This is a genomic window from Flexibacter flexilis DSM 6793 (assembly GCF_900112255.1).
GTDB lineage: Bacteria > Bacteroidota > Bacteroidia > Cytophagales > Flexibacteraceae > Flexibacter > Flexibacter flexilis.
Genome location: NZ_FOLE01000011.1, coordinates 115,344 through 160,987, shown reverse-complemented (window position 1 = coordinate 160,987; position 45,644 = coordinate 115,344). Strand labels below are relative to the sequence as shown.

Here is a 45,644-nt window from a genome sequence, read left to right as displayed (position 1 = left end):
ATCAAACTCGTCATTACCAACCACTGGGGCTGCAAAGATTCCACACAGGCCATCCTTCACCCAGACGGTACTATCACTGGCAACAAACCTAATTCTAACCGCCAAAGTACCACGATTAGCAACATTTACCCCAATCCTGCCGCGCAGTCCGTGCGACTGGATTACAGCTTGCCAAGCACTTGCCAAGAGGCAAACCTGAAAATCTATGAACTGGGCACGGGTCGAATCCTATTGCAAAAACGTTTGTCCGTACTCGAACGCGCTACAAGATTGGATGTTTCAAGCCTTCCACAAGGCCTTTACGGTTGCCAACTCTACGCCGACGGCATACCCGCCCCAAAAGTTCAGAAACTTTCCGTGGTGAGGTAAAATATTGACTCATAAAAAAGAAGGCGATTTAGAGTTTTCTAAATCGCCTTCTTTTTTATTTCTTACGGAAGAAAACATTAATCGGAACACCTTCAAAACCAAAGTGTTTACGAATTTGGTTTTCCAAGAAACGCTCATACGATTTGTCCAGATACTGCGGCAAGTTGCAGAAAAATGCAAAACTTGGCGTGTGTGTCGGCAACTGCATCGCGTACTTAATTTTGATATAACGGCCTTTTTTGGCTGGCGGCTGAAACTTATCTATTTCGGGTAGAAGTTTGTCATTTACCTGCGAAGTAGGGATTTTGTGCGAACGGTTGTTATAGACCTGAATCGCCATTTCAACCGCCTGAAACACACGTTGTTTGGTGTGCGCCGAAATGAATATAATTGGCGTATAATCTATCGGGGCGATACGCTCACGGATAGCACGTTCAAAATCGCGCGCCGTGTTCGTTTCTTTATTTTCTATCAAATCCCATTTGTTCACCAAAATCACCATGCCTTTGCGGTTGCGTTCGGCAAGGCCGATAATGCTCGCGTCTTGTGCTTCTATGCCGCGCGTAGCGTCGAGCATAATAATACAAACGTCTGCATCTTCAATGGCTTTGATGGTGCGAAGTGTCGAATAAAATTCGATATTGTCTTCACGTACTTTGGCTTTGCGGCGCAAACCTGCCGTATCGGTCAGGATAAATTCTTTGCCGAAGGCCTTGTAACGCGTGTCGATGGAATCGCGCGTAGTGCCTGCCACATCGGTTACGATATTGCGGTCTGTACCCAACAACACGTTTACCAACGAAGATTTGCCCACATTCGGACGGCCCACGATGGCAATACGCGGTACGCCTTGGTCTGGGAACTCCTCGCCTTCTTCCTCAAAATGAGACACCACGGCATCGAGCAACTCGCCCGTTCCCGCGCCACTTTGCGAAGAAACTGGGAATATTTCCGAATCGCCTATACCCAAAGCATAGAAACTACCCGCCCAATGCACACGCTCGGACGTATCCGCTTTGTTGGCAATCACATAAACAGGTTTTTTGGATTTGCGCACGACACGTGCAAACTCTTCGTCGAGTGGGTGTATTCCTTCGGTTACGTCCACCATGAACAAAATAACATTGGCTTCTTCCATAGCCAATTGCACTTGTTCGCGGATTGCTTCCTCGAATACATCTTCCGAACCACTCACATAACCGCCCGTATCAATGACGGTAAAGTATTTTCCAATCCACTCGGCACGTCCGTAGTGGCGGTCGCGGGTTACACCGCTTTGGTCGTCCATGATGGCTTTTCTCTCGCCCACCAATCTGTTAAATAAAGTAGATTTGCCCACGTTTGGGCGGCCTACTATCGCTACAATGTTGCTCACGATTTTGTATTTTGTCTAAAAATAACACGACCGTTCCCCTACAAACGGAAACGGCTCTGCAAAAAGGATTTTCCTTTTCGTAACGGCGGCAAAAGTAGAAAATTCTTTCGGAGAAAACAAATAGAACTGTAAATCAGTGGGTTTAGTATTTTAATTTAAAATACCTTATTTTAGTATTTTAATTTAACCCAAACAATTTGCAATGAAAAAATCAATATTACTTGCTACGCTGCTATTGGCGTGCATTGGCATTAGCTACGCTCAAAAACCTAATATCCCGATGCCTGAAGGCATGCGCGTGATAAAACAACTTGAAAAAGGAATGTTTCAGGTAGTTTACAAAGGCGATACCGCTCTTTTTGTTGATAATGATTTCAAACCCAACAAAAAACGAATCATTTATGAGTTAGACTCCGCCTATATCGCTGCCGAAACTGCTAAAGGTCGTTGGGCAGGAACAAAACCTTACAAAAATGATAAAGTAGTCAAAGATACTATCGTCAGTACATTAGCCTATCTTTTACCTTGCGAAAAAAATCTTTGTTACACACTGACCAACAAAGAAAATTTGGTGATAGAAACGGCCAGTTTTGCCCAACCGTTTTGGTGTGAACTAACTGACAGTCAAACGGGAAAGGTACTTTTCTCAAAAGAATACCGTACGCCTCGAAAACAAATTACCGTACCCGTTGGCAAAAATTGTGGTGATGTAACGGTTAGGAGCAAAATCCGAAAACTAAACGCAAAATTCTGCTATCACTAAAAATAAAAAGGCTGCCGTGTTCTAATGGCAGCCTTTTTATTTTACAACTCCTCATCGCGCCGAATAAGGCGATGTGCTTGCTTGCGGTCTTTTTTGTGGGCTAAGGATTTTTTCTTGGCACTGGTGCGGTCGCGGTCGCTACAAAAATGTACCCCTTTATTTCTTAATCGTAAATTCAAAATCAGAACCCACGCCTACCTGCGAACGCACGCTAATGTGGCCGCCCAAACCTTCTACCAACGATTTGACGGTAGCCAACCCGATGCCGTTGCCTTTTTCGCCGCGTCGGGCTTGGTTTACGGAGGTTTCAAAAAGCTGAAAAACGCGTTCTTGGTCTTGTGTCTTGATACCCAGACCGTTGTCTATGACATTTATCCGCACAAATTCTTTATCACTACAAACCTTAACCGTTACTTCGGCAATGGGTTTGTCGTTGTATTTGATGCCATTGCTCAACAAATTGATAAAGATTTGCTCCAAAGCCACCCGATTGGTATAAATACTAATGTTACGGTCAAAATCAAGCTCAAAGCGCACATCGCCACTCGTGTCCACGAGCTTTGAGGCAGCTTTGATGAGTTCATAAAAATTGATAAATTCTTTGTTTTCGGACAGGATTTTGGCGTTTCGGCTGTATTTAAGAATGCCGTCAATGAGTTGGTTCAGGCTCAGGGCTGCGCCGCTAATCGAGTCGAGCAAATCATTTCCCTCAGCATTTACCACGTTGGCATAATCGCTTTTGAACAAATCTATGAGCATCACGATATTAGCCAAAGGCGATTTCATGTCGTGGGCGGCCAGCCGCGCAAATTTTTCCAAACCTTTGTTTTGCTCCTCTATTTCTTTGATGTAGATGTCAAGGGCAATGGTTTTTTTGCGTAGCTCAAACACGTTCATCACCTGATTGGCCAGTGCCTTCAGTGCATTGATTTGGTATTGGTCAAGTACGTGCGGCTCTTTGTCTATTACGCAAAGCGTACCCAGCGCAAATCCGTCGGGGTTTACGAGCGGAATCCCCACATAAAAAATAACATACGGGTCGTCGGTAACCAGCGGATTGTCATGGAAACGTGCATCGTTGCGCGAGTCGGGTACTATAAAAATGTTTTGTTTGTCGTTGATGGCATGTGCGCAAAAGGCTACATCCCGCGGTGTTTCGGTTACTGTTAATCCTCTATTTGACTTAAACCATTGGCGTTTTTCGTCTATCAAAGTGATAAGCGAAATCGGTACTTTACAAATCTGAGAAGCCAAATACGTGATTTCTTCGTATTCTTTTTCGGGCAAAGTGTCCAGAATAGAATATTCTTTCAGGGCTTTTAAACGAAGCTCTTCGTCGGCTGGAATTTCAGGTTTTTTCATTCTTTACAGTGTTTTTGAGAATTATTGCAATAGAGTGATGTTATAATGTTGTGGAATCAAATCTACAAAAATCAAAACAGTAAGAAATGGTTATTTTGCCTTAAAACACACATTTCTTTTGTGCAAAAATTAACAATAAAAGCCAATATAACAAAACACACTTGCAGTATTTTTGTCAAAACATTCTGCTTATTCTTTCAATAAATTACTTGACTCAATGCCAAGTAATATCTTCAAGTAGCTGACAAACAATGCCAAACACCTTACAAAGTGTCGGTTTGGCGTACAAAAAATGTTCGGTAGCTTCTGCGCTTTCAAATCCATGCCAAAATTTGCCGTCTGGGGTTTGGTAACGATTGTCAAAATAATGGTCGGAACAGATTATATCTAACTTCCGACCCAAGCATTTTGTTGCGAAAAACTACTTTTTCTTAAACGTAACCATGCCCGTTTTGTGGCCGAAGTGTCGGTACAAAAAGAAGGTTTCGGACGATTCGGAATACAGCATGGCCACAGGCGAGGCACTGTCCAGCGGTTTGCCTTGCAAAAGTTGTCCTTTTTTGTCGTACAAATACGTTTTTTCGTCGGCGGGGTCGGTTACTGCAATCACCTCATTTCCAGCTCCAAAATTGTAATATTGGACGGGCAAACGATTCGCGTTTTTATATTCTTTCTCAAAAATAGGTTTCAAATTATTGTCGAATAGCGCGACTTGTGTGTCGGTTTGGCGGGCAACGGCAAAGGCTTTTCCCGCAGGGTCTGGGCACAACGTAAAAACAGTGTTTACCGAAGGTCTATAAATTTGTTCGCGCTTAGATTCTTTACCTTTCAGGCTCACGGTAATCAACTCGCCTTGCTCGGAAAGCGTCGTGATGTACGTGTTTTCAAAACTCGTCCCGATTTGTGGCAGCAACGCACTTTCAAAACGGCCTTTGAGGTCAATCGGGAAACCCGCAAATAATTCGCCTTTTCGCGTGAGCATATACAGTTTGCCTGCGGCAGTCAGGGCCACAATGCAATCTTTGTCGTTGATGCGCAAATGCAGCGGTGCGGCCGCCAATTTACCAGGCAAACGTCTTGGATTCCAGCCTTCTAAGGCTTTCCCTTTCTCATCGAACATATACAAAAGTCCGTCGGTGTTGGCCAGCAAAAAGCGGTAATTATGATTTTTTTCGTAGTCAAAAGCAGCCAGTTGCGCAATGCGCGTGCTGTCCGAAAGTCGCACGGGAAACGGCTCTTGTACTGCGCCTGCGCGGTCGGTCAGAAACAAGGCTTTGTCGGTGGCAAAAGCAAATTGCTGGTGCGCGTCGTCTTGCAAATACACAGGCAGAAATTCCGAAACAACTCTTTGATTGACAGGAAGTTTAAAACTAATTTTTCCGTCTTTGTCGAGCAAAAAAACTTGCTGCGCCGAATCCAACACAATCGTTTCGAGGCTTTTGGTTGCGGGATTGCGCACCACTTTGGGCGGTGTCTGGACAGGAAACTGAAAATAAGTATCATATTTCACTTTGAAAAGTTCGTCGCTTGCGCTGGCCTGTCCGTCGGCTTCTTGCTCCACAATCAGGGACGTTTGCGTGCGCGTTTCGGCCACATTAAACTGAGCAGCCAGCCACGTATTTTTTTGCAAAATGGCCTGTTGCGCTTGCATGATTTCCCCAAATTTTTCACCTGCATTGTTCTGTAACATTCGCCACGCACGCGCCGTGTTGATGGCCAGTGTTACGTGTGCTTTGGGATTTAGTTCTTGCATGAAATGCTGGATTTTCACGGACTTTGCCCAAACGTCTTCGTGCTCAATATCCGCGATTAAAGTCCTCAATGTCTGGATATTATTGGCAAAAACCACGTAATCTTCTATCTGAAAATAAAAGCATTCGGAAAACCCGCCAAACGGATTGCCCAGCAGCAATGCGGGAAAATCTGTAACGGGAATTTGGCGAATTTCGCGGCCTTGAAACTGTTCAATGTAGGGCTTTGGGTCGCTGAACTGTTCGGAAAAAGTTTTGAGCGTGCGCGTAGCCTGCTCCATGTCGGCGGCCTGAATGAACAGCAGTTTGTCGGCCTCGTCAGCATCTACGGTTTCCAGCAAACACAACGCGATTTCGCGCCCCCACCAACCGTACAACTGGCTCGGACTAATGTCATGTTGTTCGTGCAAAGTCTCTTTTGCTTCGATGTATTCATCAAGATGACGATGACGGTAACCGTCCAAATCGCTGCCAAATTTTGAACCTTTCGAGAAACTGTAATGGTACAAAACGGCTGTTTTGTTGGGGATAAACTTCTGAACTGTAATGGGCTGGGCGGCTTGCGGGGCAAACGTGGACAAAAAATAAGAATTGTCTTCGGCTAGCGAAAAACCTTCGGCATGAAAGCGATTGTCGGCAGTGTTCAGTTCCAGCGTAGCGGATTGCGCCATGCGTGCCAGCGGCTCAAAAAAACTTTTTTGCGACGGCGAAACCGAAGCCAGCAGCGCAGGCAACTGTTTGTAGTTGAGGTAAGCCGTAATGTTGCCGTTTTCGTGGGGCGTGGGCTTAAAGTTCTTTTTCTGATATTCAATAAAATGTACTTGCGTCGGGTGATTGATGGTACGAATCACATCTTCTACCAAAATAGCGGTTTGGCTGATGGCCAACACATTTTTATATACCAAAAACGAGGCTTTTTGGCCAGTGCTGCGGTGCGTAATGTCGGTAATGATAAGTTCTTGGTAAAGACGGTCTTGAAATTTGTATTGGCCGCTTTCTTGCAAGTTTTTGAGCAAAGTATTCCAAGCCGAAAGGCTGCCATCTTGCGCCAAATCGTAACAAAGCAAATAGCCGATTTCTTCGCGGCCTGTGGCGTGCAGGGACACAAACACCGATTTATTTTTAAAAAAATTCTCCTTCAAATCGTGCGCTTTAGCGAGGCTGTCTATTCGTGCCACTATTTTTTGTACAAAATGCGCTTCGGGCAATGGCGCAATATTTTTCCAAAAAGTTTTTTTGCTCCATTGGCTCAGTTGCGTTTGGGGTTGGTCTATCTGAAAGGCGATGGCAGCACTTTCGGGTACGCAAGTCCAGATGGTAAGGGGTTTTTCTTGTTCGCGCCAAAGCATATAGCTATAAATTCCGATAGCAAAGGCCGAAGCAATGAATATAAAAAGAAGGAGTTTTTTCACGAAGCGGTATTATTTTGATTGGATTTGCAAAATAACAACAAAAGGCTGAAATAATGTAAAATCATGCAATATCCTGAAAAAGCATAAAATTATATGATTTTTATCAAAAAATACAAAATTGTTAGTATCGTGTTTTAAAAAAATATAGCTTTGAGAAATTTTTAATGTTGTTTGATTTTCGAGAAGCAGTCATAGCGGCATTGCAAGTCGAAACGTATTATTTATTTTTTTGCTCAAAAAATCAATTTTCAACACAAAAACAAAACAATGAAAAAACTTTACAACATTGTATCAAAGCTCTATGATACAGAAGTTCCCGCACAAGGCCTAGCCTTATTCCGAATTTTGTATGGTATTGTATTTTTAATGGAAGTACTCCAATTAAATTACTTTCAACACCTTATTTTTGACCCTATTCCTTATATAGCAGAATCTGAAATTTCATTCAAATTTGCTCTTATCTTTTGGCTAATTACAATTATTTGTTTCATTTTAGGCCTATTTACACGTATATCAAGCATTATTAATTATGTATTAACTTTTACAATCATTGCAGGGCTTGATAAGTTTGAATATCATTTGGACTATGCAATGACAGGCATAAATTTCTTACTCATGTTTGTGCCTACGGGTCGTGCTTTTTCACTTGATAATCTTTTAGCTAAATTAAAATATTCTATTCCTCAGAAAATATACGAACCCAAAACTACCACAAGTATGCTTAGCTACTATTCGTTAGTTGGTTTGGGTATTGCGATGGTATATTTTGATTCGATGTTTTACAAATTAGCCTCTCCTATGTGGTTGAAGGGCTTAGGTTTTTGGTGGCCAACTTCATTGCCATTTGCTACATATTTAGATTTGTCTATTTTATTGAATAGTAAAATTATAAGTTATGGTTTTGGTTTTGTAACATTGGTATTTGAAGGTGTATTTTTATTTTATGTATGGAATAAAAAATACAGAAATATCCTTGTTTTAACAGGCATTGGCTTGCATTTAGGTATTTTGCATGCTTATCCAATTCCTTGGTTTGCCTTAGCTGCGGCAGGCCTGTACGTGTTGTTATTGCCTTATGAATGGTGGACTATTTTGCATAATAAATTGCGTAGCAAAACACCGACACTTACGATTTTTTATAATTCTGATAGTTTAGTAGATGTACGTTGTATGCTTATTATTAAGCACTTAGATTTTTTCGGAAAAATAGCTTACCTTCCTCTTTCGGAGGCAAAAGCCACACTGAAAGAAGTGCCTGAAGAGGCTTTAATAGCGGACGTTCACAGTATTAATTCCAGCGGTAAAGTATTTGTAGGATTAGCCACATATATAGAAGCGTGGTCGCGTATATGGTTCTTATGGCCATTTTCGATTTTGATGCGCTTGCCTTTATTCAATACATTGGCTAAAAATTGTTACCAGTCTATTGCTTCTAATAAATTTGAGTTTGTACCCGCCACTAATATGGGAATTACCCCTATTAGCTATGATAGTGTGAGTATTTTAAAGGATTTTACGGTAAAAGATTTTAAGGTACGTATTATCGCCTTTTTTACGATTTACTGTATTGTTTCTCAAGGATACATTATTATGTACAAAGGATTGCTGGTTACAAATATACTAGAAGCCATTCATGTAAACGGAATAGTGCGGGGAGCTTTAAGTAAGTTTCATGGATTTGCTGTATTTAATCAAAAAGTATTTGGCATTACATCACATCCTGTATTTATGGATAAAGTCCACTTTAATGGTTATAATCATATTGTTGCTATTGTTTACAAAGATAAAAATGGACAAGAAACATGGTTGCCACTTAATAATGAAAAAGGACAAGTAGGACCATATATTACTGGACGTGAGTGGGTTGAATGGTCATTCCGCTCAAATAGTAAAAATGTTTCTCAAGAGAAATTAAAAGACGGTCTCATTCGATATTCCGCATTTTGGGCATCTAAGCATCATGTATCTCTTGCCGAAAAGCAAACTTTTGTTGTTAAAGTAAAGAAAATTGATAGTCCTACTGGTTGGGAAGATGATTTCTTGCACAGACAAATGGCTAAACCTTGGATGGATGTAGGGCAAGTTATTTGGGAAAATAAAGAAGTTCAAGTCTCTATCCCTGAAATTGAAAAATTATAATTACAAATTAATCAAAACTAAAAAAGGCCGCTAATTAGCGGCCTTTTTTAGTTGACTTTTCCTATCTGAGTATCTCCAGCCAACCTTTGTAAGTAACCAAACGCGGGCTATTGATATGGATAAAATATGTTCCTGCGGGCAAATCATCACCAGTCCAGTCATTGCGGTAGTCTTTGTTTTCGTACATGAGCTTGCCCCAACGATTGTGCACACGCAAATGCAATGGCGCATACAAGTCCAGTTCCTTGATTTTGAATTGGTCGTTGTCGCCATCGCCGTTCGGTGTAATGACGTTGGGAACAGACAAAGCACAATCCATGGCTTCTATACGAACAGGGTCAGAAGCCGCCCAACGACAACCGTCCCACGCTTTCACACTATAAACGCCAGTTTTTTCTACTTTGAACGTAGGTTTTACACTTTGCGCAAGGAGTTGACCGTCTTTGTCGAACCACTCATAATACAGCACTGGCCATTGTGGTTGTGCTTCTAACACTGCTCCCGTAATGCTACAAAATACGCTATCGGCAACCAATGTGATTTTGGGCGGCGTGGCTTCTTTGATAAACACGGTATCTGAGTCGATAGTACAGCCATTTGATAGCAATACTTTTACAAAATAATATCCCGCTTGAGCGGTTTGTAATAGCTGCGTCATTTGTCCTGTATTCCATTGATATTGGCCTGATTGGTTGGCCAGAAGTGAAACCGTATCGCCTTCGCACAATACATTTTTCCCAATCAATAAAATATCTACTACCGCAACGCCATTGGTCAGTACGCCAACAGTATTACTACGTGCCGAGCACCCCAACGTATCGCGATAATTTACATAGTAAATTCCTGTTTGATTGACGGTTATAGCGATAGTGGTATCGCCTCTGTTCCATAAATATTCGCCACCCTGAAGCGTGTCTCTTGGAGCAATCGTAACACTTTGGCCGTTACACAAAATAGTATCGCCTGCAAAATTGAGGTAAATGGTAGGCAACAAAGAACCCGTAATGTGTACCGTGTCCGAATACGCCCAACAATTGTTAATTTTTACTTTATAGAAATAATCGCCTGCGGTTTTTACTTTAATAAATTGCGTAGTCGCGCCATTATTCCAAACAAATTGGCCAAAACCACCAGACGCAATTAGCGTAGTGCTATCACCTGCGCACAAATGACTATTACCCGTATTGACTACCGTTACCGTTGGCATAGGCTGAAAAAGAGCTTTTCCGCTCACTTGACGCGTACAGCCATTTACATTCGTAACGGTTAGTGAATAAGTACTTGTATCTGTAACAGTTATGCTGCTGTTTGTGCTGCCATTGCTCCACAGGTACGAGGCAAAACCCGTAGGCGCAGCCAATTTTGTACTATCGTTGAGGCATGGAGACAGCGACGTAACACTTAGCGCAAAATTACTCACGCTATCCGCTGTTACGACTTGCTTGACCGAATCCACACAACCGCACTGATTTACGGCTTTAATCGAATACGTTCCTGCTTGTGTAATGCTAAGCGTTGTGTCGGTGGCAGCAGGTAACAAGATACCATTTTTGTACCATTGATAACTGGTGCTGTCTTGCCACATATTATACAACTCTGCTGTACTACCCGCACAAACGACCGTGTCGCCAAGTATGTTTAGCTTTGGCACAGGATTGTATTTGATAGTTATTTTTTGCGATGTATCGGCGCAGGGCGTTAAAGTATTCGAGGTAACGGCATAATAAGTCCCTGATTTTTTTAAATAAGGTTCAAGCGATTCGGTGATTAGGCCAGCATGGATGAGTGTGTCATTTCTATAAAGCCTTATACTTGTAATGGCTGTATAAAAAATTGAATTAAAAGGCACATAAGTTGCGCCAATATTCAAACCACTGTTGGCACATACCGTAGTGTCAGAAAAAGGGACAACTTGCATACTTATTGGTGGTGTAAATTTAACCCCGACTAATCGGACTTGTACGGGTGCTGCTACCACTACATTTTGGGTTAGTTTAAATTTGTTGCCTGAAGAATCGGTTACAATCAGCGTAACGGGGACGTTTACGTACGGCGAATTTTGATTGTTTATATTAATAGAAAATGTAGGGTTAGGTTCTGTAGAAGTCAATGTGTCTAAGGTCGTAAAACTGGCACTATTGGTTGGCCAATGCGGTACTTTCCATAAGTAAGAGGCGATATGGCTGCCTGTGGTGGTGTTTTGGAAAGTAATCGGCGTGCGCATACAAACTGTATCAGGAATTGCAAACGAAGGAACAATATTGTTACAAGAAGTAACCGTAATGCTTTGAAAAAGTGTATCGGCTATTCCTCTTGGATTGGTGGCGATAAGCTGAATGTCATAAGTTCCTGCTTGACTAAAAATATGGGAAGGGCTGGTTTGTGTGGTGGTAGCCGTTCCGTCGCCAAAGTTCCATTTGTAAGTGAGCGGCATTCGGCATAGCTCCGAAGATACATTGCTAAATGCAACGGCGGTGCCTGCGCAAGTAATGGTATTAAAAGTAAAGTCGGCTTTCACGTCAATGAGTTTGACTAAATTACTTAAACCAACGCTGTAAGGTGCTATCCATTTGGTATTTTGCTTGTCAATATAAATATTCGTAGTAGAGTTTGTTCCTAAATCAAACTGAATTGTAGTATCACAACCTTGATATACAACGCCGTTGTTGGTAGAATACCATTTTCCGCCATAACGGTCAAAAGCAACAACGGACAATGATGTTACGTCTGTAATCCCAAGACTGGCGGCTGTTTTATCTGGATATTGATTTCGGTTAGGATTATAGCGATTGAATGAACCCATAAATGAGGCATTCCAAACCGTATCATCTACGGTAGGATTAGTAAAAAAACGTTCGCTAGCATTCACTAATGGCATAGTTGTAAATGCTGTATCATTGTATTGAGTGTAGCCGCTAAACTGAGTCGAAATCCATTTTCTATTTTTTTTATCCACGCTAATATAATATGCACGGCGACTGTCTGAGAAAGATGTTATAGTTTTTACATCCCAAGTGCTTGTTTGGTTATCATAGGCGGCAATACCTCTATCATCCGATAAGGCAACCCAAACTTTACCCTTTAGGTCGCAAGTAATACTTCGTATCTGACTGGTATTGCGACCCGAAATAGGTTTGGCCACAAATATGTCATTTTCTATTCTGAAAAGCCCATTTGCGCCACTCGTTATAACACCTGAGTAATTGGGAACAGTAATTGCCGAACACCAAAGATGGCCTGTAGAATCACGAACAATCGAATAAGTATAATTGCCCGTCAGGTTGGAATTAGAGGTGTTATAATAAACAAATTCGCCATTGACCAACTTGGCAATACCTGCTCCGTTGGTGGCTACCCACAGCGTACCATTGTTATCGGTTGTCATTGGGGATATTGTGGGATAAACACCTGCCTGTATTGGAATATTTTTCACCCGCTGGGCGATGGACACAATACTTATCAAAAAAAGTAGGGTTGAGAGATAGATAAATTTCATGTTATGTATATTTTTTATTAAAAAATAATGAAACTAAAGCTGGATACTGAATTGTGTTAGAAAGTAACAAGTATTTTTTTGATTTTTTTAATGTAACATTACACAGACCTTACAAACACTCTAAACTTAATACAAAATTTACGCGTTTATACCTCAAAACTGATTGTATTCAGTAAAAACCTATCTTTGTATTGTGCAGACCCCCAAAAAGTCTGTTTTTGCTATGCGTCCCGAATCTAACTTTAGTTTTCAAGATACAATTGTTGCTCCCATTAGCGCGGCTGGTGTGGGAGCGGTGGCCTTGCTTCGCGTGTCGGGGCAACAGGCTTTTGAGATTTGTAATCAATTATTTAAGTCAAAAAAATTAGCGGATGTGCCCAGCCACACCGTACATTTTGGCATTCTGCGCGACATGGCGGGCAAGCCTTTGGACGAAGTATTGATTACGGTTTTTAAAGCTCCCAACTCGTTTACGGGCGAGAATGTGGCCGAAATTGCTTGCCACGGGTCGCCGTTTATTGTACAAGAAATTCTCCGCAATTTGGTAGCAGCTGGCGCACGAATGGCGCAGGCTGGCGAATTTACGCGCCGTGCGTTTCTTAATGGCAAATTTGATTTGGCGCAGGCCGAAGCCGTTGCCGACCTTATCGCCGCCGAAACCGAAGCGGCCAGAGATGCGGCCTTGAGCCAAATGCGCGGCGGTTTTTCCAAAGAAATTCAGACTTTGCGCGAAAAACTCATTCATTTTGCTTCGCTCATCGAATTGGAATTGGATTTTGGGGAAGAAGATGTAGAGTTTGCCGACCGCCAAGACTTGCGCGATTTGATATACGAGTTGCGCGGACTCATTACGCCTTTGCTTACTTCGTTTTCGTATGGCAATGTGCTCAAAAATGGCGTGCCGACGGTGATTGCAGGCCGTCCGAATGCGGGCAAATCCACGCTGCTCAATGCTTTGCTCAAAGAAGAAAAAGCAATTGTGTCGGAAATTGCGGGCACAACGCGCGATTTTATAGAAGACGAATTGGTGATGGAAGGCATTGTTTTTCGGTTTATAGATACGGCAGGTTTGCGCGAAGGCACTACCGACCGCATCGAGGCCATTGGCATTGAGCGCACCAAAGCCAAAATGCAACAAGCTGGACTTATTTTGTATATGTTTGATTTGCAGGACATTCGGGACGTGGAGGACTACATCAGTCACCGTGAATATGTGCAAAGTTTTGGCGTGCCGTTCCTGATGGTCGGCAACAAAGCCGATGTTTATTTGCCCGACGAGCTAAAAGCGTATTTTGACAGCGTAGCCGAAGAGGTGGTGTTGATTTCGGCCAAAAAGCAATTGCATCTGGAAGACCTCAAAAACCATATTTTACGCAAACTCAACATCGGGGAAGTGCGTGCGGGTAACACGGTCGTAACCAACGCACGCCACCATGAGGCCTTAGTCCAGACGGATGCGTCGCTGCTGGCCGTACTTGATGGCCTCGACCGCCGCGTAACTGGGGATTTCTTGGCAATGGACATTCGGCACGCACTGCACGCGCTGGGAAGCATCACTGGCCAAATCTCTCACGAAGACCTTTTGGATAATATCTTTAGTAAATTTTGCATCGGTAAATAAACAACTGTAAATCAATAATTTAAAACAAAAAAAAGCCCCAGAAGCAACGACTTTTAGGGCTTTTTGCGGTTAATTTGCAACCAAGAAGTGATTGGTAAATAAAATTGATGAAAATTAATAAGTATGAGAAAATCTGATTTTACACCCGATAACTTGGCAAATGACGTTAAGAATTTAGCTTCGTCACCTTGTTACCAAAGCCCTCTACCTAATTTAGGTAAGCTTTTAGAAGAAGTTAAAAAATTTGATGATCATAAGTTTACTTGTGATTTTTATTTGAATATGTATCAACAATTCAAGTATCATGCTGCGTTATTTTGGTGCGATAGTCATAAAAAAGACATAGTCGAATGGCTTAAAGAAGCTCCAATTATAACAGATGTATTTGATACTACCTTCGACGATGTAAAACCACCAAGACCATTAAACCCCAAAAACGAGCATGATGCTGTTCGAATTACATTTAGGCTAATTGGTGATAATAAATATTATGCAAAAGTGCTCATTCACAGCCATCTTGGAGCAACGCTGGATAGATTACAAATTGAACCCAAAGAAGCAATTGAGTGCATAGAAAAATCAAAAAAATCATTCGCCCCCGCTATGCTGGAAAATGTAATTACTCCTTTGTCAAATAAACTCGCAGAATTAGAATATTTACAACGATTTGAAACTGCTGCCGCCGCCTTAACGCTAAAATCCCAAACCGCTCAACCAAAAAAGCCAGCCTCAAAAATATCTTACCAATGGAAAGATAAACCAGAAACTGAGTTGCCAGAGCTTTATAACTTGATGGTAAGTGTAAAATATGAATTGATAGCACCAGATACCACCTTAGAACAATTTATGGCCATTTTTACAGGCCAACCGATACAAAATATCACACCGATAAAATGGATAAGTACGAATGCGCTATTAGCCTATTTTCTTGATAAGGTTTTTGAAGGCCAGAATTGGCAGAGCATAGCAGGCAGTGGCATATTTCTTAATGCTAAAGGTAAATTATTAAATAGCAATGATTTAGCACAAGCAAAAAAGAAGATTACAGATTGGAGTAAGCCGAAAGACTATAAAAAGATAGATACGATACTAACAGCAATAAAAAAACATTCATAAAGTTAAGAGCCTCTTAACCTCTTAACTTTTCCCTTTTTCCAGTGCCATACTTTTGTAAAAACAATAAAAAGTCAAAGGTTATGGCTAAAAGAAAAAAGCGGAGTTTCACTACTCCAAAAGTTCAGATGCAACAAGGTTCGCACACAGAAAAACCGTCTGTATGGGAACACATCACCAAAATTTGTAATAGTCCTTTGGTGGGGCTGCTACTTAAATGTATCATTGATTTTCTGAAAGATAGCTAATTACAAAAAGAGATAACCCACCAAATATTTGCTTTGAGGGGTTATCTCTTTCAATTCAAGTTATTGTTTACTATTGCCCTACGACAATACATTTTTCCAAACGCTTTGCGCCGCAAAATAGCCGTTCATGCCATGCACACCACCGCCTGGCGGCGTAGAGGCTGAGCATATAAATATTTGGGAATTGGGCGTTGAATATGGGTCGAGCCTTGCCACAGGTCGAGTAAACAATTGCGTAATGTCTGCCGCGCCGCCTGTTACGGCTCCCCCAAAATAATTCGGATTATAGGCCTGAAAATCAGCCGTTCCCATCGTATATTTCCCTAAAATTGTTTGCTTAAACCCTGGCGCAAATCGCTCTATTTGGTTTTCTATCACCTCCGTCATGTCTGCTTTTGAGCCATTCGGGACGTGGCAATACGCCCAACCCGTATGCTTGCCTTGCGGACTGCGGCTGGGGTCAAACTGGCTTTGTTGCGCCATCAGGATATACGGCTTGGTCGGATTATGGCCTTCCCATACTTGCTTTTCATCGTAGGCAATTTCGGCCAAAGTGCCACCCAAATGAACGGTAGAAGCCTCTAAAGCGGCTTTATTTTTCCAAGGAATTGGGGCAGAAAGCGCGTAATCTATTTTGAAAACACCAGGCCCAAAATTGAATTTTCGGAGTTGGTTGGTATAAGAGTCAGGCAATTGCTTCGAGGCGATAGAAGCCAATTGAAACGGGTCTGTATCAAAAATATAAGACCGAGCCGCAGGCAACTGTCCGAAATCTGTAATTTTCTGATTCAATTGAATTTCCCCGCCATGCGCCTCAAAACATTTGCGCATTGCCGCCGCAATCGCCGTAGAACCACCTTTGGCAATTGGCCAGTTTACGGCATGGCCTGTAGCCAAAAAGACAAGCCCCAAAGCCGCCGTAAAAAATTTATCAAAAGGCAAAATACTATGCGCCGCACAACCCGCAAAAAGGGCTTTTGCTTTTTCTTCTTTAAAATAAAAATTAGCAAATGTTTGCGCAGGCCATAAGGCTTTTAGGCCAAATTGCGCCATGAAAAAAGGGTGCTTGACCATGCCCAAAGGCCGCATAGAATCTTCCATGAGCCAATCGATATGTTTGGCCAAAGGCTGCATGAGCCTGATGTAGCGGTCTTTGTCTGCACCTAACTGTTCGGCCGTTTCTTCTACTGATTTTTTGAGTAAAATCACCTCGCCAGTGTCCAGTGGGTGAGCCACCGAAGCATTGGGGAAAATCCATTCCAAACCATATTCTTCCAGACGCAACGTACGCATATAAGGCGACAGATAACCCATCGGGTGAACCGCCGAACAAACATCATGCTGAAATCCTTCTAAGGTAAGTTGCTTTGTGCCTGTGCCGCCCCCAACAGTGCTGGAAGCCTCTATGATTAGCACATTTTTTCCTTTTTGTGCTAAAAAAATACCTGCACTTAAGCCGTTAGGGCCTGAGCCAATGATTACGGCATCGTATTTCTGGTAAGAAGACATTGAATTATAGACAATTAAGCTCAAAAACAAATAACAATCCCAAAACATATTGATTTTCAGGATTGTTTATAAAAAGAATTATTTCTTTACTACCAATTTTTCACCCAAAGACACACTGAAATCTGCTTTGTTGTTCCATTCTTTGAGTTGGCCAACCGTTACACTGTTTTCGCGTGCGATCTTGTAAAGCGTATCGCCACTTTTTACGGTATAATATTTTACTGATTCAGTAGCCGTATTATTTTGATTTACAGTAGATTTTGTAGTAGTCGGTGGTGTAGTAGGTTTTGTTTTGGGCACAACCACTTCTATGGTTTCCGTTTTGGGCGTTGGTGTTTTTTCCTTCGCGGGTGCTGGTTCTGGCGTGCTGACTGGTGCGGTACTCACAATATCTTTATCCGTCCGAATTTTGAGGGCTTGCCCCAGTTTGAGCGGCGTGCCGTCCAAATTGTTCCAAGCCACGATGCTATCCACGCGCACGCCGTAGAGTTTACTTACTTTGTAAAGCGTTTGTCCAGCTTCTATGTTATGCACCTTAAACGGCACGGCTTCCACCATTTCTTCCACTACGGGTTTGCTTTCTGTTTTGGGCAAAGTGGCGGGTTTGGTTGGCTCAGTTTTGCTGTTTGGCGTTGATTTTGGTTTTTCGGGCGTTGGCGTGGGCTCTTGCACGGGTTCGTTTAACTCCTCAATGTCTTCTTTGCTAGGCTTTTTGGTTGGAAGTTTTTCGCCACCTGCCACAAAAATTTTGATGCTATCTAGACTATTTTCGGCGGCTTGTTCCTGCAACTCATCGGCTTTGAGCATCGAATCTGCCAACGCTGCTTGGCGAGCAGCACGCACCGAATCCATTGGCAACACAAATTCTATTTTGTCCGAAACAGGTTCGCTGGCCGTATTTTGTTTGGTTTTGTTTTGGGCTAAAGCCGTATTGCTTTTGGGTTTTTGTTGGCTTTGTTGTTGCGGTACGCTATCTGTTTTTTCTTTTTTGGGCAAAGGAAAAATTGGTGGTGCAGGCGGAACTTCTTCGTACTCGATGGGCGTACTTTCGGGGCGTGTGCGGCGCAACCACAACACGCGGCCTGCTTTCAACAGTTCAGGTTTGTCCATGCGGTTTTTCTTCAAAAGCGACTGCATCGTAATCCCGTAATTTTGCGAAATTTCCCAAAGTGTTTCGCCGTCTTTTACGGTATGAAATGGCACTTTAGCACGTTTGTGCTTTTTACGGATATAATACACTTGCCCCGACACAATCAAATCAAAATTGCGTAAGTCGTTGTATTCCAAGAAATCTTCTTTAGAAATATCCGATTGCAAGGCCAGTTTGTTGATATTATCGCCTTTGCGTGCCTGAATAGCTTTTATCCCATTCCAAGAAAAGAAAATAGGAGCTTCGCTCACATATTCGCCTGTCTTGGCATCGGTTTTGGGTTCGGAACTGCTCTTGGATTTGCCCCAGCCAAACAAGCCTGTTTTTTCTTTCCAAGGCTTAATGTTTTCCGACTCGCCTACTACGGGTTTGTTTATCATGGCCATCAGGCCTGTTTCTTGATCAGACTTCACGGGCAAAAGCACCACATAATCTTTGTCGGTGGGCACTTTGTCGGCTTTGAGCCATTTATTATAAAAACGAATTTGTTCCAGTTCGATGTTGGTTTCTTGCGCGATTTGTTCAAGGGTTTTGCCTTCACAATCGTCGTATTCCAGTACTTTGAGCGGTAGCACGGGCGTGCGGTGAATTACGCTCTCAAAGGCCACCTTGTGCGACAAATATTTAATAACATACCAGTGGGTTTTTTCGTCAAGCTCCATTTTGTCCGCACCCATGTATTGCGGGTCGGCCACACTTTTCGCGCCACCCAAGCCCGCATAATGCGAAAGCACAGCATAAATCCAGTTTTTCATGTAGAAATTATGTCGTTTGAAATATTTGGCTGCCGCGTGCGAAGAAGCCACGATATTCATGCGTTCGTCCACATCGTCGTCTATGCGCAAACCCATTTCGATGCCTGTTGCTTTTTTGAACTGCCAAAAACCAACGGCATTGGACGTAGAAACCGCATCAGAAATCAGCCCACTTTCCTGTAAAACCAAATACTTTATATCGTCAGGGATATTTTCTTCTGCAAAAACTTTTTCGATGATATGAAAATACGCATCGGCACGCTCTACTTTTTGGCGAAAGTATTTGTTATTTTTCATTAACGATTGCACGTTTTCGTCAATGCTGGCGCGTACTTTTTCCGAAATTTTGAGTTCTATACCTGCAAATTGCATTTGTTCAGGTGTAGTAACGGTTTCTTGTGCATGGCTGGCCAATATTTTGCCAAAAAAAAGCAAGACCAATACAATGGTTATTTTCTTCATATTGAATGTTGAAGCAGATAATCAGTTCAAGGTATATTTTATAATGTTGTGTTTCACAAAATACACCACTATCATTTTGCAAAATTACAGGTTTCGCCCGAATCTTTAGGCTTTATCTTTGAAAGATTTAAAAGATAAGGCTGTGATATAAAAACTTTTTAACACATACTTGTATTGTGTCAGCGGTATTTTTACTTTAGCTTTTGTAAAAATACCTTTAAATTAAAAACATTTAGATTTTTTACTGGCTTTTTTTATGAAAATCAATATCGTTTTTTTATATATATTCTTTTGTCTGTGCCTGAATGTTCGGTGGAGCTTTGCTCAAAATCTATACTTCAAACGCCACGAAATCAGCGAAGAAAAAACGCAAGTACAGAACGTAGTTGCGGTAGAAGAACGTGGCGCGGCTATTATTGCCGCCGAAAACGAAAATCTGTTTCAAACCAATCGCAAATGGGAATTTACGTTGGTGGACACGGCTTTTGTGCATCATTTACAGGCGACTTATACTTTGCCTACCAAACTGAAATACAACCAAAGTATTTGGGCTGATTCGGTGCTGTGTTTGGTTTTTGACAATGCCGCGCAGGACGTAACACTCTTGGTTTGGAACTTGAATACAGGTACGTTGGAGGCAATTAATATTAATTTGCCGATGCGCATGGAAATCAAAGAGGTGGCAATATGTAACGCAGATTTGTATTTGGCTGGCGAAGCCAAAGCCCGCGATATAGTCATGTTTTTTGATATGGACACGCGACTCTGTAAAGTATTGCCTTCTTTTTACGAACCACGTCTAAAAGTAGAAAAGCTCATTCCTAGCCCCGAAACAGGGCAAATGTATGTACTCACTTCGCGCGAAAGCCGAGACAAAAATGCTTGGCGCGTTCGGGTTTACAATCAAGGTGGTTTTTTGCATTCGGACACGCAAATCAACCAAGAAGGCGAATATTCTCCCGTTAATTTTACGGCGATGGGACACGACTCTACTAACATTCGTTTGGCGGGTTATTACTATCATCGCAACATGGATTTTCCGCAGGGTTTTTGGTTTCAATCCGTTAATCTTACAGATAATCAGCGCAATATATACAAGCGTTGGCCTTTTGTAGAAAATAAAAACTTTTTTGCTTACAAAGGCGAGGCTGGCCAAAAACGCATGGCCGAAAAACTAGAACGCTACAAACAAGATGGCGACGAATACAGGCTTGCCGAGCGCTGGATTTTACATAAACCATGCTACGGCGATAGCACCTTTGCGTTGTTGGGCGAATGTTATTACAAAACCCATTCCAACCAAAGCATTGGCCGCCCCACGATGGGTTCTTCGCCTGCTGTGAATGACTATCGAATGTTGGATGAATATCGTTATACGCGTGGCAGCGTTACGGTTTTTGATAAAAAAGCGAACTATCTCTGGGATTGGACAATAGAAGGCAATGAGCATCAAAGTACCAAATTGGAGCAACATACCTTTGCGGCTTTGGGGCAACACGGCCTGTCTGTATTTTTTCTGAATGATAAAAAACTTTGCTGGCAGTTGGTGCAAAACGGAAAACAAGTAGCCGCCTCAGAAAAAAAAGGACAAAAGTTAGCGTTAATGTATCCTGATGATGAGCTTTTGCATACAGGAAACGTGAACTTATCAAATTGGTATTCAGATAGTTTTTTGATGATGGGCTCACAACGAATCCGCAATACCAAAACAGCAGGTGTGGAAGCGCGTCGCGATGTTTTTTTCTTGTACAAAATTTCGGTCAGATAGCGTATCATGTCTATTTGCCGACTAGCATCTTTAATATCATGTACAACCCAGTAATTAGCTGGGTTGTACAGACACTGAAATTTTAAAAAAATCGTAAGTTTTTTGACCAAAATTATTTCGAACCACCTAAGCAGTGTTCGATGCAGTCAACTACGCGAGTCAAATCTGTTTTGGCTAAAGAATAAAAACGGTTTTTACCTACTCTTTCAGAACGAAGAATGCCTTTGTCTTGCATGAGTGTAAGATGCTGTGAGGCAATTGGCTGTTCCAAATTTAATAAGCCCTGAAGTTCCACTACCGAAAGGCGGTTGTTGTCGCGGAGCAAATCCACGATGCACATACGTACAGGGTGTGCAATTACTTTCAAAATGTTAGAGGCTTTGTTGAGTTCTTCCTCAGAAATGCGCTCCATCAAGCTTGTCATTGATGATGTAGTTTCCATAAAACAAATAAATAGGACAAAATTAAGAGATATATTAAAGTATAGTCATTTCTACTATAAGAACGAAGGTCAGCCCAATTTATTGTGTAATGTTGTAGCGTAGTGGGAACGTAAAAAAAATAAAAGCGAATGAATTTGTGTGTGAGTGTAAGTTTACTTCTAAGCAATTACAGCAATATTGATATTTTCAATTATGAGACTGCCTCGCTAACTCTTGTTAGCTACAAAATACGGCTATAAAAATTAAATATCAAAATATACTTAAAGATTTTTTTGATAAAAATTGAATTTTTTAAAGATTATCTAACTTTTAATTAGATTTGTTCCAATTTAAAGCAATATTTTGTACTGCATATGACGTATAAGCAGTGTTATGAGTGCGGTTTGTTTTTATGCTTCGCAATCCCGAAATTTGCCGCCTTGCACGCCGTGTAAACCTACGTTTATCCTCTCCATTACTGGCAGATTTCGCCGACCTGATTTGTTCACTATTTTATTCAGAAAAGTTAAATGACTGCAGAAGAAACCCGATTGCACGAATCCAAAAAACGCCATTGGAAAAGATGGGGCCCTTACCTGACCGACAGGCAGTGGGGCACGGTTCGGGAAGATTATAGTTTTGATGGCAATGCTTGGGGATTTATCACACACGACCACGCACGCAGCAAGGCGTATCGGTGGGGAGAAGAAGGCATCGGTGGTATTTGCGACGAACATCAACATATTTGTTTTGCTTTTGCTTTCTGGAACGGGAAAGACCCATTACTCAAAGAACGACTTTTCGGCCTCACGGGTCCAGAAGGAAATCATGGCGAAGATGTAAAAGAATTGTACTATTATTTGGATAGCACACCGACACATTCGTACATGAAAATGCTGTATAAATACCCTCAACAAGCATTTCCATACTCGCAACTTGTGGCCGAAAACCGCGCCCGCAATCGCCAACAACCCGAATTTGAAATATTAGATACAGGTATTTTTGACAATAACGAGTATTTCGATATTTTTCTGGAATACGCCAAAGTAGATACGGACGATATTTTGATTCGTGCCACCATACACAATCGTTCGGACAAACCTGCTCCGTTAACTGTGTTGCCAACTATCTGGTTTAGAAATACTTGGTCGTGGAATAATTACAATACAATTCCTGATATGCGTGCCGCAGCACCTGATACTATTATCTTGGAGCATCATGCGATGGACGATTATCATTTTTACTTTGACGGCTATCCTTTATTGCTTTTTTGCGACAACGAAAGCAATAAAGAGCGTTTGTACGGGCAGCCGCGCGGTAAAAGTGATTTTTACAAAGACGGTATCAATGATTTTGTGGTAGAAGGAAAACGTGAGTCGGTGAATGCCAAACGTAGAGGTACGAAAGCGGCAGGTGTGTACAAAATCAATGTTAAACCCAACGAACCCGTTACGCTTCAAGTCAGACTTTCGCGCAAAGCCCACGATCATCCATTTACAGAGGCTGCCCAAACGTTTGAGAGCCGTAAGCAAGAAGCCGACGAGTTTTACAACAAAATCCAGTGCAACATTACCGATGCTGACGTGAAAAATATTCAACGTCAGGCATTTGCGGGCATGATGTGGAGCAAACAATTTTATTATTACAACGTCAAAGAATGGATAGAAGGCGAGCCTAATAATTTTCAGGTATCGCCCGACCGCAAATTTGGGCGCAATAGCCACTGGAAGCACATCAACAACGCCGACATTATTTCCATGCCCGACAAATGGGAATATCCGTGGTATGCAGCTTGGGATTTGGCTTTTCACTGCGTACCAATCGCCATGATTGATGCGGATTTTGCCAAAGACCAACTTTTATTGTTTTTGTCAGAAAATTATATGCATCCCAACGGCCAAATTCCTGCTTATGAGTGGAATTTTGGGGACGTAAATCCGCCTGTTCATGCGTGGGCAGTGCTTCGGGTGTATCGCAAGGACAAACGCGCCAAAGGCGGCAAAGGCGATATGTCATTTCTGGAAAGAGCATTTCATAAACTATTGCTCAATTTTACGTGGTGGATCAATCGCAAAGACAGCACGGGCAACAACATTTTTGAAGGTGGCTTTTTGGGCTTGGATAATATTGGGGTCTTCGATCGCAGCAGCCCATTGCCCACAGGCGGCTACATAGAGCAAGCCGACGGCACAGGTTGGATGGCCATGTATTCGCTCAATATGTTGCGCATTGCCATTGAGTTGGCCGAGCATAACACAGTGTATCAGGACTTAGCGATTAAGTTTTTTGACCATTTCTTAAATATCGCCCTCGCCATCAACGGTAACATGGGCAACAACAATAGCGGCCTTTGGGACGCGGAAGAAAACTTTTTCTTTGATTTGTTGTGTATGCCCGACGGCAGCTCTAAACTCCTGAAAGTGCGTTCGATTGTGGGACTTATTCCGCTATTTGCCGTCGAGACGCTCAAGTCCGAAGCCTACGAGAAAATGCCCGAATTTAGGAAAAAGTTAAATTTCTTCCTGAAAACAAAACCACAATTGGCGGGTTTGGTGTCTCGTTATTCCGAACCAGGCAAAGGCGAACGCCGTTTGTTGGCTTTGCTTAACAAATACCGCATTCAAAAAGTGTTGGAAAGAATGCTCGACGAAACCGAGTTTCTGTCTGATTTCGGGATTCGGGCTTTGTCGCGCTACCACAAAGAAAATCCCTATCAGTTCAAACTGGGCGATTATACACTGACGGTGGACTATCAGCCAGGCGAATCGGATTCGGCCATGTTTGGCGGCAACTCCAATTGGCGTGGTCCGATTTGGTTTCCGATAAACTATCTTATTTTCGAGTCGTTGCTTAAATATTATGATTATTACGGTGATGATTTCAAGATAGAATGGCCAAAAGGTTCTGGTAAAATGCTCACTATCAAAGACATTACTATTATGTTGAGCAGCCGAATGTTAAATATTTTCCGACAAAATGCCGACGGCAAACGTCCCGTCTATAACGGCAACGAAAAGATGCAAACCGACCCGCATTTCAAGGATTATATTTTGTTTTATGAATATTTCAACGGCGACAACGGCAACGGCTTAGGCGCAAGCCACCAAACAGGCTGGACGGGCATTTTGGCTGACATGATCAACAAAATGTATAGACAATAATCTGATTTTCAGGAAAAAACAAAGGCTACTCTTATACTGAGTAGCCTTTGTTTTTTGTTTTATTGATGATTAAAATATGCTTTTCCTTGCACCAAATTTTCTTCCACATTCGGCTGAAGGCCTCGCCAGTAGGTCAGCACTTTGCCATCTTTTTTGTAGAGCGTGAGCAACAAATCGCCTTTGTTGTATTGGATTTGCTCGGCATCTGGCGGATAATCCTGAAAAATAATTTGCAAACTATCCGCATTGGCCATTCCGATACAGTCCAGCGAAAGTTCAGTTTTGTGGCCATTAATGTCCAACTCCACCGTGTAAGACTGTGAGGATTCTGGTGCACTATTTACTTTTAGGACATATTGCCAACGCCATGTATCCTGCTTGTTTTCCATCGAAGGCATAGACTCGCCAAACGAATATGCTCCTTCCCAGTTTGGTGTTTGTGTGTCGCTGTTTTTGAGGTTGCAACTACTCATCAGTAGGCTCAAACCCAATATTGCCATGAATACTAATTTGCTATCCATCATGTTTGGTTGTTTTTGTATAAAAAAACATAGTGGCTTAAATGTTTATAAACAAACATAGTAAAATTTCTTTTAAAATACTGTGAGGTGTAAGTAAATATCTAGGTAAAAATCACATTACTTTGATTCTTAGTGTATATATTGTTATTGTACTTGTCGGCTTTTCCAAGTGTAGCCTTTGGGCAGCAGAGCCGCCGACAGTCCAAAAAATACCACATACGGACTGTACAATATTTGCAACGCGCCAAAGGCTGCATTGCTCCAATGTGCGCGGGTGTCTGTACAGATTTTTTTTAACAAAACGTATTCGGTTATTGCTTTGATGATGAGTGAGATAAGTAATAAAAAGTTTTCTTTTGGGGAAATAAAAACGCATATCCAGCAGGCTATCACCAGCCCATGAAACGCCGCCGTACCAATAGCCAAACCCGTTACTTTCCAGTCTTGGTAGCTGCTCCATTTGCTTGCCCAACGTTTTCGTTGCGCCACAAAACTCCGCCAATTGGGTTGGGTAGCAGTATTTACGACGCTGTCGGGGTGGGCAAGAAATATTACTTTTTTGGGAAAAGCTGCCGCCATTTTGTGCATCAAAAATTCATCGTCGCCAGAGGCCAAATGCGTTTTGCCTGCAAAGCCGCCGACTTGCTCGTAAGCGGATTTAAGATAAGCCAAATTCGCGCCGTTGCACATATTGGCCGCGCCCGCGTGCAAGCTCGCGCCACCCGTCCCGATAAGGCTCGCAAACTCAATTACTTGCATTTGGGTAAAAAGATTTGGCGGCGTAGCTTCCAAACAAACTGGCGCACTGACAAAAACAGCTTGGGTTTGCTGCTGAAATGTATAATATTGAGCTAACCAATTTGCTCCAAAATGACAATCGCCATCGGTGCAAACAATCAATTGCCCGCGTGCATGGCTGATGCCTGTGCCAACAGCGCGTTTTTTATGGGCTGTGTCTTTTGTTTTTTCCAGTAAAAAATAACGCAAAGCATAACGCGCCGCATGGCTTTGAAGGATTGAGGCGGTATGGTCGTCTGAGTCGTCGTCTATGAAAATGACTTCGAACAATGACGGTTTTAGCATCTGACTATCAAGTGATTGCAAAAGTTTCGGAAGATTGGCAGCCTCGTTGCGCACAGCAATAATTACCGAAATAAAAGGTTTGTTTTCTGAAAAAAACGACGGAGCAGGCATTTGCAAAATACGCGTACTTTCGTGTAAAGCCGCGTTCCAGTGTTTCCGCAACCACCACAACGCCACACAATAAGCCAATAACACCGCACAAGCAAACAACGAAAATCCCATGTTGCGAAATTAAGCAATCTGCCGCAATTGTGGTTTGGTTTTATTCAAAACAAAAATCCCAAACTCTTGCACGTTGATTTACAGGAGTTTGGGCATAATACAAAACTAAAAATTAGTTATTCATAATCATTTCGATAAACTCACGAACTGCGCCATCGCCGCCTTTTTTCTCCAACAAAATAATGTTTGGAATGGCTTTGATTTTGGGCAATGCGTTGGCTGGGCAAGCGGCCAAACCTACGTTGCTCAATAGCTCAAAACAGTTCACGTCGTCGCCGATGTAGGCCACTTGGTCGAGCGTGAAGCCTTCTTTTTCACAAATTTCTTTGGCGGCTTGTAGTTTCGTGTAAGTGCCTTGATACAAATAATCTATCTTGAGTTTGGCGGCGCGGCGTTCCACGATTTTGGTATTTTCGGAAGTAATAATACCCGTTTTTACGCCTGTGGCCTGAATGAGTTTCAGCCCCATGCCGTCGTGAGTGTTAAACTTTTTCAGCTCGTCGCCCGACTCGGTGTAGTACATTCCCGCATCGGTCATTACGCCGTCCACGTCGGTCAAGAAGATTTTTATTTTTTCTTTTAAAGTCATCGGAAAATCAAAAAAATTAAGATACAAATGATAAGGACAAACCTATCAATAATATCTATTTTCTCCAAGTTTAACCGCCCATATAACAACAAACCTGTCAGGGTTATGAATCCTGACAGGTTTGTCTATTTTCAAAAAACAAATCATGTAATGTTATTCTTGCGGATTGGCCGAAGGAGTAGCAGGCGCAACAGGTGCAGGAATTTTGTATTCGCGCACTTTGAAGGCACTGTCAAGCCAAACCTCAATTTTTACGTCGGGGCGGCGGGTGGTTTGTTTTTCTTTGATTACGCCTGTTTCCATATCGAACACAAGGTTTGTGTCCACCACATCGGCCAAATAATAAACCAAATATTCGGTCGGTGCTTTTAGCCCATTGCGGTATCCTTCCATTTTCTTTAGTTTTGAAAAACGGATAGAATCACGCGAACTTTTATGTAAAACGTTCTGATAATGCGACTTAGCATAACTCAAAACCGAGTCTTCGGCGCGAGATTGTTCAGGACTTTTAGGTTCTTTTTTCGCACCACAGGCCGCCAACCAAAGCAAGCCAACCGACAAACTAAATAAAGCAGAACGTTTCATACAGTAACAGGGCAATAATAGAAAATTAAGGGAACTTTTCAGATATTCATATCAGAGCAAATATAAAACAATGATGCGTAGAATTGCAAAGAGTTTGCAGGCAAAACCTATGTTTTTTTATAGTTTTGCGCCAGCAAAGCGGAGCAGGGATTTTTTTCGGGAAATCTTTGTTCTGATATTCTGACTATCTTACATAAAAAAATGAGTGCAACCATCATTATTGTTTTGCTGACCGTAGGGGTTAGTTTCTATGCGTGGAACAATCCAAGCCAATTGAGCCGCTGGACGATGAATCCCGTGCGCATTACGCGCCACCGCGAATATGAACGTTTCATTATGTCGGGCTTTATTCATCAGGACTATATGCACCTGTTTTTTAATATGCTCACGCTGTATTCTTTTGGTGAATATATTGAGCAAATCTATTCGGCGGCGGGTTACAATGGCGGCCTGATGTTTGGAATTTTGTATTTGTTGGGCATTGTGGTGGCAGATTTGCCAACTTATTTCAAACACAAAAACGATTCGGGTTATGAGTCGTTGGGTGCGTCGGGTGGCGTGTCGGCGGTAGTGTTTGCGGGCATTGTTTTTGCGCCAACCATGCCACTTTACATCATGCTTTTGTTGCCAATCCCAGGGTTTATTTTTGCGGGTTTGTACTTGTGGTATTGTAGTTATATGTCGCGCCAAAGCTACGGACAAGGCATCAACCACGATGCGCACTTTTACGGCTCGGCTTTCGGAGCGATTTTCGCGCTGCTCACCGTGCAAGGAGCTGCTACCAATTTTGTACAACAAATTCTTGCTTGGCGATTTTAATTTATTTTTGTATAAAAGTCTCAAAATAAACTGTTTATGCACAACGATCCAGAATTAAACGGCAAATATTTGGGAACAATTTCTTCGGATTTTGTAAAAATAGCCGACACCATCAAAGAAGCGTCGTATCAGTTGCGCCGACGTGGCATCTCGGATTTTCCGATTTTTCCCATTAGCCAAACGCGCATTAGCGTAGGGGCCTTGCTGTTGGGCGCAAACGAAGCCAAAACCCGTTGGGATTATTATATTTCGTATTTGGAAGATTTTGAACAACGCGGCCTTGTGGCTGCCGACGGGCTGGACGCGTTCAAAGCGGCCTACAAAGACCCCGACGAGTTTTGCTGTCTGTTTGTAGTGGATGCGGATTTTACAAACATTGTTTTTATCCCGTACCCAGAAGATTAAAATATTGCCAAAAGCCATCGCTTCTGCATTAGCGCGATGGCTTTTGGATTTTTTATTGAAGAATGGCCTTTACTTGCCGTTTTGTTATTAATCAATCTCCTTGTTTTTGATTTTCAATACAAATACAATAGGTACATCGAAATCTTCGGCAATTTCCTCAATCGTTAATTTCCCACGTTCCAAAGCCTTTAGAAGGCCTTGTATTTTGGTTCTTTCTGCACCAATCTCAATCCCTATTTCCTTCCCAATTTCAATGCCTTCTTCTCGGCCTTCCTCGCGTCCTTCTTCTTTGGCGGTGTCCAGTGAGTTTTTGACATCGCGGTAATATTTCAAGCTGTCCTCGTAGGCAGTGCGCTCGGTTGCGTCCAGTTTCGCCAATTCCGCCGTTTCGAAGGCTTGCGCAAAGACGCGTTCTTGCAATCGCGCAGGGCGGTTTTGGAGTTTGTGTAAATTCCGAATCAAATATAACCACTTGTCTTCCAGTGTTTCCAGTTCATTTTCGGATTTTTGGAAGTTGGGCATTTGCAAATACAAAAACGTAAGTTTGTCGTAAAAAACACGCTTCTTGTGTTCGTCCATGAGCTTGACACTCACTTTCAAATCATTTTTATATTCGTCATCAAAACAAAAATCAAGAATTGCGACCGTATAAACCGCATTTAGTTCATAGTTCCAATCGCCTTTTTCCGCTTGTTCTTGTATCGGGAAAGTAGCGTAAAAAATAGAACGGTCTTTAAAGAAACTTTGCCGCGCTTTTTGCAGCTCCACGATGAATCTTTCGCCTGCCTCATTTTGACAATACAAATCAAAAATAACTTTTCTATCCAAATCCGACGCGCCCAAATGTTCGGTTTTCTTGTAAGTAAGCTCTACGATATTGAGTTTCAATATTTCATTTAAAAAGCTCATTAACAAGTTTTTATTCGGTTCAGAACCAAATAATTTCTTAAAACCAAAATCCGTAAAAGGATTTATATATTTTTCTTGCGTAGTCATGGGCTAAATTTCTCCATTTTTTATTTTTAACACAAATGCCGCGAGCTGATAAACCCAATATTTCAATGTATGGGGTTGCTAATGGCTATTTTTTACATCTTTCAACTTATAGTTTAGTGTACTTTTCCAGAATCCGCCCAAAATATGTATGTTTGTCGTGAGCCTGCCAAAGGCTGCGTTGCAATCTTTTTACTAAATAACAATCTCATATACACCAACTTATACAACAACCATGTGTTATTATTACAAACTCGGCCAAGTGCCTCACAAACGCCACATTCAGTTTAGGCAACCCGACGGCAGCTTGTACCAAGAAGAATTGGTGAGTTCTTTGGGTTTTTCGGGGATTTACTCCAACCTCTACCACGTGTACGCGCCAACCAAAATCAAGCGTATCGAAAAGCCTGTGGCTTGGACTACCACACCAATCAAAGATTTTCCTTTGCAGCCCATTCACCTCAAAACCTGTTTGGCCAAAGAAACTGGCTCGGATTTTCTGCAAGCGCGTTTGCCGATGCTCATGAACAACGACGTAACCATTAACATTTGCAATCCGTCGGTTCGGACAATGGACTATTTCTACAAAAATGGCGAAGCCGACGAGTTGATTTTTGTGCACGATGGCGCAGGTTATTTGTATTCGCAGTTCGGCAAGTTGCGTTTTGAAGCAGGCGACTACATTGTTATTCCGCGCACGACCATTTACAAAATGGAATTTGACGAAAATCCGCAACCCGTGCGTTTGTTGGTAGTGGAGTCGGCCAGTCCCATCGAGACGGTAAGCCGCTACCGCAACGAGTTGGGGCAGCTATTGGAGCATTCGCCGTATTGCGAACGCGACATTCGTCCGCCAGCGGAATTGGTAACAGAAACCGAAAAAGGGGAGTATTTGGTTAAAATCAAAAAACAAGGCTTTTTGCACCAATACGTTTACGAACATAGCCCGCTGGATGTCGTGGGTTGGGACGGATTTTTGTATCCGTATTGCATTTCTATTCACGATTTTGAACCAATTACAGGCCGCATTCATCAGCCGCCGCCAGTACACCAAATGTTTCAGGCTGCGCAATTTGTGATTTGTTCGTTTGTGCCGCGTCTCTTCGATTATCACCCGTTGGCCATTCCTGCGCCTTACAACCACTCCAATATAGATTCCGACGAGGTTTTGTATTACGTGGAAGGCAATTTTATGAGCCGCAAAGGCGTGGAAAGAGCTTCGTTTACGTTGCACCCTGGCGGGTTGCCGCATGGGCCGCACCCTGGCACGATAGAAGCCAGCATCGGCAAAAAAGAAACCATCGAACTGGCCGTTATGATTGATACTTTCAAACCGCTTTGGGTGACGCAAGAAGCCCTTACTTTCGTGGACGAAAACTATCCGATGAGCTGGAATAGCTAAATATTTGGGTCAGGAAAGCTAAATAAAACGGCTTTCCTGATTTTTTTTCAATTTTTTTAACACAGATAATAAATTGTTTCTCAGAATTTTATCTTGAAATAACAGTTTTGGCCTCAAAAAAATATCGCAAAATTTACGGCTGCCTATTGCTTTGTATGAAAATAGGCGTACCTTTGCACCACGTTAAACGACAAACAAGTCTGATAGCGGTAACGGTTTGGTAGTTCAGTTGGTTAGAATGCCGCCCTGTCACGGCGGAGGTCGCGGGTTCGAGTCCCGTCCATACCGCAAAAAAAGCCTGATTCTGAAAAGAGTTAGGCTTTTTGTTTGATTAATTTCAAATTCTATTATAGAAACATACTATCTGAGATAATATATTTCTATAATAGAATTTTCACTCAACACTAATTTATTTCATCAACTCATCTAACGTATTTGTCGCGACAAAGTGATAATTCGGGCGTGCTTTTTTGTAAATACGTTGCGCTTCCGTGCGGCCTGCTGGCGTGGCAAGCATCGCCTTATACAAAGGAACAAGGTATTTGCGGCGGCCTGTGGCTATCAAAAATTTCTCGGTGGCGGCACGTGCTAGCTCATAATTAGTTTGTACGCTTTTGAGAAACCATTCAAACTGAATTTCAGCATTAACCGATTGGGTAAAACCAAAAGCAGCATCTAATTTTTGCATTTGAACCAAAGATAAGGTACTGGGCAAATGGCGCAAAAAATGTACCCATTCGTGTGTAGTCCAAGATTTTGTGGTTTGTTTGTCAGGTAGTTGCGATTTATTTACATACAAATCCACAGACTTATCCACATTTTGAAAACGCGCCGAAACTGGCACTTCAAAAAACGACGGAATACCCGCCCCATAAATCCATTGTTGTACGTGAAGGCTTTGGAACTGCTCGGTGCTTAATAAATTTTGTTGCAGATAAATGACAAAATCTTCGGTCGTGATGGTTTGGAATGCCTTTGAGCTAAAATAATTTTTCAAAAACACATCAAATTTTTCGCGGCCAACGGCTTTTTCTAAAGTGGTCAGAAATGCCGCGCCTTTTTCGTAGGCAATGTCGGTCATGCCTTCGTCAGGGTCTTTGCCTGCCAAATGCAATTTGAGGCAAGTGGCCGCCGTATCCGTTTTGGCAAAATCTGTGTTGGATGCTTGCCAATCTTGATAGCCAAGCACGGCGAGCATTTCCGTATAAGATTTTCCGTAAAGAGCTTCCATAATGCGGCGTTCAAAATACACTGTAAAACCTTCGTTGAGCCAAAAATCGTCCCAAGTGGCATTGGTCACCAAATTGCCCGACCACGAATGTGCCAGCTCATGCGCCACAAGGCTTGTAAGCGAACGGTCTTTGGCCAAAATAGTTGGCGTGGCAAACGTAAGACGCGGATTTTCCATGCCTCCAAACGGAAAACTTGGCGGCAAAATCAACAAATCGTAACGCTTCCAAGCATATTCTCCGTACAACTTTTCGGCGGCCACCAACATATTTTCCGTTTCTGCCAACACGTGCGCGGCTGTGGGCAGCGTAGCAGGTTCGGCATATACGCCCGTGCGGTTGCCAAGCGGTTTGAAAGCCACATCCCCGACGGCCAAAGCCACCAAATACGCGGGAATGGCTTGTTCCATTTTAAATTCATAAATGCCCGAACTGTTGCGCTTGGTGGGGTTGGTGGCACTCATCATGGCCAAATGCGTACGCGGCACTTGCACACGCGCCGAATACGTGAAACGAACATTGGGGCTGTCTTGGCACGGAATCCAACTGCGTGTCAGGATTGCCTCGCCTTGCGTAAACAAAAACGGAAATTTTTTGCCTGCCGTTTGCGCCGCCGAAAGCCATTGCAAAGCCTCCGCCTTCGGGCTGCTGTGGTAATGAATATGCACTTTGCGCGTGTCGGGACGAATGTCTATTTTAACACCACGACCCAAAAACGGCACTTCGTCGGTGCTAGCAAATGTGGTTGGGGTTTTGTCGTTATCCAAATATATTTTACTGATAGTCAAATCTTTACTATCAATCCAAAGTTCGTCGGCATTGCCCAAATTTTCGATAGAAAGCGTGGCCACACCCGCAATCTGTTTTTTCTCGAACGAAACTTTTATGTCCAAATCCAGATGCGTCATGCGCACGACAGAAGGCTGAGCAAAAGAATGTTGGTCGGGTTCGGAATGTGGCAACTTCGGCGTTTGCGCCCAAGCCCATTGCGCCAAAAACAAATAACAGCAAACCAAAATGGTCTGCCAATGTTTAGATTTTTTTTCTAACATAACTTATTGAAAGATAAAAAGTTGTAGTAAAAAAGAGCAAAGCACCGTAACTTTGCAGGAACAAAACCCTATTCGTATTTGTAAAGGGACTAAATTTGCACCTCATCAGAAATTATAACAAAACTTTGTAATGCCATGCTCAGAGCTCAAAAGTATGTAAATATCTATACGGAAGCCAACCCAAACCCTAACTCCTTGAAGTTTGCGGCTAATTTTATGCTTGTCCCTGACGGCACGGATTTCGATTTTGCCAACGTGGAAGCGGCGGCGGCTTCGCCTTTAGCACAAGCAATTTTTGAATTGGGTAACATTGAGCGCGTTTTCTTGATGAGCAACTTTGTAACGGTTACCAAAACCGCCGACGTGGAATGGGTAGAAATTACGCCTATCATCAAAAAAACAGTGAAAGAATATTTGGAGTCTGACCGTCCCGTACTTACCCAAAAAACAATGGATGATTACGAGTCAGCTACCCAACAACCTGATACAGAATTAGTAAAGAAAATAAAAGGTTTGCTCGACGAGTATGTACGCCCTGCGGTGGAGTCGGACGGCGGCGCGATTAGCTTCCATTCGTACAACGAAGGTGTTGTGAAAGTACAGTTGCGCGGTTCGTGCAGCGGCTGCCCTTCTTCTACGCTTACGCTGAAAGCTGGCATCGAAAACCTACTGAAACGTATGTTGCCAAACGACATCACGGAAGTAGTGGCCGAAGGCGTATAAGTATTTGATTTTAAAAATATTACACAACAAAAAAGGCTTTGCAAGTTTCGTTTGCAAAGCCTTTTTTGTTGTTATTGCTGTTTCAATTTGTCCTTAAACACCTTTCTGAATTTATCAACTTTGGGGCGAATAACAAACTGGCAATAACCTTGTCTTGTATTGAGGTTATAATAGTTTTGATGATAATCTTCCGCTTTGTAAAACACCGACGCTGGCGAAATCTCCGTAACGATAGGTTTGTCCCAAGCTCCCGATTTATTGAGTTTCGTCTTGTATTCGGTAGCCAATTGGTGTTGCTTTTCGTTATGGTAGAAAATGGCCGACCTGTATTGCGTACCTACGTCGTTGCCTTGTCGGTTGAGGGTCGTGGGGTCGTGGCTTTGCCAAAATGCCTCCAAAAGCGTTTCATAACTCACTTTTTTGGGGTCATAAATAATTTGGCAGGCTTCCGCGTGGCCAGTAAGTCCCGAACAAACTTGTTCATACGTCGGGTTTTTGACGTGGCCGCCCATATAGCCCGAAACGACCAACTGAACGCCGTCAAGTTGCTGAAATACAGCTTCTACACACCAAAAACAACCCGCTGCAAAAGTGGCCGTGTCCAACTGCGCAGCAGTAGCCGTTGTTTGTTCCGAGAGATTTTCCATATTGTCCGAATGCTTGTTTTGTCCGTCTGAATTGGCTGCCGTGCAAGCCCAAAATCCAGCCGAAAGTAACACATAAAACGCCGTTAATAAACCCCTGAAATACATGGTTTATAGCAAGTTAAATTGTGTGAAATGGTGGCGGAAATGCTTGTTATGAAACACCAATTGTTCATCAAAATTCAAATCACCCAAAAACGCACTGAACGTAATGCCCTTGGGTTTGCTACCACGCACACGGAAGAACATCTCTATATTTTTAGCTAATTGGGCTTTGGCCTCGTCTAAAGTACGGTTCGTATTCGGAGGCATACCAAACTGAAAAGCAGGGTTTTGCAAACCGCGTGGCAGTGGCTCATCGCTATGGATAATGAAATTGCGGGCATCGGTTTGGCCTTTGGTCGGTGCGACAGGCTCTTTTTCGGTTACGATTGTTCCCGTAACAATCACATTGTTAAGGTGTTCAATCATTTGTTGCGGTGTCATGCCGCCCCAAAGTGGCTTGGTAGAATCGCCAAGTTTGGAGAGTGCCGCAGGGATTTCTTTTTGTAAAAAATTGACTAACAATGCTTGTCGGCCAGTTTCCAAAACAAAGGTTGGATTAGTTGTTGCGTTCATTTTTTTTGATTTAAAAGAATTTTAAATTGCTTTTTGCCTACAACCTTACTCCTTTGTTTTTCGTTCCAAAGTTTATTGCTCCAACATTTGCAAAGGATTGGGGAAAAGAAATTGATATGCTAATTTTTCTTTCAATAAATCATTGACTATTAACCTATTAAACAAATTTTGGTCAGAAGGAAATGGCGGACAAACACGCCCAATTTTAGGACAAGCATACGCATAAAAATCGCGACGCAATGGGTGCAAATCAGCCACCACATTCAAAATTTGCCCCGCAATATTTTTTTCCAACAAGGCCAATATTACGCCTATCACGTCTTGCCGATGCACAAAATTGACGGAAGCATTGCCATTGGGCATACGGTCGGGGTTTAGGTATCGGGCAGGATTTCGGTCGGCAGCCAACAAACCACCCAATCGTAAAATATTTATTTTCAGAAACTTACTGTATAATTGGCAAATTTTTTCGGCTTCTAAGATAGCCGCCGAACCGCCGTTGGTGTCCGATGTTTCGGTAAAAATCTGGGGCAAATCAGGGTACACGGATGTACTACTGGTAAAAATGACCTCCTGCACACCATTTTCCATAGCGCATTGCAACACTCGTTCAAGATTTTGGGCGTACTGCGTCGGTGCTGCGCCGCGCGTGGGCGGATAGCAAATGATAAGAGTTTGCGTTTGGGCAAGCAATGACGAATTGATTTGCTGCGTAAAGTCGTTGGTATCCCAAACCCACATTGTTATTTGAGGATTAGCCGCCTGCAACGCAGCGCATTTATCGGGTGTGCGTACTGTTCCGCTTACGCTATAACCTTTTTGCTGTAAAGTTTGCGCCAATGGCCATCCCAACCAACCGCAACCCACGACTGTTATTTTTTTCAAATCAAATAAATTTAAAGTACAGAAAATCAGATTTTTATTTCTCCCAACAAAGCCTCTTCCAGTACGATTTGGTTGCGCTGGAGTTTGAGCAAATTGCGCTGTTCCATTTTTTTGAGCAAGCGAGAAATTACCTCACGCGTAGAGTTGAGGTCTGCGGCAATTTGCTGATGCGACAAATGCAATGTGTTGGTTTGTAACTGTTGGGCTTGGCGGCGCAAATAAAAACTAAGACGCTCGTCCATGCCCCTAAAGGCCACTTGGTCTAAAGCCCTCAGAATCTCATCAAAACGATTGCGATAATTGGCCACCACAAATTTGTACCAACTCTTGTGCTGCGACATCCATTTTTCCATCATGGCCAGCGGCACGAGTAGCAATGTGGTATCTTCTTCGGCCACTGCCGTAATGCTACTCATTTCCATTTGCGTAACACAAACCATCGAAACGGCACAGGCTTGCCCCGCATTGAGGAAATACATAAAAAATTCGCCGCCATCCTCGCCATCTGTATAAATTTTGATACTCCCCGACTGCACCAACACCACGTGTTTGATATACTGGCCTTTGCGAATAATCGTCTCTCCCGCTTTTACTTCTTTTATTTGCGCAAAAGCTATAATACTATCTATCAGCTCGTTTTCAAAACTAGGAAACTGCTTTTTGATAGCCAAATTATCCAGTGTGGTCATGTCGGTTGGGTGCAAATTGGGTGGCTATTATTACTCAAAATTGAGGTTATAATGTTTGTTAAAGAAATCTTCGTATTCTTTAATATTTTTGGATTTATAGAAAATCTTGAGATTGTCGGCAGTCATCAACAAATAATGTTTTTCCAATTTAGGATAATCTTCGCTGAGTGCCCCTTTTTCACTTTTCTGTTTTTTCAAGTAATTAAGTGCCTGAATTTTGGTCGGCAAATCCCAAACACGCACCATAAAATATTTGTCGTTAATCAACATATCATTTACGGTGAAAGTACGCTCAGGGTAGTATATTGAGTTAAATTCTGAGATTTTCTCCATAGCCTCCGTGTTCCGAATTTTCCCGACAGGCAATATCACCAAAAAATAATGCGGCTTTTCCAAATCCAATTTGTAAGGCGACAAACTCGTACTTGGTTCGTTGCTTGTGCTGGTAGCCTCCGAAATACTGGTTACTGCCGACTGCCCTGAAGCCACTCGCACGGCCACCGCATTCATTTCTTGCGCCAAAGGAATGAGTTTAGATTTAGGGTAATTTTTCATAAACTCATTAATACGTGTTACATAATCGCTTGGCGCGAGTGTGTGCCCCGCAATGAGCGTTTGCAACAACACTATTTTGTCCATAATAACCGTTTCGGGATAGTTATCACGCAACTTATTCACAGCAATTTCGGCTTCGGCCATACGGTTTTGTTCGTAAAGCTCATAGGCAACTGCATAATCCTTTTCGGCTTGTGCTTCTTGGGCTTTTTTCTCCACCAAATAATTAGGGTTGCGCAACAAGCCCGCGTAATCCGACTTAGGAAAATCCTTTAGCAGCTTTTGTTTACAAACTTCCTGTTTCTCAGCCATACCTTTTTCTTTGTAAATGAGATAAAGAAAATACAGCACTTCGGGCGTTTTTTCATCTTCATAGAATTTCTCCACAAAATGTTCAAACGTCGTGGCGGCGTTGTCGGGTTCTTCGAGTTTTTGGCGATAGATTTTACCCAAATTATACAACGCTGGTCTTAACTTTTCGTTGGAAGCAGCCAAAGCCTGCGCCGTAAACGGAATGTCTTTTAGGTAAGCCGAGCGATTGCGTTCTGGGGCGGCGGCTTTAGTAGTTTTACCTTTTCCATCGTCTGTTTTTTCGGTGGCTTTTTCAGACTTATTGGCGGTATCTGTCGGAGAATCTTTAGGCTCTTCGGTGGCGTTGGCAGACGGATTGTTTTCCTCTTGCATTGGCGCAGAATCTTTCTTTGAGCGTCGCCAATTATCTTGCAACGGACGATTTCCCCATTTTTGCAAGAAGGCCGCACGCCCCGCACTAATCGCGGCAGGATTGCTCAACGCCCATTTGGTATCGCTATTGCCGTCGTCGCTACTACTATTGAATCCCAAGCCATTTTTATTGTCAAACATAGACGAACCATTGCCACCGCCCGAAGCAGCTTTGCGGGCTTCACGCTCTTTGCGGCGTGCATCTTCTTTGTCGCGAGCAATATCACCCGCTACCATTTTATCAATAGTGGCGTAAAGCGTTGCCGTATCCATGGCGGCCAAACGTTGCAAGCTGTCTTCGCGCTGTACGATGGTGTATTCGCGCACAAAATCGCCCAACACTTTTTGGCGTTTGAGAATGGCCGCGTAATTTTCTTCGTTGGTGTCTAATGGTGCGGTAATCGTGCTATCATAATATTCTTTGGCTTGCGGATAGCGGTGCAATTTGTCGTAAAAAATTTCTCCCAAACGCAAATAAGAATAAGCTTTTTGGTTCGGATTGGTTGTTTTTTGACGCAAAGAAGTTTGGTAATACTCAATCGCTTTGGGTACATTCCCTTGTTTTAGTTCAAAAGAAGCCATTTCGTAATACACGCGGTCGCGGTACTCTTCATTTTTTTCGTCTTTGAGCATTTTTTTGAAATACTTCCGAATGCGTTTTTTGCCTTTTTCGTCCGAAACAGATGTTACTTGCGCCAAATTCAGTTTGGTATAAAACGAAAGTTCGTAAGACGGATTATTTTTCAAAACCGCTCTAAACGACTTATAAGCAGCCGAATCCGCGTGTTGTTTTTGGCGAATCTGCCCAAGTGCATAGTACAAACGGGCACGTGCTTCACCGCGACGCATCAGTGGTAAAGCCTTATCGAGATTTTCGGCCACTTCCTTATATTCGCGCAACTTGTAATGATAGAACGCCATTGTCAGGTGATAATCGCGCGTGTTGGCCTTACTAAAAGTGGGGGCTTCTTTTTCCAAAACACTGCGTGCAATGCTGGCCATTTTGGGTTCGCCTGCACTCACATAAGTACGCAACAACCAAATAAGAGCAGAAGATTTTTCGTCCTTGCCTTTGGCTTTGCCGTAAACATAACGATACGTGGTCGTGGCATTTTCCCAGTCGGCTTGGTAATAACGCGCTCTTCCGATGAGCAAATAACTATCGTCCACCCACTTGCTATATTTGTGACGTTGTACGGGAATAGAGGCCTTCTTTACGATTTCTTCGGTAAGCGGTTTAATGCTCGTTTCGGTGGCTGCGCTGATGGGCTGATAAATTTCAAGAATCCTATTATAGTTTTCTTTGTGTGCCTTGACGATGTTGTTTTCTACTTCTTTGGTTTTTTCGCGTGCCAAGAAATAGCCATTATATTTGGCCAGTACGTTATGATAAGCGCGACTGGTAGGCGTATTTTTTTCGCTCGAACACGCCACAAGCCCCAAAAAAGCAAGCACGAATATTTTTCTGATTACCAAAGAATCTTTTGAGAATCGGTTATTGATCATTTTTTGCACAACAATAAGACTATATTTGAGGTCAAACGCCTGTTTTTATTTTGAAACTAACATTGTAGCCACTGCCACCGCCGCCATTTTTTGGATTTTATGGCCTTTGGGCAATGAAAGAATCATTACTTTTGTGGCTCATTCCAGTAACAGACTTTTTAATTTGGCTATCGTGAAACGTCGGAGAACAACTATATATAATTGGCTAACGAACCATTACACGCTCATATTACGCAGCGAGGAAACTTTCGCCGAGAAGACAACCTTACGTCTAAACTATGCAAAAGTAATCGTTTTTGTGGTTAGTGTTGTAATAATTTTATCTGCCCTGAGTTTCTGGTTGGGCAACCGCTGGAGCAATGCTTTTACCGACGCGGGCAGCCAAGAAACCGTCAATCGGAAGAAGTTAGTGCTATTGGCCTCTCGGCTCGATTCGCTGGAAACCGAACTACAAGGCCGCGATGCGCTCATTCAAAATTTCAGGGATATAGCAGGCAATTCGGGCAAACTTTCGGCAGCCGAAGAAAAGAAAACCCCTACTCCTACCGCCCAATCGCACGCCAATCTGGATTCTATTTCGGCAGTGGAAGAGGCACTTCGTTTGGAATTTGAACAAAATGCCGATGTGCAAGGTTTGCCCACTGGCAACAACAGCGACGCACTGGGCGGAATGTTTTTCTTCAAACCCGTAAACGGATTTGTTTCCTCGGGCTTTGATACCAAAATTGCCCACTATGGCGCAGACATCGTAACAGACAAAAACACACCCGTAAAAGCCATCGCCGACGGTACGGTTATTGTGGCTTCTTGGACACAAGACACAGGCAACGTAATCGCTATTCAGCACCGTAACAACCTGATTTCCATCTACAAACACAATGCCTCTATTACCCGAAAAGTAGGCGATGCCGTGCGTGCTGGCGAACTTATCGCGCTGGTAGGCAACTCTGGCGAAACCCTTACCACTGGCTCACATTTGCACTTGGAAGTTTGGTACAATGGCAATCCCATCAACCCCCAAAATTTCATAGATTTTCAGTAATACTTTCGCCCCAAATTCAGCCCCAAAAAACGACGGTTCAGGCCGCCAAATCATAACTTCAAAACAACCCCAAATCAGTTCGTACCAGATTTTATACCGTTCAGTAAACGAAACAAGCGGTTCATTTTTTTTGGTTAGGACAAGCACCAACCCCGCTATACCTTTGTATCGTTGGAATAAGGCAAAAGCCCACCCAACCAAACAAAAGTATTCCCAACGGAAAAGGTATAAATGATATAAAGTGCCAATTTCGTTTTGTTTAAATATCAAAAAATTTACACAAATAAGCCGTTAAGCACTAAAAAAAGGAGGTTGTTATGAAAAGTTCAGTTCAAACTCGCATCGAACGTATTTTTAAAAAACATTTTTTGATTCCAAGCACTGCTATCAAAAAAAATAAAAGATTAAATGAATTGGGTCTCAACATCATGGAACAAATGGAAATGATGTTGTACTTGGAAACAGAGTTTGACATCAATCTCGACGACAGAGAAGTACAATCTATCCAAACCGTAGGAGATGCCGTTTCGTGTGTACGCCAACACCTTAACGTAAGTGTAGCTTATGCAGCCGCATAACCAGACTTTTACTTTCTTATATTTGCAAAAACGCCAAAGTAGCTGACTTATAGCAACTTTGGCGTTTCTGTTTTTATGCCTGCCAATCTTTTTTCTCAATCACCAATTCCACATGAAGCACGGGTTTTCCCGTCAAAACCATTTCCATTTCTTTGGTTTTCTTTGCCCCGATGCGCATGGTCGCGATTTGCGAACGCTTGTTGTCTGCGCCAATATGAAACACTACTTTTTCCACCAACTCAAACGCATAATCAATCATGAGTTTTTTGATGGATTTATTAAAATTTCCGCCCCAATACGCACGCCCCAAAAACGTATAACCAATGCAAATACTTTTTTCGGCTGGGTCGTATTCGTAATAACGCGAAGAGCCAACCACTTGATTTGTAGCTTTTTCCACAATCAAAAAAGCCTTTCCTTCTTCAATTGCTTTTGCAAAAAAATCTTCGAACACTTCTCTTTGGTAGCGGTTCGAGGCGGGGTGTTGCTCCCAAATTAGCGGGTCGGAAGCTACCGCAAATAACGCTTCAAAATGCCCAGATTGCAGCGGAACAAGCCTTACAAGCTCATTTTCCAAATGCACAGGCTGCCAATTGAGGTTGGTGATAGTTGTCATATTTATTCTGTTTATCCAATAAAATTATCCTTTGGCGGCTTGAATGCGATTGGTAAGCCCCATAAAATCTGCTACGCTGAGTTGTTCGGCGCGGCGGTCGAGCAACGGCTCTGTATTAAAACTTTCGGGCAAACCCAAGGGCTTGAGTGCATTGCGCAAGGTTTTGCGGCGGTTGTTAAAGCCTTGTTTCACCACTTGGACAAATAATTTTTCGTCGCAGTCAAGTTGTTGGCGGGCATTGCGTTTGAGACGAATCACGCCCGATTTTACGCGCGGTGGCGGGTCAAAAACGTGTTCTTGCACCGTAAAACAGTATTCAATATCATAATACGCCTGCAAAAACACACTCAAAATGCCGTAGTCTCTGTTGCCGGGAGGCGAGGCCAAACGTTCAGCCACTTCCTTCTGAAGCATACAAACCACTTCGGGAATGTATTGGCGCATTTCCAGAATGCTAAAGAAAATCTGTGAAGAAATATTGTACGGAAAATTGCCGATAATGGCCACAGGTTCGCCTTTGCCCACTTCTTTGTTTACATCAAAACGCAAGAAATCGCCTTCAATAATGCGGCCTTTAAGCGTCGGAAAATGCTTGTTCAGGTACGCGATAGACTCGCGGTCTATGTCAATCAGCCACGTTTGGTAAGTAGTATTTTGAATCAAAAAATTGGTCAGAACGCCCATGCCCGGCCCTATTTCCAACACATTTTTATAATCTCCGTGCAGGCTCAAAAGCTCCACAATTTGCAGGGCAATGTTCGTATCGGTCAGGAAGTGCTGACCAAGATGTTTTTTGGGTTTTACCGACATACTATTTTTATCAAAAACAAAACCCAAAGCCACTACCCGCAAGCAGTAACTTTGGGCAAAATAAAATCCTGAATATTAGAGCGTTGCAGCTAAGCGAATCGCCTCGCGCAAAGCCATCAATTTGTTGTGTACTTCTTGTAGTTCGCTTGGCAAATCGGACTTGGCCACCACGCCCGCGCCCGCCTGATAATACAACGTGTTGGCACTACTCAAAAACGAACGTATCATAATGGCGTGATTGAACGCACCATCAAAACCAATGTAACCGATGCAGCCGCCATAATACGAACGGTTGGTATTTTCGTATTGGTCAATGAGTTGCATGGCATTGTGCTTAGGCGCACCCGACAGCGTACCCGCAGGAAACGTATCGGCCACCATGCGCAACGACGTAGTGTCTGGGCGAAGTTTGCCCGTCACCTTCGACACCAAATGGATGACGTGCGAATAATATTGTACTTCTTTGAACGATTCCACTTGTACGGTTTCGCTGTTGCGGCTCAAATCGTTACGCGCCAAATCCACCAACATCACGTGTTCTGCACTTTCTTTGGGGTCGTTGAGCAACTTTTGCGCCAATTCGCTGTCGGCAAGGTCGTTGCCTGTGCGTCTGAAAGTACCCGCGATTGGATAAATGCCAGCCACGCCATTTTTTATAACTATCTGTGATTCAGGAGAAGAACCAAAGATTTTGAAATTTCCATAATCAAAATAAAACAAATAGGGCGAAGGATTGATAGAACGCAACGCGCGATATACATTAAACTCGTCGCCGCTGAATTGCTGCCAGAAACGGCGTGCCATCACAATCTGGAACACATCTCCTCTAAAGCAATGTTTCTGGCCTGCGGCCAACACGTCCATAAATTCGGCATCCGTAAAATTTGTCTGTTCTTCGCCTTTGGGTGCAAACTGATACGCCGCAAAACTTTTGTTCTGAATCAATGATTCAACAAAGGCAATATCTTCACCTTCAGGCGTTTGTGCTGCTTCGGCGGTATGTTCGAAAATGTATAATTCATTTTTGAAATGATGCACCGCAATCACAAACCTAAAGGCTTGGTAAGTAATTAGCGGGATTTCGAGGTTCAATTTTTTCTTATCAAAATCAATATCCTCAAAATACTGCACGGCATCGTAAGCAATATGCCCGAAAAGGCCGTTGGAAATGAACTGGAAAGGCGTTTTTTCTACCTCAAAACTACCGATAAAATCCTGCAAATTTTGGAGCAGATTCTCGCGCGTAGGCTGCGAATGCAGGCTTGTTCCGTCGGGGAAATGTTGCGAAAGTCCGCCGTCGGCTTGGAGTTCAAACTTAGCCATTGGCGAGCAGCAAATATACGAAAAGCTATCTTCTACGCCATGATAATCAGAACTTTCCAGCAAAATGGTATTGACGAAACGGTCGCGTAACTTGAGGTAAATGCTCACGGGCGTAAACGTGTCGGCCAGTAGTTTTTTGTAGCGGGTGGTTACTTTATGTTTCATCAGATTCAGGGGTTGGGTTAGTGTAAAATAAAGCCCGTCGTTCGGCAAATCGGAACGGCGGGCTTTGGAAATATTTTATTTCAAAAAATCGAAATTACACATATTGATTAAGCATTACAGGCATTACCAACATGAGTGTATCTTCGTTTGCATCTTGTTTTTTAGGAATAATCAATCCCGCGCGATTTGGGGCCGAAAGCTCAAGGGAAATCAAATTTGAATCCAAATTATTGAGCATTTCCATCAAAAATTTAGCATTAAAGCCAATTTCCATGCTTTCGCCTTCATATTCGCATTGGAGCGTTTCGGAAGCCTCGTTCGAGAAATCCAAATCTTCTGCCGAAATCTGCAAACCTTGCGGCGAAAGTTTCAGGCGGATTTGATGCGTTGTTTTATTGGCATAAATCGAAATACGTTTCAAAGAACTTAGCAATTCCAAACGCTCAATGACCAATTGGTTTGGGTTGTTGAGTGGAATGGCGTTGGCGTAGTCAGGGAAACGTTCATCAATCAAACGGCAAATCATGCGGATATGTCCGAAGCTGAAAAACGCGTTTGAACTATTGAATGAAATCGTAAGTGTTGTGTTATCAGAAGGCAACACCGATTTAAGCAGATTCAGGGCTTTGCGCGGCACAATCAAATTCGCTTCCGTAGAAGACTGAATGTCCGTGCGGCGGTAGCGTACCAAACGGTGGCCGTCGGTGGAAACAAACGTACAATTTTCTGTACCCAATTGGAAGAAAACCCCCGTCATGGCTGGGCGCAAATCGTCCGTACCAGTGGCGAAAAGTGTGCTTACTACGGCTTTCTGAATCACGTCGGCTGGAGCTTCGATGGCTGTCCCGTTGTTTACACTTGGCGTAGCTGGGAAATCTATGGCATTTTCGCCAGAGAGTTTGTAATGGCCATTTTCCGAAATAAGCTCAATGCTGTAAGTGTCTGTGTCTATGAGGAATGTAACAGGTTGCTCAGGCAAATTGCGAAGCGT

Annotated in this window: 37 protein-coding genes and 1 tRNA gene (1 of these 38 only partly in view); 15 read left to right on the top strand and 23 right to left on the bottom strand. The window is 42.8% G+C overall.

Annotated elements, in window-relative coordinates:
- Positions 1 to 369, top strand: a 369-nt coding sequence (locus BM090_RS18505; protein WP_177199980.1) for a T9SS type A sorting domain-containing protein, incomplete at its 5' end; no start/stop codon positions are given.
- 55 nt (positions 370 to 424) lie between these two features.
- Here BM090_RS18505 and der read toward each other — a convergent pair.
- Positions 425 to 1,744, bottom strand: coding sequence for a ribosome biogenesis GTPase Der (der, locus tag BM090_RS16200; RefSeq protein WP_177199979.1), 1,320 nt, complete (start codon positions 1,742 to 1,744; stop codon positions 425 to 427).
- A gap of 202 nt (positions 1,745 to 1,946) precedes the next feature.
- Here der and BM090_RS16195 point away from each other — a divergent pair, with 202 nt between their 5' ends.
- A complete protein-coding gene (locus tag BM090_RS16195; protein ID WP_091515932.1) occupies positions 1,947 to 2,507 on the top strand; it encodes a hypothetical protein in 561 nt (186 codons plus the stop codon).
- 41 nt (positions 2,508 to 2,548) lie between these two features.
- Here the strand turns inward: BM090_RS16195 and BM090_RS18500 are convergent, their stop codons facing one another.
- From BM090_RS18500 to BM090_RS16180, 3 genes are all read right to left on the bottom strand, one after another.
- Positions 2,549 to 2,686, bottom strand: a complete 138-nt coding sequence (locus tag BM090_RS18500) for a hypothetical protein (RefSeq protein ID WP_177199978.1) — start codon at positions 2,684 to 2,686, stop codon at positions 2,549 to 2,551.
- A complete protein-coding gene (locus BM090_RS16190) occupies positions 2,664 to 3,869 on the bottom strand; it encodes a sensor histidine kinase (RefSeq protein WP_091515929.1) in 1,206 nt (401 codons plus the stop codon). The genes BM090_RS18500 and BM090_RS16190 overlap by 23 nt, the downstream gene beginning before the upstream one ends.
- 421 nt (positions 3,870 to 4,290) lie before the next feature.
- Complete coding sequence (locus BM090_RS16180) at positions 4,291 to 7,032, bottom strand: DUF3352 domain-containing protein (RefSeq protein WP_091515923.1); 2,742 nt, start codon at positions 7,030 to 7,032, stop codon at positions 4,291 to 4,293.
- Between the two features lie 267 nt (positions 7,033 to 7,299).
- Between BM090_RS16180 and BM090_RS16175 the strand changes: the two genes are divergently transcribed.
- On the top strand, positions 7,300 to 9,171 hold the full coding sequence (locus tag BM090_RS16175) for a DCC1-like thiol-disulfide oxidoreductase family protein (protein WP_091515920.1): 1,872 nt from the start codon (positions 7,300 to 7,302) through the stop codon (positions 9,169 to 9,171).
- A gap of 61 nt (positions 9,172 to 9,232) precedes the next feature.
- On the opposite strand, the gene BM090_RS16170 is transcribed toward BM090_RS16175, so the two are convergent.
- The gene (locus tag BM090_RS16170) at positions 9,233 to 12,556 is read right to left on the bottom strand and encodes a T9SS type B sorting domain-containing protein (RefSeq protein WP_177199977.1); all 3,324 of its coding nucleotides are present in this window, start codon (positions 12,554 to 12,556) and stop codon (positions 9,233 to 9,235) included.
- Between the two features lie 334 nt (positions 12,557 to 12,890).
- Between BM090_RS16170 and mnmE the strand changes: the two genes are divergently transcribed.
- The 3 genes from mnmE (at position 12,891) to BM090_RS18495 (ending at position 15,649) form a co-directional block, all read left to right on the top strand.
- Positions 12,891 to 14,288, top strand: a complete 1,398-nt coding sequence (gene mnmE / locus BM090_RS16165; protein ID WP_091515913.1) for a tRNA uridine-5-carboxymethylaminomethyl(34) synthesis GTPase MnmE — start codon at positions 12,891 to 12,893, stop codon at positions 14,286 to 14,288.
- A 123-nt stretch (positions 14,289 to 14,411) separates the two neighbouring features.
- A complete protein-coding gene (locus BM090_RS16160) occupies positions 14,412 to 15,404 on the top strand; it encodes a hypothetical protein (RefSeq protein ID WP_091515911.1) in 993 nt (330 codons plus the stop codon).
- Between the two features lie 80 nt (positions 15,405 to 15,484).
- Entirely contained in the window at positions 15,485 to 15,649 is a 165-nt protein-coding gene (locus BM090_RS18495) for a hypothetical protein (RefSeq protein ID WP_177199976.1), read from the top strand.
- A gap of 78 nt (positions 15,650 to 15,727) precedes the next feature.
- Here the strand turns inward: BM090_RS18495 and BM090_RS16155 are convergent, their stop codons facing one another.
- Both BM090_RS16155 and BM090_RS16150 read right to left on the bottom strand, forming a co-directional pair.
- Positions 15,728 to 17,158, bottom strand: coding sequence for a phytoene desaturase family protein (locus BM090_RS16155; RefSeq protein ID WP_091515909.1), 1,431 nt, complete (start codon positions 17,156 to 17,158; stop codon positions 15,728 to 15,730).
- 78 nt (positions 17,159 to 17,236) lie between these two features.
- A complete protein-coding gene (locus BM090_RS16150; RefSeq protein ID WP_091515906.1) occupies positions 17,237 to 19,525 on the bottom strand; it encodes a LysM peptidoglycan-binding domain-containing protein in 2,289 nt (762 codons plus the stop codon).
- A 256-nt stretch (positions 19,526 to 19,781) separates the two neighbouring features.
- Between BM090_RS16150 and BM090_RS16145 the strand changes: the two genes are divergently transcribed.
- Positions 19,782 to 21,293, top strand: coding sequence for a hypothetical protein (locus BM090_RS16145; protein ID WP_091515904.1), 1,512 nt, complete (start codon positions 19,782 to 19,784; stop codon positions 21,291 to 21,293).
- Positions 21,294 to 21,405: 112 nt separating this feature from the next.
- Here the strand turns inward: BM090_RS16145 and BM090_RS16140 are convergent, their stop codons facing one another.
- Entirely contained in the window at positions 21,406 to 21,735 is a 330-nt protein-coding gene (locus tag BM090_RS16140; RefSeq protein WP_091515901.1) for an ArsR/SmtB family transcription factor, read from the bottom strand.
- 510 nt (positions 21,736 to 22,245) lie between these two features.
- On the opposite strand from BM090_RS16140, the gene BM090_RS16135 reads away from it, so the two are divergent.
- Entirely contained in the window at positions 22,246 to 24,876 is a 2,631-nt protein-coding gene (locus tag BM090_RS16135; protein WP_091515898.1) for an MGH1-like glycoside hydrolase domain-containing protein, read from the top strand.
- Positions 24,877 to 24,935: 59 nt separating this feature from the next.
- Here the strand turns inward: BM090_RS16135 and BM090_RS16130 are convergent, their stop codons facing one another.
- The 4 genes from BM090_RS16130 to BM090_RS16115 form a co-directional block, all read right to left on the bottom strand.
- The gene (locus tag BM090_RS16130; protein ID WP_143084010.1) at positions 24,936 to 25,400 is read right to left on the bottom strand and encodes a DUF5991 domain-containing protein; all 465 of its coding nucleotides are present in this window, start codon (positions 25,398 to 25,400) and stop codon (positions 24,936 to 24,938) included.
- A 141-nt stretch (positions 25,401 to 25,541) separates the two neighbouring features.
- Entirely contained in the window at positions 25,542 to 26,702 is a 1,161-nt protein-coding gene (locus BM090_RS16125; RefSeq protein WP_091515892.1) for a glycosyltransferase, read from the bottom strand.
- A 112-nt stretch (positions 26,703 to 26,814) separates the two neighbouring features.
- Positions 26,815 to 27,291 (bottom strand): KdsC family phosphatase, encoded by a 477-nt coding sequence (locus BM090_RS16120; protein WP_091515890.1) that lies wholly within the window; start codon positions 27,289 to 27,291, stop codon positions 26,815 to 26,817.
- Between the two features lie 153 nt (positions 27,292 to 27,444).
- Positions 27,445 to 27,876, bottom strand: a complete 432-nt coding sequence (locus BM090_RS16115) for a hypothetical protein (RefSeq protein WP_091515887.1) — start codon at positions 27,874 to 27,876, stop codon at positions 27,445 to 27,447.
- 201 nt (positions 27,877 to 28,077) lie between these two features.
- Here BM090_RS16115 and BM090_RS16110 point away from each other — a divergent pair, with 201 nt between their 5' ends.
- Together BM090_RS16110 and BM090_RS16105 are read left to right on the top strand one after the other, a co-directional pair.
- Positions 28,078 to 28,695 carry a rhomboid family intramembrane serine protease gene (locus tag BM090_RS16110; RefSeq protein WP_091515884.1) on the top strand — a complete coding sequence of 206 codons (618 nt, stop codon included), beginning with the start codon at positions 28,078 to 28,080 and terminating at the stop codon, positions 28,693 to 28,695.
- A gap of 36 nt (positions 28,696 to 28,731) precedes the next feature.
- The gene (locus BM090_RS16105; RefSeq protein ID WP_091515880.1) at positions 28,732 to 29,100 is read left to right on the top strand and encodes a hypothetical protein; all 369 of its coding nucleotides are present in this window, start codon (positions 28,732 to 28,734) and stop codon (positions 29,098 to 29,100) included.
- 87 nt (positions 29,101 to 29,187) lie between these two features.
- Here the strand turns inward: BM090_RS16105 and BM090_RS16100 are convergent, their stop codons facing one another.
- Positions 29,188 to 30,096 (bottom strand): Rpn family recombination-promoting nuclease/putative transposase, encoded by a 909-nt coding sequence (locus tag BM090_RS16100; RefSeq protein ID WP_091515877.1) that lies wholly within the window; start codon positions 30,094 to 30,096, stop codon positions 29,188 to 29,190.
- Positions 30,097 to 30,328: 232 nt separating this feature from the next.
- Between BM090_RS16100 and BM090_RS16095 the strand changes: the two genes are divergently transcribed.
- Positions 30,329 to 31,495 carry a homogentisate 1,2-dioxygenase gene (locus tag BM090_RS16095; RefSeq protein WP_091515873.1) on the top strand — a complete coding sequence of 389 codons (1,167 nt, stop codon included), beginning with the start codon at positions 30,329 to 30,331 and terminating at the stop codon, positions 31,493 to 31,495.
- Positions 31,496 to 31,709: 214 nt separating this feature from the next.
- Positions 31,710 to 31,783 (top strand) — tRNA-Asp (locus BM090_RS16090).
- 121 nt (positions 31,784 to 31,904) lie between these two features.
- On the opposite strand, the gene BM090_RS16085 is transcribed toward BM090_RS16090, so the two are convergent.
- Positions 31,905 to 33,776, bottom strand: a complete 1,872-nt coding sequence (locus BM090_RS16085) for a M1 family metallopeptidase (RefSeq protein WP_091515870.1) — start codon at positions 33,774 to 33,776, stop codon at positions 31,905 to 31,907.
- 135 nt (positions 33,777 to 33,911) lie between these two features.
- Between BM090_RS16085 and BM090_RS16080 the strand changes: the two genes are divergently transcribed.
- A complete protein-coding gene (locus BM090_RS16080) occupies positions 33,912 to 34,499 on the top strand; it encodes a NifU family protein (RefSeq protein WP_091515868.1) in 588 nt (195 codons plus the stop codon).
- 71 nt (positions 34,500 to 34,570) lie between these two features.
- Here the strand turns inward: BM090_RS16080 and msrA are convergent, their stop codons facing one another.
- From msrA to porW, 5 genes are all read right to left on the bottom strand, one after another.
- A complete protein-coding gene (gene msrA, locus BM090_RS16075) occupies positions 34,571 to 35,146 on the bottom strand; it encodes a peptide-methionine (S)-S-oxide reductase MsrA (RefSeq protein ID WP_221405418.1) in 576 nt (191 codons plus the stop codon).
- Positions 35,147 to 35,254: 108 nt separating this feature from the next.
- Positions 35,255 to 35,761 carry a hypothetical protein gene (locus BM090_RS16070; protein WP_091515861.1) on the bottom strand — a complete coding sequence of 169 codons (507 nt, stop codon included), beginning with the start codon at positions 35,759 to 35,761 and terminating at the stop codon, positions 35,255 to 35,257.
- A gap of 72 nt (positions 35,762 to 35,833) precedes the next feature.
- Complete coding sequence (locus BM090_RS16065) at positions 35,834 to 36,646, bottom strand: NAD-dependent epimerase/dehydratase family protein (RefSeq protein ID WP_177199975.1); 813 nt, start codon at positions 36,644 to 36,646, stop codon at positions 35,834 to 35,836.
- A 26-nt stretch (positions 36,647 to 36,672) separates the two neighbouring features.
- Complete coding sequence (locus BM090_RS16060) at positions 36,673 to 37,335, bottom strand: Crp/Fnr family transcriptional regulator (protein ID WP_091515854.1); 663 nt, start codon at positions 37,333 to 37,335, stop codon at positions 36,673 to 36,675.
- A gap of 30 nt (positions 37,336 to 37,365) precedes the next feature.
- The gene (porW, locus tag BM090_RS16055) at positions 37,366 to 40,119 is read right to left on the bottom strand and encodes a type IX secretion system periplasmic lipoprotein PorW/SprE (RefSeq protein ID WP_091515851.1); all 2,754 of its coding nucleotides are present in this window, start codon (positions 40,117 to 40,119) and stop codon (positions 37,366 to 37,368) included.
- Positions 40,120 to 40,144: 25 nt separating this feature from the next.
- Between porW and BM090_RS16050 the strand changes: the two genes are divergently transcribed.
- Both BM090_RS16050 and BM090_RS16045 read left to right on the top strand, forming a co-directional pair.
- A complete protein-coding gene (locus BM090_RS16050; RefSeq protein WP_091515848.1) occupies positions 40,145 to 41,161 on the top strand; it encodes a M23 family metallopeptidase in 1,017 nt (338 codons plus the stop codon).
- A gap of 317 nt (positions 41,162 to 41,478) precedes the next feature.
- Positions 41,479 to 41,739, top strand: a complete 261-nt coding sequence (locus tag BM090_RS16045; RefSeq protein WP_091515846.1) for an acyl carrier protein — start codon at positions 41,479 to 41,481, stop codon at positions 41,737 to 41,739.
- Between the two features lie 73 nt (positions 41,740 to 41,812).
- Here BM090_RS16045 and BM090_RS16040 read toward each other — a convergent pair whose 3' ends face one another.
- From BM090_RS16040 to dnaN, 4 genes are all read right to left on the bottom strand, one after another.
- The gene (locus BM090_RS16040; protein WP_091515842.1) at positions 41,813 to 42,355 is read right to left on the bottom strand and encodes a GNAT family N-acetyltransferase; all 543 of its coding nucleotides are present in this window, start codon (positions 42,353 to 42,355) and stop codon (positions 41,813 to 41,815) included.
- Positions 42,356 to 42,379: 24 nt separating this feature from the next.
- On the bottom strand, positions 42,380 to 43,165 hold the full coding sequence (rsmA, locus tag BM090_RS16035) for a 16S rRNA (adenine(1518)-N(6)/adenine(1519)-N(6))-dimethyltransferase RsmA (protein WP_091515955.1): 786 nt from the start codon (positions 43,163 to 43,165) through the stop codon (positions 42,380 to 42,382).
- Positions 43,166 to 43,240: 75 nt separating this feature from the next.
- A complete protein-coding gene (locus BM090_RS16030; protein WP_394333480.1) occupies positions 43,241 to 44,656 on the bottom strand; it encodes an anthranilate synthase component I family protein in 1,416 nt (471 codons plus the stop codon).
- A gap of 91 nt (positions 44,657 to 44,747) precedes the next feature.
- A protein-coding gene (gene dnaN / locus BM090_RS16025; RefSeq protein WP_091515836.1) for a DNA polymerase III subunit beta crosses the window boundary here: on the bottom strand, positions 44,748 to 45,644 show its 3' portion. Its footprint extends 228 nt past the window's final position; only the last 897 of its 1,125 coding nucleotides appear in the window; its start codon lies off the right edge, out of view; it ends in the stop codon at positions 44,748 to 44,750.

Bases quoted from the DNA above. Each gene is read 5' to 3' on its own strand.
- BM090_RS16195 (WP_091515932.1), top strand. From the start codon at position 1,947: ATGAAAAAATCAATATTACTTGCTACGCTGCTATTGGCGTGCATTGGC.
- BM090_RS16190 (WP_091515929.1), bottom strand. From the start codon at position 3,869: ATGAAAAAACCTGAAATTCCAGCCGACGAAGAGCTTCGTTTAAAAGCC.
- BM090_RS16175 (WP_091515920.1), top strand. From the start codon at position 7,300: ATGAAAAAACTTTACAACATTGTATCAAAGCTCTATGATACAGAAGTT.
- BM090_RS16170 (WP_177199977.1), bottom strand. From the start codon at position 12,556: ATGACAACCGATAACAATGGTACGCTGTGGGTAGCCACCAACGGAGCA.
- mnmE (WP_091515913.1), top strand. From the start codon at position 12,891: ATGCGTCCCGAATCTAACTTTAGTTTTCAAGATACAATTGTTGCTCCC.
- BM090_RS16160 (WP_091515911.1), top strand. From the start codon at position 14,412: ATGAGAAAATCTGATTTTACACCCGATAACTTGGCAAATGACGTTAAG.
- BM090_RS18495 (WP_177199976.1), top strand. From the start codon at position 15,485: ATGGCTAAAAGAAAAAAGCGGAGTTTCACTACTCCAAAAGTTCAGATG.
- BM090_RS16155 (WP_091515909.1), bottom strand. From the start codon at position 17,158: ATGTCTTCTTACCAGAAATACGATGCCGTAATCATTGGCTCAGGCCCT.
- BM090_RS16150 (WP_091515906.1), bottom strand. From the start codon at position 19,525: ATGAAGAAAATAACCATTGTATTGGTCTTGCTTTTTTTTGGCAAAATA.
- BM090_RS16145 (WP_091515904.1), top strand. From the start codon at position 19,782: ATGAAAATCAATATCGTTTTTTTATATATATTCTTTTGTCTGTGCCTG.
- BM090_RS16140 (WP_091515901.1), bottom strand. From the start codon at position 21,735: ATGGAAACTACATCATCAATGACAAGCTTGATGGAGCGCATTTCTGAG.
- BM090_RS16135 (WP_091515898.1), top strand. From the start codon at position 22,246: ATGACTGCAGAAGAAACCCGATTGCACGAATCCAAAAAACGCCATTGG.
- BM090_RS16130 (WP_143084010.1), bottom strand. From the start codon at position 25,400: ATGATGGATAGCAAATTAGTATTCATGGCAATATTGGGTTTGAGCCTA.
- BM090_RS16125 (WP_091515892.1), bottom strand. From the start codon at position 26,702: ATGGGATTTTCGTTGTTTGCTTGTGCGGTGTTATTGGCTTATTGTGTG.
- BM090_RS16120 (WP_091515890.1), bottom strand. From the start codon at position 27,291: ATGACTTTAAAAGAAAAAATAAAAATCTTCTTGACCGACGTGGACGGC.
- BM090_RS16115 (WP_091515887.1), bottom strand. From the start codon at position 27,876: ATGAAACGTTCTGCTTTATTTAGTTTGTCGGTTGGCTTGCTTTGGTTG.
- BM090_RS16110 (WP_091515884.1), top strand. From the start codon at position 28,078: ATGAGTGCAACCATCATTATTGTTTTGCTGACCGTAGGGGTTAGTTTC.
- BM090_RS16105 (WP_091515880.1), top strand. From the start codon at position 28,732: ATGCACAACGATCCAGAATTAAACGGCAAATATTTGGGAACAATTTCT.
- BM090_RS16100 (WP_091515877.1), bottom strand. From the start codon at position 30,096: ATGACTACGCAAGAAAAATATATAAATCCTTTTACGGATTTTGGTTTT.
- BM090_RS16095 (WP_091515873.1), top strand. From the start codon at position 30,329: ATGTGTTATTATTACAAACTCGGCCAAGTGCCTCACAAACGCCACATT.
- BM090_RS16085 (WP_091515870.1), bottom strand. From the start codon at position 33,776: ATGTTAGAAAAAAAATCTAAACATTGGCAGACCATTTTGGTTTGCTGT.
- BM090_RS16080 (WP_091515868.1), top strand. From the start codon at position 33,912: ATGCTCAGAGCTCAAAAGTATGTAAATATCTATACGGAAGCCAACCCA.
- msrA (WP_221405418.1), bottom strand. From the start codon at position 35,146: ATGGAAAATCTCTCGGAACAAACAACGGCTACTGCTGCGCAGTTGGAC.
- BM090_RS16070 (WP_091515861.1), bottom strand. From the start codon at position 35,761: ATGAACGCAACAACTAATCCAACCTTTGTTTTGGAAACTGGCCGACAA.
- BM090_RS16060 (WP_091515854.1), bottom strand. From the start codon at position 37,335: ATGACCACACTGGATAATTTGGCTATCAAAAAGCAGTTTCCTAGTTTT.
- porW (WP_091515851.1), bottom strand. From the start codon at position 40,119: ATGATCAATAACCGATTCTCAAAAGATTCTTTGGTAATCAGAAAAATA.
- BM090_RS16045 (WP_091515846.1), top strand. From the start codon at position 41,479: ATGAAAAGTTCAGTTCAAACTCGCATCGAACGTATTTTTAAAAAACAT.
- BM090_RS16040 (WP_091515842.1), bottom strand. From the start codon at position 42,355: ATGACAACTATCACCAACCTCAATTGGCAGCCTGTGCATTTGGAAAAT.
- rsmA (WP_091515955.1), bottom strand. From the start codon at position 43,165: ATGTCGGTAAAACCCAAAAAACATCTTGGTCAGCACTTCCTGACCGAT.